This is a genomic window from Paenibacillus silvestris (assembly GCF_009882985.1).
Classification (GTDB): domain Bacteria; phylum Bacillota; class Bacilli; order Paenibacillales; family NBRC-103111; genus Paenibacillus_E; species Paenibacillus_E silvestris.
Window position 1 is genome coordinate 230,687 of the sequence record NZ_WTUZ01000022.1, and the last position, 57,671, is coordinate 288,357.

56 protein-coding genes, 2 riboswitches and 1 other annotated feature (2 of these 59 running past the window's edge) are annotated in these 57,671 nt (G+C 46.6%); of the genes, 44 read left to right on the top strand and 12 right to left on the bottom strand.

Annotated features, from left to right (window positions below):
* Window positions 1-1,653, top strand: partial view of a copper resistance CopC/CopD family protein gene (locus tag GQF01_RS21550; RefSeq protein ID WP_161408751.1) — the 3' portion only. 6 nt of this gene lie to the left of the window's left edge; only the last 1,653 of its 1,659 coding nucleotides appear in the window; the start codon falls outside the window, past its left edge; the stop codon is at window positions 1,651-1,653.
* A 26-nt stretch (window positions 1,654-1,679) separates the two neighbouring features.
* Window positions 1,680-1,865, top strand: coding sequence for a hypothetical protein (locus GQF01_RS21555; RefSeq protein WP_161408752.1), 186 nt, complete (start codon window positions 1,680-1,682; stop codon window positions 1,863-1,865).
* Window positions 1,866-2,006: 141 nt separating this feature from the next.
* Here GQF01_RS21555 and glsA read toward each other — a convergent pair whose 3' ends face one another.
* From glsA to GQF01_RS21575, 4 genes are all read right to left on the bottom strand, one after another.
* A complete protein-coding gene (glsA, locus tag GQF01_RS21560) occupies window positions 2,007-2,960 on the bottom strand; it encodes a glutaminase A (RefSeq protein WP_161408753.1) in 954 nt (317 codons plus the stop codon).
* Window positions 2,961-2,984: 24 nt separating this feature from the next.
* Window positions 2,985-3,905: an aldo/keto reductase gene (locus GQF01_RS21565; protein WP_161408754.1), complete on the bottom strand. Its 921-nt coding sequence runs from the start codon at window positions 3,903-3,905 to the stop codon at window positions 2,985-2,987.
* Window positions 3,906-4,037: 132 nt separating this feature from the next.
* Complete coding sequence (locus tag GQF01_RS21570; protein WP_328803537.1) at window positions 4,038-5,666, bottom strand: MDR family MFS transporter; 1,629 nt, start codon at window positions 5,664-5,666, stop codon at window positions 4,038-4,040.
* A gap of 53 nt (window positions 5,667-5,719) precedes the next feature.
* A complete protein-coding gene (locus tag GQF01_RS21575; protein ID WP_161408755.1) occupies window positions 5,720-6,148 on the bottom strand; it encodes a MarR family winged helix-turn-helix transcriptional regulator in 429 nt (142 codons plus the stop codon).
* A gap of 522 nt (window positions 6,149-6,670) precedes the next feature.
* Here GQF01_RS21575 and pheS point away from each other — a divergent pair.
* The 4 genes from pheS (at window position 6,671) to GQF01_RS21595 (ending at window position 12,983) form a co-directional block, all read left to right on the top strand.
* Entirely contained in the window at window positions 6,671-7,705 is a 1,035-nt protein-coding gene (gene pheS / locus GQF01_RS21580; protein WP_161408756.1) for a phenylalanine--tRNA ligase subunit alpha, read from the top strand.
* Between the two features lie 25 nt (window positions 7,706-7,730).
* On the top strand, window positions 7,731-10,184 hold the full coding sequence (gene pheT, locus GQF01_RS21585; protein ID WP_161408757.1) for a phenylalanine--tRNA ligase subunit beta: 2,454 nt from the start codon (window positions 7,731-7,733) through the stop codon (window positions 10,182-10,184).
* A 91-nt stretch (window positions 10,185-10,275) separates the two neighbouring features.
* Window positions 10,276-12,423, top strand: a complete 2,148-nt coding sequence (locus GQF01_RS21590; protein ID WP_161408758.1) for a cell division protein ZapA — start codon at window positions 10,276-10,278, stop codon at window positions 12,421-12,423.
* Window positions 12,424-12,434: 11 nt separating this feature from the next.
* Window positions 12,435-12,983 (top strand): CvpA family protein, encoded by a 549-nt coding sequence (locus tag GQF01_RS21595; protein ID WP_161408759.1) that lies wholly within the window; start codon window positions 12,435-12,437, stop codon window positions 12,981-12,983.
* Window positions 12,984-13,086: 103 nt separating this feature from the next.
* On the opposite strand, the gene GQF01_RS21600 is transcribed toward GQF01_RS21595, so the two are convergent.
* Together GQF01_RS21600 and GQF01_RS21605 are read right to left on the bottom strand one after the other, a co-directional pair.
* Complete coding sequence (locus GQF01_RS21600) at window positions 13,087-13,476, bottom strand: cupredoxin domain-containing protein (protein ID WP_161408760.1); 390 nt, start codon at window positions 13,474-13,476, stop codon at window positions 13,087-13,089.
* Window positions 13,477-13,669: 193 nt separating this feature from the next.
* Window positions 13,670-14,038 carry a phage holin family protein gene (locus GQF01_RS21605; RefSeq protein WP_161408761.1) on the bottom strand — a complete coding sequence of 123 codons (369 nt, stop codon included), beginning with the start codon at window positions 14,036-14,038 and terminating at the stop codon, window positions 13,670-13,672.
* Between the two features lie 249 nt (window positions 14,039-14,287).
* Between GQF01_RS21605 and GQF01_RS21610 the strand changes: the two genes are divergently transcribed.
* The 34 genes from GQF01_RS21610 (at window position 14,288) to GQF01_RS21775 (ending at window position 47,751) form a co-directional block, all read left to right on the top strand.
* On the top strand, window positions 14,288-16,648 hold the full coding sequence (locus tag GQF01_RS21610; RefSeq protein WP_328803505.1) for an endonuclease MutS2: 2,361 nt from the start codon (window positions 14,288-14,290) through the stop codon (window positions 16,646-16,648).
* 138 nt (window positions 16,649-16,786) lie between these two features.
* Window positions 16,787-17,467, top strand: coding sequence for a PspA/IM30 family protein (locus tag GQF01_RS21615; protein WP_161408763.1), 681 nt, complete (start codon window positions 16,787-16,789; stop codon window positions 17,465-17,467).
* Between the two features lie 115 nt (window positions 17,468-17,582).
* The gene (locus GQF01_RS21620; protein ID WP_057304794.1) at window positions 17,583-18,002 is read left to right on the top strand and encodes a DUF350 domain-containing protein; all 420 of its coding nucleotides are present in this window, start codon (window positions 17,583-17,585) and stop codon (window positions 18,000-18,002) included.
* 136 nt (window positions 18,003-18,138) lie between these two features.
* The gene (locus tag GQF01_RS21625; RefSeq protein ID WP_161408764.1) at window positions 18,139-18,639 is read left to right on the top strand and encodes a hypothetical protein; all 501 of its coding nucleotides are present in this window, start codon (window positions 18,139-18,141) and stop codon (window positions 18,637-18,639) included.
* 138 nt (window positions 18,640-18,777) lie between these two features.
* Entirely contained in the window at window positions 18,778-20,076 is a 1,299-nt protein-coding gene (locus GQF01_RS21630) for an MFS transporter (RefSeq protein ID WP_235960132.1), read from the top strand.
* A 24-nt stretch (window positions 20,077-20,100) separates the two neighbouring features.
* Window positions 20,101-21,066 (top strand): cysteine synthase A, encoded by a 966-nt coding sequence (cysK, locus tag GQF01_RS21635; RefSeq protein WP_161408766.1) that lies wholly within the window; start codon window positions 20,101-20,103, stop codon window positions 21,064-21,066.
* Between the two features lie 149 nt (window positions 21,067-21,215).
* On the top strand, window positions 21,216-21,485 hold the full coding sequence (locus tag GQF01_RS21640) for a hypothetical protein (RefSeq protein WP_161408767.1): 270 nt from the start codon (window positions 21,216-21,218) through the stop codon (window positions 21,483-21,485).
* Window positions 21,486-21,665: 180 nt separating this feature from the next.
* Window positions 21,666-22,157 (top strand): Lrp/AsnC family transcriptional regulator, encoded by a 492-nt coding sequence (locus tag GQF01_RS21645; protein WP_161408768.1) that lies wholly within the window; start codon window positions 21,666-21,668, stop codon window positions 22,155-22,157.
* A 15-nt stretch (window positions 22,158-22,172) separates the two neighbouring features.
* On the top strand, window positions 22,173-23,378 hold the full coding sequence (locus GQF01_RS21650) for an aminotransferase class I/II-fold pyridoxal phosphate-dependent enzyme (RefSeq protein WP_161408769.1): 1,206 nt from the start codon (window positions 22,173-22,175) through the stop codon (window positions 23,376-23,378).
* Between the two features lie 67 nt (window positions 23,379-23,445).
* The gene (locus tag GQF01_RS21655) at window positions 23,446-23,712 is read left to right on the top strand and encodes an aspartyl-phosphate phosphatase Spo0E family protein (RefSeq protein ID WP_127457311.1); all 267 of its coding nucleotides are present in this window, start codon (window positions 23,446-23,448) and stop codon (window positions 23,710-23,712) included.
* Between the two features lie 61 nt (window positions 23,713-23,773).
* Window positions 23,774-24,304 (top strand): hypothetical protein, encoded by a 531-nt coding sequence (locus GQF01_RS21660; protein ID WP_161408770.1) that lies wholly within the window; start codon window positions 23,774-23,776, stop codon window positions 24,302-24,304.
* A 32-nt stretch (window positions 24,305-24,336) separates the two neighbouring features.
* A riboswitch (cobalamin riboswitch) is annotated at window positions 24,337-24,499 on the top strand.
* A gap of 157 nt (window positions 24,500-24,656) precedes the next feature.
* Entirely contained in the window at window positions 24,657-25,670 is a 1,014-nt protein-coding gene (locus tag GQF01_RS21665; RefSeq protein ID WP_161409883.1) for an ABC transporter substrate-binding protein, read from the top strand.
* On the top strand, window positions 25,671-26,708 hold the full coding sequence (locus GQF01_RS21670; protein ID WP_161408771.1) for a FecCD family ABC transporter permease: 1,038 nt from the start codon (window positions 25,671-25,673) through the stop codon (window positions 26,706-26,708).
* Window positions 26,709-26,713: 5 nt separating this feature from the next.
* On the top strand, window positions 26,714-27,490 hold the full coding sequence (locus GQF01_RS21675) for a heme ABC transporter ATP-binding protein (protein ID WP_202556584.1): 777 nt from the start codon (window positions 26,714-26,716) through the stop codon (window positions 27,488-27,490).
* Between the two features lie 26 nt (window positions 27,491-27,516).
* The gene (cobT, locus tag GQF01_RS21680) at window positions 27,517-28,596 is read left to right on the top strand and encodes a nicotinate-nucleotide--dimethylbenzimidazole phosphoribosyltransferase (protein WP_161408773.1); all 1,080 of its coding nucleotides are present in this window, start codon (window positions 27,517-27,519) and stop codon (window positions 28,594-28,596) included.
* A gap of 27 nt (window positions 28,597-28,623) precedes the next feature.
* Window positions 28,624-29,199 carry a bifunctional adenosylcobinamide kinase/adenosylcobinamide-phosphate guanylyltransferase gene (gene cobU, locus GQF01_RS21685; protein ID WP_161408774.1) on the top strand — a complete coding sequence of 192 codons (576 nt, stop codon included), beginning with the start codon at window positions 28,624-28,626 and terminating at the stop codon, window positions 29,197-29,199.
* Window positions 29,200-29,230: 31 nt separating this feature from the next.
* Window positions 29,231-30,205 (top strand): adenosylcobinamide-phosphate synthase CbiB, encoded by a 975-nt coding sequence (gene cbiB / locus GQF01_RS21690; protein ID WP_161408775.1) that lies wholly within the window; start codon window positions 29,231-29,233, stop codon window positions 30,203-30,205.
* Window positions 30,181-31,011, top strand: a complete 831-nt coding sequence (gene cobS / locus GQF01_RS21695; RefSeq protein ID WP_161408776.1) for an adenosylcobinamide-GDP ribazoletransferase — start codon at window positions 30,181-30,183, stop codon at window positions 31,009-31,011. Before cbiB ends, cobS begins: the two co-directional genes overlap by 25 nt.
* Window positions 31,012-31,028: 17 nt before the next feature.
* A complete protein-coding gene (gene cobD, locus GQF01_RS21700; RefSeq protein WP_161408777.1) occupies window positions 31,029-32,135 on the top strand; it encodes a threonine-phosphate decarboxylase CobD in 1,107 nt (368 codons plus the stop codon).
* Window positions 32,128-33,726: a cobyric acid synthase gene (locus GQF01_RS21705; protein ID WP_161408778.1), complete on the top strand. Its 1,599-nt coding sequence runs from the start codon at window positions 32,128-32,130 to the stop codon at window positions 33,724-33,726. Before cobD ends, GQF01_RS21705 begins: the two co-directional genes overlap by 8 nt.
* A complete protein-coding gene (locus GQF01_RS21710; protein WP_161408779.1) occupies window positions 33,723-34,292 on the top strand; it encodes a cob(I)yrinic acid a,c-diamide adenosyltransferase in 570 nt (189 codons plus the stop codon). The genes GQF01_RS21705 and GQF01_RS21710 overlap by 4 nt, the downstream gene beginning before the upstream one ends.
* Entirely contained in the window at window positions 34,289-35,230 is a 942-nt protein-coding gene (locus tag GQF01_RS21715) for an RluA family pseudouridine synthase (protein WP_202556586.1), read from the top strand. Before GQF01_RS21710 ends, GQF01_RS21715 begins: the two co-directional genes overlap by 4 nt.
* A 128-nt stretch (window positions 35,231-35,358) precedes the next feature.
* Window positions 35,359-35,724 carry an arsenate reductase family protein gene (locus GQF01_RS21720; RefSeq protein WP_145667012.1) on the top strand — a complete coding sequence of 122 codons (366 nt, stop codon included), beginning with the start codon at window positions 35,359-35,361 and terminating at the stop codon, window positions 35,722-35,724.
* 7 nt (window positions 35,725-35,731) lie between these two features.
* Window positions 35,732-36,829, top strand: a complete 1,098-nt coding sequence (locus GQF01_RS21725; protein ID WP_161408780.1) for a site-2 protease family protein — start codon at window positions 35,732-35,734, stop codon at window positions 36,827-36,829.
* A gap of 32 nt (window positions 36,830-36,861) precedes the next feature.
* Window positions 36,862-38,037 carry an aminotransferase class I/II-fold pyridoxal phosphate-dependent enzyme gene (locus GQF01_RS21730; protein ID WP_161408781.1) on the top strand — a complete coding sequence of 392 codons (1,176 nt, stop codon included), beginning with the start codon at window positions 36,862-36,864 and terminating at the stop codon, window positions 38,035-38,037.
* 90 nt (window positions 38,038-38,127) lie between these two features.
* On the top strand, window positions 38,128-39,264 hold the full coding sequence (locus GQF01_RS21735; protein WP_161408782.1) for a DNA sulfur modification protein DndB: 1,137 nt from the start codon (window positions 38,128-38,130) through the stop codon (window positions 39,262-39,264).
* Window positions 39,264-40,442, top strand: a complete 1,179-nt coding sequence (locus GQF01_RS21740; RefSeq protein ID WP_161408783.1) for a DNA sulfur modification protein DndB — start codon at window positions 39,264-39,266, stop codon at window positions 40,440-40,442. Before GQF01_RS21735 ends, GQF01_RS21740 begins: the two co-directional genes overlap by 1 nt.
* A 219-nt stretch (window positions 40,443-40,661) precedes the next feature.
* Window positions 40,662-40,853 (top strand): hypothetical protein, encoded by a 192-nt coding sequence (locus GQF01_RS21745; protein ID WP_161408784.1) that lies wholly within the window; start codon window positions 40,662-40,664, stop codon window positions 40,851-40,853.
* A gap of 251 nt (window positions 40,854-41,104) precedes the next feature.
* A complete protein-coding gene (locus GQF01_RS21750) occupies window positions 41,105-41,737 on the top strand; it encodes a transcriptional regulator (protein WP_235960134.1) in 633 nt (210 codons plus the stop codon).
* A 273-nt stretch (window positions 41,738-42,010) separates the two neighbouring features.
* On the top strand, window positions 42,011-42,238 hold the full coding sequence (locus tag GQF01_RS21755; RefSeq protein ID WP_145659993.1) for a DUF7667 family protein: 228 nt from the start codon (window positions 42,011-42,013) through the stop codon (window positions 42,236-42,238).
* Window positions 42,239-42,322: 84 nt separating this feature from the next.
* The gene (locus GQF01_RS21760; RefSeq protein WP_161408785.1) at window positions 42,323-45,571 is read left to right on the top strand and encodes a glycosyltransferase family 39 protein; all 3,249 of its coding nucleotides are present in this window, start codon (window positions 42,323-42,325) and stop codon (window positions 45,569-45,571) included.
* A 162-nt stretch (window positions 45,572-45,733) separates the two neighbouring features.
* The gene (gene ssuE / locus GQF01_RS21765) at window positions 45,734-46,276 is read left to right on the top strand and encodes an NADPH-dependent FMN reductase (protein WP_161408786.1); all 543 of its coding nucleotides are present in this window, start codon (window positions 45,734-45,736) and stop codon (window positions 46,274-46,276) included.
* Window positions 46,277-46,377: 101 nt separating this feature from the next.
* Window positions 46,378-46,755: a PH domain-containing protein gene (locus GQF01_RS21770; protein WP_161408787.1), complete on the top strand. Its 378-nt coding sequence runs from the start codon at window positions 46,378-46,380 to the stop codon at window positions 46,753-46,755.
* Between the two features lie 117 nt (window positions 46,756-46,872).
* A complete protein-coding gene (locus GQF01_RS21775) occupies window positions 46,873-47,751 on the top strand; it encodes a 5'-3' exonuclease (protein ID WP_161408788.1) in 879 nt (292 codons plus the stop codon).
* Window positions 47,752-47,819: 68 nt separating this feature from the next.
* Here GQF01_RS21775 and GQF01_RS21780 read toward each other — a convergent pair whose 3' ends face one another.
* Window positions 47,820-48,794 (bottom strand): aldo/keto reductase family protein, encoded by a 975-nt coding sequence (locus GQF01_RS21780; protein WP_161408789.1) that lies wholly within the window; start codon window positions 48,792-48,794, stop codon window positions 47,820-47,822.
* A gap of 105 nt (window positions 48,795-48,899) precedes the next feature.
* A complete protein-coding gene (locus GQF01_RS21785) occupies window positions 48,900-49,745 on the bottom strand; it encodes an AraC family transcriptional regulator (protein WP_161408790.1) in 846 nt (281 codons plus the stop codon).
* A gap of 179 nt (window positions 49,746-49,924) precedes the next feature.
* On the opposite strand from GQF01_RS21785, the gene GQF01_RS21790 reads away from it, so the two are divergent.
* Window positions 49,925-51,409 (top strand): tagaturonate epimerase family protein, encoded by a 1,485-nt coding sequence (locus GQF01_RS21790; RefSeq protein ID WP_161408791.1) that lies wholly within the window; start codon window positions 49,925-49,927, stop codon window positions 51,407-51,409.
* 63 nt (window positions 51,410-51,472) lie between these two features.
* On the opposite strand, the gene GQF01_RS21795 is transcribed toward GQF01_RS21790, so the two are convergent.
* Both GQF01_RS21795 and GQF01_RS21800 read right to left on the bottom strand, forming a co-directional pair.
* Window positions 51,473-51,781: a hypothetical protein gene (locus tag GQF01_RS21795; RefSeq protein ID WP_202556588.1), complete on the bottom strand. Its 309-nt coding sequence runs from the start codon at window positions 51,779-51,781 to the stop codon at window positions 51,473-51,475.
* A gap of 58 nt (window positions 51,782-51,839) precedes the next feature.
* Entirely contained in the window at window positions 51,840-52,133 is a 294-nt protein-coding gene (locus tag GQF01_RS21800; protein ID WP_145659979.1) for a DUF3055 domain-containing protein, read from the bottom strand.
* 197 nt (window positions 52,134-52,330) lie between these two features.
* Here GQF01_RS21800 and GQF01_RS21805 point away from each other — a divergent pair, with 197 nt between their 5' ends.
* Together GQF01_RS21805 and tyrS are read left to right on the top strand one after the other, a co-directional pair.
* Entirely contained in the window at window positions 52,331-53,344 is a 1,014-nt protein-coding gene (locus tag GQF01_RS21805) for an HRDC domain-containing protein (RefSeq protein WP_161408792.1), read from the top strand.
* Between the two features lie 52 nt (window positions 53,345-53,396).
* Window positions 53,397-53,669, top strand: a binding site (T-box leader).
* Window positions 53,670-53,737: 68 nt separating this feature from the next.
* Window positions 53,738-54,994 carry a tyrosine--tRNA ligase gene (gene tyrS, locus GQF01_RS21810; protein WP_161408793.1) on the top strand — a complete coding sequence of 419 codons (1,257 nt, stop codon included), beginning with the start codon at window positions 53,738-53,740 and terminating at the stop codon, window positions 54,992-54,994.
* Between the two features lie 57 nt (window positions 54,995-55,051).
* On the opposite strand, the gene corA is transcribed toward tyrS, so the two are convergent.
* Together corA and GQF01_RS21820 are read right to left on the bottom strand one after the other, a co-directional pair.
* Window positions 55,052-55,987, bottom strand: coding sequence for a magnesium/cobalt transporter CorA (gene corA, locus GQF01_RS21815; protein ID WP_161408794.1), 936 nt, complete (start codon window positions 55,985-55,987; stop codon window positions 55,052-55,054).
* 301 nt (window positions 55,988-56,288) lie between these two features.
* Entirely contained in the window at window positions 56,289-56,516 is a 228-nt protein-coding gene (locus GQF01_RS21820) for a hypothetical protein (RefSeq protein WP_161408795.1), read from the bottom strand.
* Between the two features lie 221 nt (window positions 56,517-56,737).
* A riboswitch (SAM riboswitch) is annotated at window positions 56,738-56,867 on the top strand.
* Between the two features lie 104 nt (window positions 56,868-56,971).
* Here GQF01_RS21820 and metA point away from each other — a divergent pair.
* On the top strand, window positions 56,972-57,671 hold the 5' portion of the coding sequence (gene metA / locus GQF01_RS21825) for a homoserine O-acetyltransferase MetA (protein WP_161408796.1). The gene runs 245 nt beyond the window's last position; the window shows 700 of its 945 coding nt (coding positions 1-700); its start codon is at window positions 56,972-56,974; its stop codon lies beyond the right edge, outside the window.

A 57,671-nucleotide genomic window follows, 5' to 3' on the forward strand; every position in this document is an offset into this window, starting at 1 on the left:
AAACAGAAACAACATGTTCGTCAGCGGTTTTGGTTCTTGCCTGCTGTTTTTTTGTGTATATTATCTATGATGCTCTTAAGCTCATTCGTCGTCGCCCCGCAAGCTGCCTATGCGCATGCATCCCTAGTACAGGCAATTCCGGAATCAGGCGCTAAGCTGGAAAGCTCTCCGCCTCAGATTGCCATTACCTTCAATGAACCCTTAGATGCTGGGCTCTTTTATATCAAGGTGTTTAATCATGACGGCGACGAAATGACCAGTAATAAAGCTTATTTGAACAAAGAGCAAACAGGCGTGCTCCTTGATCTGCCTAAGCTGAACGAGGGCGTTTATTTAATTAGCTATCATGTCATTTCAGCTGACGGCCACCCTGTTGGCGGAAGCTATCCTCTGACGATCGGAAATCCGCCGCAAGAAGATACACTGGATCTTCCATCAGCCCATGCTAATCACGAGCACGGCTCAGGTCCGCTGACGACGAAGGTTCTCCTTCAGTATGCGTCTCGCGGTCTGTGGTATCTGATGGTGCTCGCGTTGACCGGATGGGTCATATGGTTAAGGATGCTAGGTGCAGATGGCGGCAAAGAAACAAGAAAAACCTTATCTTCATGGACGCTGAATTTGCAGCGTGCTCAACTCGTTGCACTCCTGCTGCTAATATTTACTCATATCGAGGATTTATTAGGCGGCGGCGGTGTGGAAGAAATTGCGAAGCTTTTTAGTGCAACGAATATCGGGATATCCTGGCTGATTCTGCTCGCTTTATCCTTCCTTGGGTTCGTTCTTATCGGCCGATGGGCATGGTTAGACTGGATATGGCCATTAGGCTTGCTGGCGGCCAAAAGCTTTAGCGGTCATGCAGCATCCTTTTCACCTGTTTGGGCGACGATCGGGCTCGATTGGATTCATTTGGTGGGCGCAGCCATGTGGGTGGGCGGCTTAGTGCTTCTCTACGCGAAGTGGCGTCAGAAGAATAGTGACATTGCCACGTACATGCGACAATTTTCGAATATGGCTCTGATTTCCATCGTCGTGCTCGCGATATCCGGGTCTTTATCTGTTTTGTTATTCCTACCGAATTTGCATTATTTGCTATACGCGGGATGGGGAATCTTGCTGCTAGTGAAAGTTGGCGCAGTGATTCTTGTCGTGCTTACGGCAATTGTTATTCGTCTCATGATGCGCAAGAAGAAAGCAGTTCAGTCCTTCCTCTGGGTAAGGGTCGATCTTACCTTAATGGTGATCATTGTGCTGCTGGTGGGCATCATTACCTATGTAGCGCCAATTCCAGCCAACGAGCCGCTGCAGTGGCATCAAATGGGAGATAAGGTCCATGTATCCGCGGATATTACACCCAAAATCCAAGGGACCAACTCCTTCACGGCCAAAGTATTCCTTCCTGAAAATTCAGGGAAACCGAAGCAGGTGCTGATGATTCTACATTATGTGGATGACAAAGAGATCGCTCCGATCACGGTGCCGATAACGGCATACGAGGATAAGGTGGATGAGGAGTCCTACGGCTTTGCCAAGTTCAGCTATCGAGCGGAGGGGGCTTTCCTTCCATTCAGAGGGAACTGGGAACTGGAAATGCGTGTGATGGATTCAGAAGATAATGAAACGGTTTATAAGAAAGAATTCATCGTCTACTAACACATTGACCGAAAGCAGGTGCCGTCATGGCTTGGATTAATATGCTCGAAAGAGAACAATTGTCTGTTAAATTGGATGACAAGGATGAGGTGGCCTTGCTGGAGATCAACGACGGGGGAATATCACCTAATTATGTGACGGTTCGCCTGAACGAAAATGAGATTGATGAACTGATTGAAGTGTTGCAGCGCGTCAAACGAGCTATTCAATAGACTGTTTAATATACGAAGTAACAAAAGAAAGAAGCTCTCCCTCGGTCATTTGATGACTTCTGGGATAGCTTCTTTTTCTGCGCGGTCAAATGATAGGCTTTCCAGTCCATCTAGCCACTCTTGAAACTCAATCTCTTCTTGTTAAAATAAGCTCCAGTCAAACTCCTGCGAAAGTTTCCCCAGGAGGTGAACACCGGCGGTGCTGTTGCCTTTGCGGTTTAGGGCAGGGCTGACAAGACCGATGCCGTATCGTCCAGGCACCATCGTTAGAATACTGCCGGACACGCCGCTCTTGGCGGGAAGCCCTACGTTCATGGCGAACTCGCCTGAGGCATTATACATCCCGCAGGTGAACATGAACGTCTTCGCGATCTGCACGAATCGCCGCGGAATCAGTCGCTGATTGCGAATTGGATCGACGCCGTTGTGGGCGAGAACCAGCGCCATTCTGGCCAGATCTGTGCAGTTCACTTGAATCGAACAATGGTTGAAATAGACCTGCAGGACGTCGTCAACTTCGCGGTCCAGAACGCCGTTATGTTTCAGGAAGTAGGCAAGCGAACGATTTCGGTGAGCGGTATCCGACTCCGATTTGAATACATCCTGATTAATATCCAGGGCAGGATTATCTGCAAGCTCGCGAAAAAATTGTAGAATTCGCTGCGTTTGTTCATCAGGTGTGTTACCTGCAATCAAGGACGAGATGGCGATCGCTCCCGCATTGATAAGCGGGTTAAAAGGGATACCTGGCTCTACCAGCTCAAGCTTCAGCATCGAGTTGAAATCGTCTCCCGTCGGCTCCATGCCTACCTTGGAGAACACCATTTCTTCGCCGTTATCCATTAGAGCTAGAATGAGCGTGAAAACCTTGGAGATGCTTTGCAGCGTAAAATGATAGTCGGTATCACCGGCGGCAACTGTATTCCCCTCAGCATCCATGATGCAGATACCCAATATATCAGCTGGAGCATTCGCAAGTTCAGGAATGTAGGAAGCAACGTGGCCATCTTCGGTATGGACTTTGCTAGCTCTAACCCACTCCGACAAATGGTCGTTAAGCTGCTTCCAAGTTGTTGTATGCTCGTCCAAGTTCATCTAGATGTGATTCCTTCCTATTGCTTAGGCTTTCCAAGCTTGTGGGTGGTTGTCGCTGATAAGATCCGTAGCACTTGCGTTAGCAATCACTTGCTCAGGGTTTTTGCAGCCTGGAATAACGCTTGTTACAGCATCATGTTTTAAGCACCATGCGAGCGCCCATTTAGCCATATCCATGCCTTCTGGGACTTCTTCTTTTTGAATGCGCTGCACGTCTTCCAGCTTTTGTCTTACGCTCTCAGCATCATGGCGATGACGGACATCGGTATCGCTAAATACCGCACCAGGCTTATACTTGCCGCTTAGATAGCCGCTTGCTAAAGGAACCCGTGCTAATACGCCTAGATCCTGACTCACGCAGGAAGGGAATACAAGCTCTTCTGGTGCACGATCCAAACGATTATAGACAACTTGAATCGCTTTGGAATTTACTTTCGTAGAGGCTTCGGTTTGATGGATGTTGGCGTTGCTTCCGATGGAAGTTCCCAGATGTCTGATCTTTCCTGCCTGTACTTGTTTATCTAAGGTTGTCCAGAGGTCATCGTTGTCGAATACGCTATCTGGTCCGGAGTGGAATTGGTACAAATCTATGTAATCCGTTTGCAAAGCTTTGAGCGAAGCATCCAACTGCTTGATGACGCTCTCTGAGTTAAATTCATCGGTTCGGGTAAATAAATCATGGAAATGGTGGCCGAATTTCGTTGCTACAACCCAATTCTCGCGATTGCGTCTAGATAAATAATTACCTATGAATGATTCAGAAAGATGGTCACCATAGCATTCCGCGGTATCTATTAGGTTAATGCCAAGATCAGCGGCTTGATCCAAAATAGCATCGGCTTCAGCTTGTGTGTACGTAAGTCCCCATTCTCCTCCGAATTGCCAGGTTCCAACACCAACGATAGAAACTTTTAAGTCTGTTTTCCCAAGTCTGCGATATTTCATGGTAATCACTCTCCTTTTATAGTATCCAACCTCATTAAACGCTATTGATGGATTGATGTCAAAAGAAATGCAGGAAACAGTTACATAAAAAGCTCCCAGCCTTCCGAAGAAGGAGGGAGCATGAATGTTCGATTAAGCGAGTCCGGCGGAAAGGTCTTTTTCAGTCTCCTTGCTTGACTTTTTCGATTTATTTACTTTAATGTTGCCGATAAACAGTGTAAGAACAGCCCCGAGTAATACGAATACCAACCCGATAACGAATACTTGATGTAAGGAAGATACAAGGGCATTTTTCAAAATAGGAAGCATGTGCTCTACAAATTCTTTCGGCATTTTCGCCATCGTTTCAGGACTTAGCAGAGATGAATACAAGCCTTGCGGATTCGAGTGAATCATATCTGTCATCTGGTTGGATAACTGGCTTGCTTCTGCCGGCAGCTGTTTAACAACAGGTGTTAAATCTTGCTCGAGCAGAACCGATGATTTATGGTTCATAATTGCGCCTAGGATCGTCATACCAAACGTACCACCGATTTGACGGAAGAATTGGCTGGAAGACGTAACGACACCAAGCTCAGATTTCGGGAAACTTTCTTGTAAGGCGAGGGTCAGAATCGGCATAACAAGACCCATACCAAGACCCAGAATCAGCATAAAAGCAGAGGCTGTCAGCTTTGTGGTGTCTACGCCCATCGTGCTAAGGAAATAGAAACCAACGGCCATGATAATCATACCGGTTAACATTTGTTTACGCACACCGATTTTATGAATAAACTGACCAGATACTATGCTTGCAGCAATCATCGTAAGCATAAGAGGCATCATTACAGTACCGGACGCGGAAGCGCTGATCCCAACGATGCCTTGCATGAAGAGAGGTACGAACATAATAGCACCGAACATACCAACAGCCATAAGGAACCCTACACCGTTAATAGTTGTAAAAGTTCTATTTTTGAACAAACGAACAGGAAGAATTGGTTCTTGCGCTTTGCTTTCAATAATGACGAAGGATACCAAAGATACAATGGCTACTGCAAATAGACCAATGATTTGCCAAGATAACCAAGCATAATCCTTACCGCCGAATGTCAATGCTAGAAGCAAGGAAACAACACCGAGAACCATGGTGGCAATGCCCGGGATGTCGAATTTCACTTTACCGACTGCTTTATGCTTCGGCAATGCAATTGCGATTAAGACAACAGCCAGGATACCAACGGGAAGGTTGATGTAGAAAACCCAGCGCCAATCTAAAGCGTCAACGATCCAACCACCGATTTGGGGGCCGACAACAGAAGATAGACCGAAAATCGCACCGAATACACCTTGCCATTTGGCACGTTGTTTACCTGTAAACAAATCCCCGATAATAATCATGGCCATCGGCATCATAATACCGCCGCCTAGACCTTGCAAGCCGCGGAACAAGATGAGCTCAGTGATGTTCTGGGCCATACCACAAAGCGCAGAGGCGCCGATGAAAATAATAAGACCCGTTACATAAATAACGCGGCGACCCATTAAGTCAGCAAGCTTACCGGCGATTGGAACAATGACGGTTGAAGTCAGCATGTAAGCTGTTGTCAGCCAAGCCATTAGTGCAAGACCGCCTAGTTCACCAACGATACGTGGCATGGCCGTCCCGACAATCGTACCGTCGAGAGCACCGAATAGCATGGCAATAATAAGTCCTGTCAGCAGGAGGCCGCGATTTTTGAGCGGTGGCGCTGCTGACTCGGAAAGGTTGTCGTCAGAAATCGTTTTTTGTATAGTTTCCACTACAGTTCACTCCTTTTAAATAATAATGAATTTTAATAATAGGATGTTAGTTTTTCAAAAGCACTTACGAAGACGTTGAGTTCCTCTGGCGGGAGCTTAGATAAGCCGCGAGCAATCACGTCTTTTTGAACATTTTGAGCGGCCGTAAGAACCTCTTGCCCGAGCTCTGTATTTTCTACCAAAACAATGCGCCGATCTGTTTCATGATGCTTGCGTATGACATGTCCGCTTTGGACAAGACGATCGATCATCACCGTAATCGCACTTGGTTTGACCCCCATTTTCTCAGCGAGAACGGTTTGTTTTGGGGTTCCCTCTTTGGCGATCATGAATAGCATAAATAACTGCGGTCCCGTTAACTCTGATTTCAACTCGGCGAGTACGGCACTGCTAATTTTTCGATGGGCTGTTTCAAACGTCGTCCGAAAACGTATGGTATAAGCCATCAAGTCATCTTCCATTGAAAGTCTCCTTCTGGTTAATTATATGATCTAAATGTTAAACACTAAAATGTTTATATGAATTAATGTTTAAACTGTTTAAGTAAAATATACGCTTATTCACTTGTTGAGTCAACTGGGAAAATGCGAGATACGAGGGGCACGTACTTGCATATGAGCACTATCTTGCATATAATAACTGGTACATATACGTAAAAATGCTTTGACGGAGAAGAGTACGCAGTGCTTCTTGACAGGGAGGGTAAGCCGTTGATTGAGAGCTGGCCCCGAGAATCAGGCTGCAGAAGTTCGCTCCCGAGCAGTCCTTTGAACCGAGATAGCTTTATTGGCTTTCTTCTAAGTAGAGGGAACCGGACACATCGTCCGTTATCTGGAATGAAGTGAGATCATTTTTTGGCCTATGGCCGAGAGATGCATCTAATTAGGGTGGTACCACGGCTTTTCGTCCCTTGTGAGGGAGCGGAAGGTCTTTTTTGTGTTTTCATTTTGGTTGATTCAGGGCCTAATTCAGGAGGGATTGCAATGAAAGAGCGGTTAGAAGCTTTGAAGCAGGAAGCGCTGCAGGAGCTAAGCGGCGTACAAAGCCAGCAAGAGCTGAACGATTTACGTATTAAGTATATGGGTAAAAAAGGTCCATTAACCGAGGTTCTCCGCGGCATGGGTGCGCTAAGCGCAGAAGAAAGACCGATTATTGGGCAAGTAGCGAACGATGTTCGCGCTGCCATTGAATCGGTGATCGAAGAGAAGCAAGCAGCGTATCAGCAGCAAGAAACGGAGAACAGACTTCGCGCTGAAATGATCGACGTTACGCTGCCGGGCCGTCCATCTGCGCAAGGTGCGGTACACCCATTAAGCAAAGTGATCCAAGAGATTGAAGATATCTTCATCGGAATGGGGTATACCGTTGCAGAAGGACCAGAGGTTGAGCAGGATTATTACAACTTTGAAGCGCTGAATCTGCCCAAAGACCACCCAGCCCGCGATATGCAGGATTCCTTTTATATTACCGAAGAGATCTTGATGCGTACGCAAACCTCCCCTGTTCAAGTGAGAACGATGGAGAAACGTAAAGGCGAAGTTCCGATCAAAATCATCTGTCCGGGGAAAGTATACCGCCGCGACGACGACGATGCGACACATTCCCATATGTTCACGCAAATCGAAGGTCTGGTTATCGACCGTAACGTTCGAATGAGCGATTTGAAGGGCACCTTGCTGCAATTCGTGCAAGAAATGTACGGCAAAGAAACAAGAATCCGTTTGCGTCCGAGCTTCTTCCCTTTCACGGAGCCAAGTGTTGAAGTTGATGTGAGCTGTGCGATGTGTGGAGGCGTTGGCTGCCGTACCTGCAAACAAACAGGTTGGCTGGAGATTCTCGGAGCGGGTATGGTTCATCCGCGCGTTCTTGAGATGGGTGGCTACGATCCGAAGGAATACACAGGCTTTGCATTCGGTATGGGCGTTGAGCGTATTGCCATGCTGAAATACGGAATCGAAGACATCCGTCATTTCTACACGAATGATCTACGTTTCTTAAAACAATTCTTACATCTGTAAGCATCAGGAAAAGGAGGGGTTAAGCATGAATGTTTCATACCAATGGTTATCGGAATATGTAGATGTATCAGGCTTTACAGCAGAAGAATTAGCAGAGAAATTAACCCGAAGCGGCATCGAAGTGGATATCGTGGAGGATCGTAATAAAGGTGTAACGAACGTCGTTGTCGGGTATGTGAAATCCCGTGAGAAACATCCGGACGCAGACAAATTAAGCGTGTGTATCATTGATGCTGGTCAAGGCGAAGATTTGCAAATCGTCTGCGGAGCCAAAAATATTGATGCCGGCCAAAAAGTACCTGTCGCTATGATCGGTGCTGTTCTGCCAGGCGGACTGCAAATTAAACGTGCCAAACTGCGCGGCGTTGAGTCGCAAGGGATGATTTGCTCAGCCAAAGAGCTTGGTTTGAACGATAAGCTGCTTCCAAAAGAAATTCAGGAAGGTATTCTAGTACTTCCGCAAGAAACGGAAATCGGAAGTTCCGTTCTTGATGTTCTAGCCATTAATGACAAAGTGTTGGAACTCGATCTGACACCGAACCGTTCCGACTGCTTAAGCATGCTCGGAGCAGCTTATGAGATCGCAGCGATCCTTGGTCGCAGTGTCAAACTGCCGGATGCAGAAGCAGCGCTTGGGCAGGCTGGATCAGCCGGTGTGAAAGCCGCTGACCGCATCAGCGTGAAGGTCACAGCGTCGGAGCAGTGCTCGCACTACGCAGCTCGCCTGATCGAAGGTGTGCGCGTTGGCACTTCTCCGCTCTGGATGCAAAACCGTTTGATGGCCGCAGGGATCCGTCCCATCAATAACATCGTAGACATCACGAATTTCGTGATGCTGGAGTATGGTCAGCCGCTGCATGCTTTTGATGCTGAACAGCTGAACAATGGCCACATCGATGTACGCCTTGCTAAGGCAGGCGAGAAGCTTGTTACGCTTGACGATGTAGAGCGTACCCTAGAGCCGCACATGCTGCTTGTTACGGACGGCACGAAGCCTGTAGCGATCGCTGGTGTTATGGGCGGCGCGAATTCCGAAGTGACGAATGATACGACACGGATTTTACTTGAATCCGCTAAGTTCGCAGGCTCCTCTGTGCGCCGCACATCGCGCCAGCTTGGCCTTCGCTCTGAAGCGAGTCTTCGCTTCGAGAAAGAAGTGAACCCGGAAGCGGTGCTTCCGGCATTGAACCGCGCTGCTGCATTGATTGCTGAGTATGCAGGCGGTAAAGTCGCAGACGGCATCGCCCAAGCTGTTGCCGGCTCGCATAAACCAGTCAGCATCGAGCTGGCTGCTGACCGTGTGAACAACTATCTCGGTACGAAGCTTACGCTTGACGAGATGGGACAAATTATAGAGCGCCTGCACTTCACGTTCGAGCAGGCGGGAGAAGGCAAGCTGCTTGTGCACGTGCCGAGCCGCCGAGGAGACATCACGCGGGATGTTGATTTGATCGAAGAAGTGGCACGCCTCTTCGGCTATGATAACATCCCGACGACCTTGATGACTGGCGTGACGACGCCAGGCTCCTTGTCCAAAGAGCAGTCGATTCGCCGCATTGCGCGGAATCTCCTGACACAAAGCGGGCTGCATGAAGTCATTACCTATGCCTTCACGCACCCGGACCAAACGGCTTCGCTGCCTGGTCTATATCCAGCGGCTAAACCGATCTCCCTCGCAATGCCAATGAGCGAGGATCGCAGCCAATTGCGTACCAGCTTGCTTCCGCATTTACTGGAAGTAGTGAGTTACAACCGTAACCGTACGATGGACGACGTAGCTATTTTCGAAGTCGGCAAATCGTTCATCACAGATGAATCAACACTCACTACGCTGCCGCAAGAAAAGCTTCTGCTTTCTATTGTTATGACAGGCAAACGCCGCGGTGCTCATTGGGCTCAGAAGTCTGAAGCCGTTGATTTCTATGACATCAAAGGAATTTTTGACCGACTGATCAGCTACTTGGGTGTCAAAGGACTTACGTACACATCGGCTTCTCCTGAGGGCTTCCATCCTGGGCGTACAGCAGAGCTGCTGCTTACTTCCTCCGAAGGTTCGAAGGTTATTGGCCGTGTAGGTCAATTGCACCCAACCGTTCAACAGCAGCGTGATCTAGATGACACGTATGTGCTTGAAGTTGAGTTAACTCCAATCCTAGAAGCTGCCGGAGATGCGATTGTGTATAAGCTGCTGCCGCGTTACCCGTCCATTGGGCGTGATATTGCGGTCGTTGTCCATGCAAACGTACCGGTTGGTCTTATGGAGCAGTCGATTGCAGAAGTTGCCGGGGATTTGCTTGAATCTATCCAGGTTTTTGATATCTACACAGGAGAGCGTCTTGGTGCAAATCGTAAGAGCGTAGCTATCGCTCTCGTGTACCGTCATGCGGAAAGAACTCTGTTAGATGAAGAGGTCACCGAGCTCCATGCCAAAGTGGTTCAAACCCTTGAACAGCAATATGAGGCAGAGTTAAGAAAATAGTGCAAGTTTCTTCTAAGTTGCAGGAAAACAGGCTGGTCTTATCGAAATTAACGTCGATAAGGCCAGCCTTTTCATCTAAGGGGGAAATAATATGACTGCAGAAGACAAAACGAAAATAACCGTTGACATATATGGAAATCAATACAAGTTAAAAGCAGATACCAATACCAATTACATGAAACGTGTTGCGGAATACGTGAATGACCAAATGTTTCGCATAGCGAAGGGATACCCGCGATTAGATTCGCAAAGGATTGCTGTACTTGCTGCCGTGAACATGGCCGATGAATGCTTCCGAATGAATGAAATCATGGAAGAGCTAAGCGCAGCGCAGAAAGAACAAGAAGCAACCAAAGTTGCTTTTGAAAAAATGAACGTTACCTACAATCAATTAAAGCATGATTATGATAAACAGCAAGCGTTCGTGACTGAGCAAAAGGTTAAATTAGACCAAGCGCAGACACAGAAGGAGCAGCTCCAGCAAGACGTGCAGAAGGGCAAGGAAGAGCAGGAGATAGCCAAGCAGCAACTGCTGCAAGCTAAGCAGCAGCAAGATCAAGTCAAACAGCAGCAAGACCAAGCTAAACAGCAATATGATCAAACGAAACAACAGCTCGAACAAGAAAGAAAGCAAGTTGCCCAAACGCGGCAGCTGCTTGATCAAGAAAAACAGCAGCACCTACAAACGAAAAAGCAAATTGATCAGGGCAAGCAACAGCAAGAGCTGCTGAGACAGCAATTGCAGCAAGTTAAGAAGGAACAAGACCAAGCTAAGCTGGTTCATGAACAAATCAAACAAAAGCTTGAACAGGAGCAAAAGCAATTAACGCAAGCTCAGCAGTTGCTTGAACAGGAGAAACAGCAGCACTTGCAGGCCGTGCAGCTGCTTGAAGAAGGCAAGAAGGAACAAGAGCAACTGATACAGCAGTTGCAGCAAGCTAAGCAGGAGCAAGTTCAAGCTAACCAGCTAAATGAGGAAATCCAGGAACAACTTGAACAAGAGAAAAAACAAGCTATAGATACACAGCTATTGCTTGATCAGGAAAAGCAGCAGCAATTAGAACTTGAGCAACAGCTCGAACAAAATAAGCAACTACAAGCACAAATGGAGCAGCAGTTACAAGAAGCGGGTCAACAAAACGAAGAAGGCACACTTATTCAAGAGCAAATTAAACAACAGCTTAAAGCAGAGAAAGCGCAGTTCTTGCTAGCCAAACAGCAAATCGAACAAGGCAAACAACAACAAGAGCAGTTGAGACAGCAATTGCAGCAAGCCAAACAGCAGCAAGATCAAGCTAAGCAGTTCAGTGAACAGATCAAACAACAACTTGAACAAGAGAAGAAGCAAGTTTATAAGACGCAGCAAGAGCTTGAACAAGAGAAGAAGCAGCAAGTAGACCTGCAAGATCAGCTTGAACAAGAGAAGAAGCAGCAATTAGATTTGCAAGATCAGCTCGAACAGGAGAAAAAGCAACAATTTGTCTTGCAACAACAGCTGGAACAAAATAAGCAACTGCAAGAACAAATGGAGCATCAGTTACAAGAAGCTGGCCAACAGAATGAGAAATTCATTTCACTCCAAGCGCAAATGAAACAACAGCTTGAAGAAGAGAAACAGCAGTACTTGCTAGCCAAACAGCAAATCGAGCAAGAGAAAAAGCTGGTTCATAAGACACTACAACAGCTTGAACTGGAGAAACAGCAGCACTTAGCGTTGCAGGATAAACTTGAGCAAGAAAAAGAAGAAAAAGAAGCGCTAGTTCAAAGTTATTTGGAGGAAAAAGAATCGGCAGATTTGCAGTATCTAGAGGAAATTGAACGTATAGAGAGCAAACATAAAGAAGAACTACACGCAAATATTACCCGAGTTGAGCTAGAAAAGGTTGATATTGTAGGAAAATTCCAAGAGCAACAATCTAGTATCGTACAACAATATGAAGACCAAAAATCAACGATTATCCAACACTATCACACTCAAATAGAATCTTTAATTCAGCAGCAGCAACAGGAGAAACAATTGTTAAATCAATATTTTGAAGAGGAAAAAGAACGTCTTCATGAACGATATGATAGTGAGAAAGAAAAATTATTAAATCAGAACTTGAACGACGATGCCTTGCAAAAGGAACTTCAACAGGTTAAAGAAGAGTACAGAGAACTTCGTGAGGAATATGCTAAGCTGCAGAACGAGTATAATGAATGGATTGAATTAGTCGAAACAGACAGCCCGGTCCGGTAATCCGAGTGATCATGAACAAATTAGATTATATGTTATTGGCTATCGTCGTTTTGGGATTGCTGATTGGTTATTTTAGAGGCTTTATCGCTCAGATTGTCTCTGTCGCTGGGTTTGTGCTTGCCTACTTGGTAGCTTTTTATTTTTACAAGGATTTTGCGCCGCTGCTTCGGAATGCTATCTCATTACCCACTTATCAAAGTTATCAGAAATACGAATTTATCGTAAAAGGTCTCAATCTAGATACGTATATCTTGAATGCCATAGCCTTTGCCATCTTATTCTTTGGCGTCAAATTCGCCCTCGTATTCATCGGAAGAGCATTAAATATTTTAGCTAAAACGCCAGGCTTGAATGTCATTAATCGTTGGAGTGGGGCGTTACTTGGCTTGGCAGAAGCGCTCTTGATTGTCATTATTGCCGTGAACGTCATCACGATTATTCCATCGGATGGACTTCAAAAGCTGCTCTCGAGCTCAGCAGTAGCTCCTTATCTCATTAATGAATTACCCAACGTTGCAGGTAAATTGCAAGAGCTCTGGAAGCAAGGGATTCCCATATGAAAGCTGCCGATTTCTATTTCTATAGAAAAAGGCGGCTTTTATTTTTTTGGAGCATAAAAAAATGCCTTACCGCGGTAACTGCGATAAAGCATTTGTGAATTTGTTATTCAACAATCAATGTTGTTTTCATATTGGCATGGCCGCTTCCGCACATGATGGAGCAAGTGATAGGAAATGAACCGGCTTTGTCCGGGGTAAACGTAAATGTTTTGTTGCTGTTGTCAAGTTTAACGCTGAATTCCTTAATAGATGCACCGTGAACACCTTGTGAGTTGTCAAGCGTAATCGTGACAGGCTGACCTTTTTTTACGCGATATTCTGCTTGATCAAATTGGAAGTTAGTTGCTTTCAAAACCACGTTTTGACCACCAGCGGCAGCTTGCGTGGTTGCAGCTGGAGAAGTTGTTTCTGCTGGTTTGGACGCTTTACTTCCACAAGCAGTGATTGCAATAACTATAGCAACTCCCATTAAAAGCACGAGTAGTTTTTTCATAATACCCTCCGACTATAAAATGTATTTGTTTTCCTCTCAATTGTACATCACTCATTTGGAAAAAACAGTGACAAACTAGTGAAAGAGTTCGGAAGGGCTCAGAAAAGGAAAAGATCGGCCCGGCGGTTGAATACGCAGCAGACCGATCTTTTTTGGGCTTTATCATGGCTATCAGGACAACAAACTGATACAGTTATCGACGATCTTCTCTTCCTGTGATCCCTTGTTCGAAAGGGGTTTTCACAGGGATGAACAAGTCGATGATCCCAATGACTAAAGCGGCTAAAATCGCACCTATAATGCTCGTTGTAACATTGCTTACGACAAACTGGGCCGCCCAGATGACCAGTGCGCTCACCAGAAAGCCTACGATTCCTCTGCCAAAGGGAGTGATTTGCTTGCCGAAAATTCCTTCAATGATCCATGCCGCAATGGCAATGACCAAAGCAAGGAAAAACGCGCTCCAGAATCCGCCGACTTGAAATCCTGGCACTAACCAACTTACAAACATTAAGACCAAAGCAGATACAATAAACCTGACCAGATGTCCTAGAAGATGCATTCAAGAACCTCCTTTTTTCTACGATGAGACGAACCCGCCTTCATGATAGAAAAGATGTTTTTTGTTGAATTTTGCTTGGTGTGTTTGACATTTATTTCGATTCCTTGGCAGAAGGAATAGGTGCACAAATTAGTGTATCCAATTATGGAACAGATTATGGTAGGCAGCATCTTCCATATAACAATTGTCTCCGTAGCTAATCATACGCAAAATGGTTTATAATATAGGATAGAAATGAGGTTGGGACAGTTGAACAAGAAAATTATTAAAACATTAGAATATGCGAAAATTTTACATAAACTAGCTCATCATGCGGCTACGTCTCTAGGGAAAGAAGCTGTCCAAAATCTTGAACCGATTGGGGATTTTGAACTCGTTAAGCTGCGGCTGCAAGCGACCGATGAAGCGGTAAATGTAGAACGATTGAAAGGCAACGCCCCATTTGGCGGGATTCGCGACATTCGATCTTCCTTGCACCGTGCCAGAATTGGCGGGATGTTGAATCCAGCGGAATTGCTGGACATTTCGACGACGATGTTTGGTACCCGCAGGCTAAAAAGATTTATTCTGGCTGTTCACGAGGAATATCCGATTCCGATGCTCAAGGGGCAAGTGGAATTGCTCACGGAGAATAAGTCATTAGAAGATAAAATTAATAGCTGCATTGATGAGAATGCTGTTGTTGTTGATAGCGCAAGCATTGAACTAGGACGTGTGCGCAGTGAACTGCGGACAGGCGAGAGCAGAGTGCGTGAGCGTCTGGAGCAAATGCTGCGCAACTCATCGATACAGAAAATGCTGCAGGATGTGCTGATCACTATCCGCAACGATCGATACGTTATTCCGGTAAAATCGGAATATCGTTCTAACTTCGGTGGGATGATTCATGATCAATCGGCATCTGGAGCGACTTTATACATTGAACCCGATGCCATTGTTCAGTTGAACAATAAGATTCGTGAGCTCAAGTTCAAGGAAGAAGCGGAAATTGAGAAAATTTTGCGAGCCTTAACTGCGCTAGTGGCTGAACAGGTAGATGTTCTTGTTTATGATGTAGATCAGTTGGCAGAGCTGGACTTTACTTTCGCCAAAGCTGGTCTGGCTAGAGAGCTCAAGTCTACGATGCCAAGGTTGAATGACCGAGGTTTTATCAAGATCAAGCGCGGCCGTCATCCGCTTATCGCGGCAGAGCTCGTTGTTCCGCTTGATTTGGAATTAGGGAATGATTTTTCGCAAATTATCGTGACGGGGCCGAATACGGGGGGGAAAACAGTCTCACTCAAAACCGTGGGTTTATTAAGTTTGATGGCGATGTCAGGCTTGTTTGTACCCGCGGAAGAAGGCACGCAATTATGTGTATTTGATGCTATTTATGCCGATATTGGGGATGAACAGAGCATCGAGCAGAATCTAAGTACTTTTTCAAGTCATATGACTAACATTATCAGCATATTACGGGATATGACGCCTAAGAGCTTAGTGCTGCTTGACGAGCTTGGTGCGGGAACAGATCCTGCTGAGGGATCTGCGCTGGCGATTTCCATTCTTGATTATATCCACCAAATAGGCTGTCGAATCATTGCGACGACCCATTATTCGGAGCTTAAAGCTTACGCCTATCAGACAAAAGGCACAATAAACGCGAGTATGGAATTTGATATCCAAACCTTGAGTCCAACTTATCGTTTACTTGTAGGTGTTCCTGGGCGAAGCAACGCGTTTGCAATAGCCGAACGTCTTGGTTTGTCACGCCGAATTATTGAGCATGCTCGCACCCAGGTCGGCGAAGAGGACAAACGCGTAGAGTCTATGATCGCTTCTCTCGAAGAGAATCGACTAGTCGCCGAAGCGGAACGCGAGACCGCCGAGAGGCTGCGTCACGAGGCAGAAGAGATGCGCCGCACGCTAGAAGCGCAGCAGCTGAAGTTCGACGAGCAGCGCGATAAGCTGCTCGAGAAAGCCGAACGCGACGCGCGTGAGGCAGTCGCCAAGGCGCGCCGCGAGGCGGACGAAGTGATCGCCGACCTGCGGCGCATGGCGCAAGAAGAAGCCGGCGGGGTCAAGGACCACCGGCTGGTTGAAGCGAAGCGCCGCCTCGATCAGGCGGCGCCAGAACTGCGCGAGAAGCAAGTTCGCGCGGCGAAGAAGCGGCCTGAGAGAATCGAGGCCGGAGATGAAGTGCGTGTCGTGAGCCTGGGTCAGAAGGGTCACGTGGTTGAAATCGTCAGCCCTACGGAAGCCACTGTGCAGCTAGGGATTATGAAGATGAAGGTTGAGCTAACCAACCTCGAGAAAATAGGCAGTCCTGTTCAGAAGAAACCGGCTCATCAAACGGCTGTTACGGTCAAACGAACAAGGGATGACAGCATCCGAATGGAATTGGATATGCGCGGGTTGAACATGGAGGAAGCATTGATTGAGGCAGATCGTTTCCTTGATGAGTCTTTCCTTGGCAATCTGGGGCAAGTATACCTGATTCATGGCAAAGGAACAGGTGTGCTGCGCACAGGCATGCAGGAGTATCTGCGCCGCCACAAACATGTGAAAAGTTACCGCATGGGGAACTACAACGAAGGCGGAGCGGGAGTAACAGTTGTGGAATTGAAATAACTTTTAAAAATATTTTCAACTTTTTGAAACTCATTCTTTGGGATTGCGTATTTAATGTGTGTAAGCACCGGTGATTAGAAAACAAAACGCAACACCAATTATAAAATAAATAAGGTTTAACCTTAGGAGGAATTCAGAATGGGTATTTTTAAAAGATTACGTGATATGACGATGGCTTCGGTGAATGACTTGCTGGACAAAGCTGAAGACCCGGTTAAGATGTTAAATCAGTTTTTGCGTGACATGGAAGAAGACATCTTGGAAGCAGAATCTGCGGTCGCTAAGCAAATTGCTATCGAGAAGAAATTCAAGCTTCAATATGAAGAATCAGAAGAAATGGTTACCAAACGCACAGAGCAAGCTATGAAAGCTCTTGAAGCTGGCAATGAAGATTTGGCTCGTCGCGCTCTGGAAGACAAGAAAGAGCAGCAAACTCGTTTCGATGAGTTGAAACGCCAATATGATCTTGCCAAAACCAATGCGGATCAGCTTCGCAACCAGTTGACTGAGATGAAAGATGAGTTCAACAAAATGAAAAACAAGAAAGATTTGTTGATTGCTCGTGCTGAAACAGCAAAAGCGCAAAAACAAATCAATCAAGCGATGTCCGGGTTCGGTACAGACAACGCAGCCAAAGGCTTTGACCGCATGAGCGAGAAAGTACTTCAAATGGAAGCTGAAGCACAAGCAAGCGGTGAGATTCGTTCCAAAAGCCGCAGCTTGGACGATGAGCTAGAAGGACTTGGCGCAAGCAAAAGCGGCATCGATGATGAATTGGCAGCCATGAAAGCAAAGCTTGCTGAAAAAAAACAATCTTAATGATATACTAATAGTACCTGCGAGAGACTGAGCCAAACTCAGTCTCTTCTACCGTATATAGGGATTTTTAAATCAAGGTTTAAACTCTCTACGTGGAAGGAAGGCAGGAGACGATATGAATGAAGAGGTGGATGTGTTGCTGAGTAATCCGTATTTATCGACGCTTGCATTTTTTGCAGTTGCTGTCATCGCGCTTGTGGTATTTTTAACGATTTTCGAAATGGTCACGAAGTATGATGACTGGGCAGAGATCAAAAAGGGTAACTTGTCTGTAGCCATGGCGACAGGCGGGAAAATTTTTGGGATATGTAACTTGTTCCGGTTTGCCATTTTGAATAATGACACGATGATTCACTCTCTTATTTGGGCAGGCTACGGATTCTTGCTATTACTGGCAGCCTACTTCATTTTTGAGTTCTTAACTCCTTATTTTAAAATTGATGAAGAAATCAAAAAAGATAATCGTGCTGTAGGTTTCTTGTCTTTGACGCTATCTGTCTCCCTATCTTACGTAGTGGGCGCGTGCGTAACTTAGAATCATACATAGTCTTGGAGGCTTGAACATGAAATACCTGTGGGGCACCTTGTTTGCTATTGCATTTGTATTTATGGCGGCAGGGATTTATTATTTAATGAAATTTGCTTGAGTGCAATAGATGGAGGATTACGTCATGAGTGCGAATGAAGAAGTTGTTTGTCCTTGGTGCCAAACGGAGATTGTTTGGGATCCGGAGATTGGTCCAGAGGATGAATGTCCGCATTGTTTTAATGAGTTGAATGATTATCGCAGTATTGATTTGAAAGTGAAATTAACGGGTCAACCGCTCCGTTTTCAAGAGCAGGAGTTCCCTGATGCTGATGAAGATTTGTCTTTGGCATGGGATGACTCGGATGAGCCGCTTGATAAATATGGGGAAAAAGTACAGCATATCACGGATGAGCAGGAAGAAGCTCCTGAATGCTCGAACTGTCACGAGCTGCTTCTGCTTGCCGGGAATGAAATCGTAAACGAAACTTCGTTCACACCAACGATTCCCAAAACGCTGGGCAGCGCATTCCTGACGGCGCCATTCACGATGAATGTGTATGTGTGTCCATCCTGTTTTAAAGTGGAAAAAGTATTGTCCGATACAGACCGATTACTCATGGTTGAACGCATTAAATCGGAGTAAAAAAGTGAACCGAGTCCTCAGGGATTCGGTTTTTTTATTAGGGAAATACCTCATACTTTCATCCGAATAGGGAAGCTTAACTAGAACTATTTCTTATCCGAGGGGAAAGGTGAGGGAAGTATGCACAATGATGAGAGTATGCAGCGAACGCAGCTAGGTAAAGGGAAAGAACGACAGAACGGCAATTATTTTGAGGATCGCGATAAACAACCTGTTGAGGATAATAAGCCGGAAGCAAAAAAAGGGAGATTAGACTCACAGGCGATTCTTCTGCTTATTGTCCATACGCTGTTTGGCAGCGCAAATGCTTTGTCGGGAACTTTCGTTGGCGTATATTTGTGGAAGGCCAAAAATGACTACGCTTTAATTGGCTGGTTCACATTAGCGACTCATTTGACAATGGCCGTGACCTTCTGGTTAGCAGGGAAATGGGTGAAGGAGCATAACAAAATGAACTGCTTGCGCATTGGCGTAGCCATTTCAGCAGTCTTTTATATGCTAGTTCTATGGTTGGGAGCGAATAGCTTTCAATATTTTGTGTGGCTGGGCATCGTGCAAGGGATTTCAGCTGGGCTGTTCTGGGTCGCTTTTAACGTTGTTTATTTTGAGGTGACGGACCCTGACAATCGAGATCGATTTAACGGTTCTGTAGGGCTGCTAGGAGCTGGGGCGGGCATTGTTGCTCCATGGATTTCAGGGTTATTGATTGTGAGTTTGGGAGATATCAAGGGCTACCGGTTAATCTTTTCGATTTCACTCGGCATCTTTTTGTTAGGTGTAGTGATTAGCTTTTTCTTGAAAAAGAGAAAAGTGCAAGGTACTTACGAATGGATGTTTCCTATTCGAAGTCTCCGGCAAGCGGAAACGCCTTGGAAGCGAGTTAGCTTGGCCTTGGTTTTTCAGGGCGTTAGGGAAGGTGTCTTCGGCTTCATGATCGCTCTGCTCGTTTACATTTCCACATCAAGTGAAGCGAGTTTAGGGAACTTTGTGTTGATTACATCAGCGGTTTCTTTAGTTAGCTTCTGGGCGGCAGGTCGGTTTATTAAGCCTCATTTCCGTAAAGTTAGTATGTTTATCGGCGCGGCTATGGTGGTAGCGATCATTCTTCCTTTTTTCTGGAAAATGGGATACAGCACTTTGCTGATTTTCGGATTGGGGTCAGCGCTATTCTTTCCTATGTACTCCGTACCGATGGTATCAGCCGTATTTGATCTGATTGGTTCCACAGAAGCAAGTGCTAAGCAGAGAGAAGAGTATATCGTGCTTCGTGAGCTTGCTTTAAATGTTGGCAGGGTCTGCGGGGTTCTGCTGTTCATCGGTGTGATTTCGTGGAGCAAAACGCCGCTCGTTATTAATGTGCTGTTACTAATCATTGGCAGCTCTCCACTTTTTAGCTGGTATTTTATGAAAAAGCAGTTATCTGTAATTAAAACTTGACATCTCTTAGACTTCCCGATAAAAATGTGGATAGTGTTGGTTATTGGGAAGAGGAGGGGGAAACCCTTGGCACATAAAAAAATGGTGAACAGCATCACAGAACTAATTGGTGATACGCCGGCAGTCCGAATTCATCGCTTGGTAGCACCTGGTGATGCCGAGTTGTATGTAAAACTTGAATATTTTAACCCAAGCGGCAGCGTGAAAGATCGGGCGGCTTTTAACTTAATCGAGCAAGCGGAAATCAGCGGGCTGCTCCGCCCAGGCGCAACGATCATCGAGCCGACCAGCGGCAACACGGGCATTGGTCTGGCGATGAACGCCGCAGCCAAAGGCTATAAAGCGATTCTTATCATGCCGGATAATATGTCGAAAGAACGGATCAACCTGCTCAAGGCCTATGGCGCAGAGGTTGTCCTAACGCCTGCCGCGCAGAGGATGCCAGGAGCTATTGCCAAAGCACAAGAGTTAAGAGATCAAATCCCGAACAGCTACATCCCTCAGCAGTTCGAGAATCCGGCTAATCCGAGCATTCACCGGGTTACGACAGCGCCTGAGATTTTGGAGCAAATGGAAGGACGTCTGGATGCTTTCGTTGCTACTTCAGGCACCGGTGGAACCATTACTGGAACGGGTGAGGTGCTCCGCGAGAAGCTGCCGAACATACAGATTTATGTCGTTGAGCCTAAGGGGTCTCCGGTATTATCTGGAGGCAGCCCAGGACCGCATAAGCTTGTTGGCACGAGCCCGGGCTTTGTACCCTCTATTTTGAATACGAGCATTTATGATGAGATTGTACAAGTGTCAGATGAGGATGCGATCGGCACGATGAAAGACTTGGCTAGTAAAGAAGGTATCCTCGTAGGGCCGTCTGCTGGTGCATCGGTTTGGACAGGATTGCAAATTGCCCGTAAGCTTGGAGCAGGGAAAAGGGTGCTTTGTATTGCACCGGATACGGGTGAAAGATATTTAAGTATGGACCTATTTTGAATATAGGATAGGTAAGGAGTACGGCTTACTGGATGGAATCGTCCAGAAGTCGTATTTTTTTTATATTTGATAAAAAAATATTGAATAAAAATTCATTGTTGAGTATAATTATAGAAGTAACAAAGCGATTGCAGAGAGGTGGATTTACCTTGAAATTAGCCTACATTAATGGGCAACCCAAAGATGATCAACTCCTTGAGTTTATACAGACATATACAAATGAATGCATAACAACCGGATCTCAAAGTCAAGTGAACTGGGATCAACTGGAATCACAAAATGTGATTTCGGTGTATGATGAGAATACGCTTGTCGGAATTGGCTGCATGGCTGGTCAACCGAGTATCCATGTGCGACCTACGTATGAACACCGTGAAATTGAACATATGGTTGCTAAATTGTTGAAAGCTGGCATCTAAGTTGATTGTAAAAGTTATAAGCTGCCTTGTTCGAGGTAGCTTTTTTTGTTCTTGGGCAAGAAACATGAATTATACACAAATTATCTGAAAATTTGATGAGCGTAGTAATTGAATTAGGACAGCAATTCATTGTAAGATGAAAGGATGAAATGAATACGATCTCAGAAAGGTTGGTTAACCATGGATGCTTTGAAGCTTAAAATTCTCGAATTACTGAAAGAAGACGCCCGCCGGAGCGCGGAACTCATCGCCACAATGTTAGGAACGGCGGAGGACGAGGTGGCGCGAGCGATAAGCGAGATGGAAGCGGATAAGGTCATCGTCAAGTACGCCACAGTTGTTAACTGGAGCAAAGTAGATGACGAAAAGGTTACCGCCCTAATTGAAGTGCAAATTACGCCTGAACGCGGACGCGGGTTCGACGCTATTGCGGAACGGATCTATTTATATCCAGAGGTCAAATCTGTGTATCTCATGTCTGGCGCTTACGATTTACTTGTAGAGATCGAAGGGAATTCACTTAAACAAGTCGCTTCTTTTGTATCTAACAAGCTATCACCTATTGATCGCGTGCTTTCAACCAAAACGAATTTTATCTTGAAAAAATACAAACAAGACGGCATCATTTTCGAGGATCAGGCAGATGATCATCGGATGCTTGTCTCTCCGTAAGGAAGAGGTAGCGCCATGATCAAAAATGAGACAATTGTAGAGCCGAACAAAGTGAAATCCATGCAAGGTTACCTTGCACCTGCCGTACGTGAAATGAAGCCTTCAGGCATTCGGAAGTTTTTTGATCTAGTTAGCAACAGCAAGGATGATATTATTTCCCTTGGTGTAGGGGAGCCGGATTTCTCCACCCCTTGGCACGTACGTGAGGCAGCTGTTTACTCCTTAGAGCGCGGCAGAACGAAATATACACCAAACTCAGGGATTCCTGAGCTTCGTGAAGCGATTGCGGATTATTTGTACACGTCATTTAAAGTGAAATACGAGCCGTCCAATGAAGTTCTGGTGACTGTCGGAGGCAGTGAGGCCATTGACTTGGCCTTGCGTGCTTTGATTACGCCAGGGGACGAGATTCTGATTCCAGAACCTTGCTACATCTCTTACTCGCCAATTACGAGTATTAGCGGCGGTGTTCCTGTCGGAATCGAAACATTCGCGAAGGACCAGTTCAAGTTAACGGAGAAGGCCCTCCGTGATGTCATCACGCCACGCTCCAAAATTTTAATTCTATGCTATCCAAGCAACCCTACTGGCGGCATAATGACTTATGAGGACTGGCTGCCGATTGCCAAAGTTGTCGAAGAGAACGATCTTATTGTCATTTCGGATGAAATTTATGCGGAATTGACTTACGGTCAGAAGCATGTAAGTTTTGCAGCTGTTCCCGGTATGAAAGATCGGACGATTCTAGTCAGCGGCTTCTCCAAAGCATTTGCGATGACGGGCTGGAGAATGGGATACGCATGCGGTCACCAAGAGCTGATCTCGGCTATGACCAAAATTCACCAATATACGGTAATGTGCGCACCTGTTATGGGTCAAGTTGCTGCACACGAGGCTTTGACGAATGGTTTGGAAGAGAAAGATCGCATGATAGAATCCTACAATCAACGCAGGCGTCTGGTTGTCAAAGGGTTCCGCGATATTGGACTTGAGTGCCATGAACCGCAAGGTGCTTTCTATGCTTTCCCAAGTATTATAGCCACAGGACTAACGTCAGATGAATTTGCCCAGCGGCTTTTATTCGAAGCTAAGGTTGCTGCCGTACCAGGAGATGTGTTTGGATTAGGTGGGGAAGGATTCCTGCGTTGCTCCTATGCGTATAGTGTTTCTCAACTGAATGAAGCATTGGAGAGAATCGGAAAATTTCTAAGAAATTTGTAATTCTATACGAAAAATCTATGTTCATTATTCACGAAAACTGGTATTCTTGTAATAAGGAGGGATGAGCATGGCTTTCATGGAATACCAACTATCAACCTATCGAAAACATTTACAAATCAATGAACAAGATTTCGAACAACGTTGGTTGACTAAGCGTGCTAAGAAACGTAACTCCCTAAACTTATTAGAAGAAGAGATTCATTCTCTACGGCGCAGGTTAGAACAGATGGTTCTAGACGGGGAAGAAATGACATCCGAATCCGTCGTGGAACTTAGTACGATACTTGATCTCAAAATAAATGAATATATGAATAATTGGAAGAAAAGTCGGTGAAAACCGACTTTTCTCACGACTATCGATAGATTAAGATCGTATACGGAGGTACTTTTACAACATGAAATTGAAATTGATAATGGTAGTGCTGGTGTCGGCGCTTATGGTGATGCTTGCGGGTTGCGGTGGACCGAAACCGGATGTTTCCATATTTGTAATGGGTCAAAATGGCTTCCCAAGTGATGCAGGTGAGAAACTCGAGGCATCCTTGAAATCGAAGGTTGGTGAGGTTCCTACCATCAAGTTGAATACATCTCCTATTTTCTCCATGGAGAAAATGATCGTTGAACTGGCAGCAGGAGGAAATGGTATCTTCATTCTTGCGGATGAGCAATTTAAAACATTAAGCCAACAAGCTGGGTTTCTATCTTTGGACGAGACGATTAACCCTTCTGATTACCCAGATGGGGTTGTGGAAATCGCGGAAGAGGGCAAGCCTGCCGAAAAGCATCTGTATGGGATTCCGCTCTCAGGGAACAAGTGGATGAAGGAACAAGGATTTGAAGGAAAAGGACTTATTGCTTTTATTCCTGTCAATGCGCCGAAGCAAGAGGAAGCCAAGAAAGTACTTAAGGTTATTGCACAAAAGTAGCAAGAAGTCTATAATCGACAATTAGATTGATCGTCAAATATGCAGCCATTGGTGTCGGCAACGAATTCAGAGATGAAGGTCATTGCCGCTTAAAAGGGAAGCCGGTTAAAGTCCGGCGCGGTCCCGCCACTGTAATCCGGAAGGTACGTAGGTATAGCCGGAGAGCCAGGATACCTGCCATGGTGCCGTTACGACATCCTTCGAGGAAAAGGATCGCGTTAAATCAGGAGGCAACTTCTTCGTTGCTGAGTACCGCGATTTATCGTCCCCTTTGTTCCTTAGGAACAGAGGGGCTATTTATATTGGGGCAATCATAATCATAGGTTTCAGAGAGAGGGGTTCCATCATGCAAATGAATAAAAACGGGATAAAGAGGGCGCTAATCCTAACGGTTGCTTTAGCTACGGCAGTTAGCTTAGCAGGATGCGGTAAGAAAGAAGCGGAAATTACCAATCCATCCAAACTTGGAGGAGAGGCAACAACAGCGCCTACGCCTTCAGCATCAACGGCTGCGACATCCAAAAAGACGGTATATCCGCTGAAAATTAAAGACGCAACGGGGCAAGAATTCACTTTTGACAAGGCGCCAGAGCGGATTGCCTCTGTTTCGCCTGCAGAAACGGAAGCTCTTTTTGCACTTGGATTGGATGCTAACATTGTCGGTGTATCCGATTTCGATGATTATCCGGAAGCAGCGAAGTCCAAGCCCAAATTAGGCAGTATCACAAAGCCCAACCAGGAAGCTTTGATCGCTACCAACTCGAATATTGTGTTTACAGGTGTCTCGATGAAAGCAGATACGGTTAAACAGCTGCGTGAATCGAATATCAATGTGTTTAAAGTGGAGCCCAAAACGCTGGATGATGCGATTGCGAACATTCAAACATATGGTTTAATAACAGATCATCAAGAACAAGCCGAGAAAATAGTTTCCAAGATGAAGGCAGACCGTCAGAAAGTTGTCAACGCCGTGAAAGACGTAAAGCAAGAAAATAAGAAAAAAGTATACATAGAATTCAGCCCAGGCTGGACAGTCGGCAGTGGCGAATTCATGGATGAGCTAATCAAACTTTCGGGTGGTATTAATGTAGCTGGTGACGGCAAAGGTTGGTACCAAATCAGCGAAGAGAAAATCATCGCCCAGAACCCGGCTGTTATCTTATTTGCGAATGGTGTTATAGATAGCAAAAGCAAGAAATCGCTGGATGAAATTATTCGTACGCGAAGCGGCTGGGATGCCATTGAAGCTGTTAAGAACAAACAGGTAATCGGTCTTGACCAGAACCTGCTGAGCCGCCCGGGACCGAGATTGACTGATGGACTGCTGGAAATGGCGAAAGGCATATATCCTGAACTGGTGAAATAAATGAAAAAAAAACTTATGCTGTGGGGAGGAGTAGGAGTTATACTCCTTCTCCTTTCTATTTTGGCAAGTTTATCGCTGGGAACGGCCAATCTTCCAGTTCTCCAGATTGCGGGCATCCTGGGGAAGCATATTCCTTGGGTTGGCCACTACATTGACGTTACCTGGCAGCAGTCATCGGAGCAAATCATCAATAAGGTGCGTTTACCTCGCGTATTGCTTGGAATTCTCGTCGGGGCGTCTCTCTCCGTTGCTGGAGCTGCTTTCCAAGGGGTTCTGCGCAATCCGCTTGCAGACCCTTATGCGTTGGGAGTTTCTTCAGGCGCTTCGGTCGGGGCGGCGTTTTTAATTTATTTTGGGCTGCAAATGGCTTTGTTTGGGCAGTGGTCGATTCCGATTGTTGCCTTTGTGACGGGACTTATCTCCCTATTCCTCGTTCTTAAGCTGGCTCAGATCGATGGCAAGCTGAAGATGGAGACTCTTATTTTGTCCGGCGTTGTCATGCAGGCTTTTCTTGGCGCGATTGTTTCCTTTATGGTTTCAATCTCTAAGCAAGTCATCAATGAAATTGTATTTTGGTTAATGGGCAGCTTGGCGATGCGGGGCTGGCCGTACATAACGGTTATTTCACCTTATTTAGTCATAGGTTTAGTCGTACTGCTTAGCTACGCAAGATCATTGAACTTGCTTGCGCTAGGAGAGCGGCAGGCCTCCCATTTGGGAGTAAATGTAGAACGTACGAAGCTGATTGTGCTAATTGTAGCTACTTTTATTACGGCAGCAGCGGTGTCTGTAGCAGGTGTTATCGGTTTCGTAGGACTTATCATTCCGCACTTAGTTCGTCTAATCGTGGGTCCGGATTATCGTCTCATTATTCCTTTATCCGCCATCGGAGGCGGCATTTATGTCTTGTGGGCGGACACGCTCGCTCGCACTTTGCTAAGTCCGACAGAGATTCCGCTTGGTGTTATCACGGCGTTTTTGGGCGCGCCATTTTTTGCCTATTTGCTACATAAGGATAAGAAAACGTTAAGAGGTTGAAAAAGATGATTAAAGTGGAGCAGCTTTCCCAAAACTTTCATGAACGGTCGGTCCTTGAAAATATTAGCTTTGAGGTCAAACACGGCGAGTTTTTTGGTATTATTGGGCCAAATGGCAGCGGGAAATCGACGTTACTTCGCCTTCTTTCCGGGATTGATCCGGTTAAAAAAGGTTCAGTAGAGCTGGAGGGTCGTCCAACATCCGCCTATTCACGAAAGGAACTAGCCAGATGGCTGGCGGTTTTGCAGCAAGATGCACTGCCACCCGTTGGTTTTACGATTCGTGAAGTCGTGGAAATGGGCCGTTATCCCTTTCAGAACTGGCTTGGGGAGGATATAGCGGAAGCGGAGCAATTAATTGAAGCTATTATTCGGAAGCTGCATCTGGAACCGCTTGTTGAACGAACGATTGAGCGTCTCAGCGGCGGAGAGAGGCAGCGGGTAGCTCTTGCCAAAGTCATGGCCCAGCAACCGCGCTTACTCATGCTAGATGAGCCTACAACTTTTTTGGATATTGGATATCAAGTGCAGATGATGGATTACATTCGGGAATGGCAGCGTGAGTCGCAGTTAACCGTTGTAGCCGTTCTGCATGACTTGAATTTGGCCGCGCAATACTGCACACGGCTGATGGTGATACATAACGGAGAGTTGGCAGCGATAGGAACGCCTGATGAGATCATCACAAGCAAGTTAATTACAGAGGTCTATGGAACAGAACCCATTGTTCTGCAGCACCCTGCGAACCAAGCACCACAGATTTTATTGCAACCAGGAAAATAATCAACTTGGTAACGGAGGAATGGAAGATGAGTAATTTGCAGGAGATTATCGGGGCCATCGCACCTATTCATGCAGATGTGGTAGAACAAGCGAATGATCACTTGAATCAATTGACTAAACCGCAGGGAAGCCTAGGCAAATTAGAAGATATTGCGCGGCAAGTCGCTGGGATCACCGGCGAAGTGAAGCCACTTTTTGATAAAAAAGCGGTTATCGTCATGGCTGGCGATCATGGTGTTTGTGAGGAAGGTATCAGCGCTTTCCCGGCGGAAGTTACGCCGCAGATGGTGCTGAACTTCCTTCATGGCGGAGCAGCGGTTAATGTGCTTGCCAGACATGCCGGTGCAGACGTTGTTTGCGTTGACATGGGGGTTAACGCGGATCTGGAGCATCCGAACTTGGTTTCACGCAAGGTGAGAAAAGGTTCACGCAACATGGCGCGTGAAGCCGCACTAACGTTGGAAGAAACCATACAAGCGATTGAGGCAGGTGTCGAGCTAGTGGATGACCTAGCGCTGAAGGGCTATCAGCTTTTCGCAACCGGCGAAATGGGGATCGGCAACACTACGGCTAGTGCAGCGATTCTATGCGCTCTGGCTGACGTAGATGCTGAGATATCCGTTGGCCGCGGCACGGGCATTGATGATGCGAAATGGCTGCATAAGCGGACTGTAGTCAACAAGGCGCTCCACGTGAACGGGCTTCGCCCGGCTAAGGACGACGCCATTCGCACAAGCGGAGACTTCGCGCTTGAGGTGCTCAGCAAAGTTGGCGGATTGGAGATCGCCGGATTGGTTGGCGTGATTCTGGGCGCAGCGAAGAATCGCTGCCCGGTTGTCGTCGACGGCTACATCTCGTCGGCGGCAGCGCTCGTGGCGAGCCGATTAGCTCCGCTAAGCGCGTCTTACATGCTCGCCTCGCACTTATCTCAAGAGCAGGGACATGCGAAGATGCTCGAGGCGGTCGGCCTCTCTGCGATGCTGCAGATGGATATGCGCCTAGGCGAAGGAACAGGCGCGGTGCTTGTCTTTAACTTGATCGAAGCTGCAGGCAAGATCATGAGAGAGATGGCGACATTCGAAAGCGCAGGCGTGTCGCGGGAGTAGACAGCATAAGAAGGAGGCGAAGGCGCCATGGCGGTTCTAGTAACAGGCGGCGCGCGCAGCGGCAAGAGCTCTTTCGCTGAGAAGCTCGCGATGCATGGCAGCGAGCACGGGATCTATATCGCGACCTCCCACATCTACGATGAGGAAATGAGGGAGCGGGTTCGTCTGCACCAGCAGACGAGGCTCAGCTCGGGGTATCCATGGGATACCCGTGAGGAGCCGTATCGGCTGTGCGAGCTCTTGAAGCAGCTAAGCGAGAGCGGCGAGGAGGCGGTCGTATTGGTCGATTGCTTGACACTTTGGCTAAGCAACTGGCTGCTTCAGTTTGAGGGTGAGCAGGATGCTTCCACTTTGGTGATGAAGCAAGTTGACCAGCTGGTGAATACGGTGTCGGATTACCGTGGACAGCTCATTTTGGTTACGAATGAAGTCGGCGACGGCATTGTGCCGGAATACCCGCTGGGCCGCAGCTTCCGCGATTTGGCTGGAAGAATGAATCAGCGGTTGGCAGAGGTGTGTGAGCAGGTATTCCTGGTTACGGTCGGGATACCTGTTGAGCTGAAGAGTATGGCCTACCGGCTGGATGGAAGCAAGCAGCCTTAAGAGCATGGAATGAACGGTGCGGTGATAGGTTATGTGGATTTATTCCTGGCAGGAGATCGTCATTATGACGGCTGCTGCCATTGTACTAGATTGGCTCATTGGCGATCCCAGATGGCCGACACATCCCGTTATCCTTATTGGGCGTTGGATACGCTGGATGGAAGGCTTGCTGCGCAAAAAAAGCTACATGCCTATGCGTGAAAAGTTAAACGGAGTTCTGCTTACAACTACTACTATAATAATCAGCAGCGGGAGCGTGTTCATTCTTATTCTAGCGGCACGCTCGATTAATGAATGGCTTGGCTATGCCGTCTGCACATGGTTGATATCGACGACGATTGCAGTGAAAGGGCTAAAAGATGCCGCGTATCTTGTGTACAATCCGCTGCGCAAAGGCGAACTTGCCGACGCTCGCAAGTATACGGGCTACATCGTCGGCCGCGATACGGAATCGCTCGACGAAGAAGAGCTAACGCGCGCGGTTGTAGAGACCGTGGCGGAGAATATTGTCGACGCGGTGATCTCTCCGCTCTTTTATGCGCTGCTCGGCGGAGCGCCGCTGGCTATGCTGTACCGGGCATCGAATACGCTGGATTCGATGGTCGGCTACCGAAATGACCGTTACCGTCATTTCGGCTGGGCGTCGGCCCGCTGGGACGACGCCATGAACTGGATCCCGGCCCGGCTGACCGGCCTCCTGCTGATCCTCGTCGCCCTGCTGCAGCCGGGCCTCTCGGCGAAGCGCGCAGCGGCGGCGATACGCCGCTTCGCACATCTGCACCCCAGCCCGAATAGCGGAATTCCGGAGTCGGCGGTCGCCGGGGCACTCGGAATTGAGCTTGGCGGGCTGAACATCTACGGCGGCGTCCGGAGCGAGCGCGCCCGCCTGGGCTGGCCGCTGCGTCCGCGGACGCAGCAAGATATCGTGTACGCCGTGAGAATGCTCTACGGCGTCAGCTTTGTAGTGATGGGAGGATTGCTGTGCATACTGCTCGTATTGTTCTAGACTGGCTGCGTGCTTGCATCGCAGCCTTTCAATTTCTAACGCGTTTGCCGATTCCTGTGCAAATTACCTATACAGACCTTGTCTTCCGGCGCAGCGTGATTTTCTATCCGTTAGCCGGCGGTGTGATAGGTCTCTTGTTGCTCCTGGCGAGTGAAGGGCTGGGTCTGATCCTGCCCCCACTCCCAGCAGCTGTGCTGCTTCTGGGACTTTGGGTCGTCTTAACAGGCGGACTGCATCTGGATGGGTTAATGGATACCGCGGATGGTATCCTCAGTCATAGACCGCGCGAGCAAATGCTTGAAATCATGAAGGACAGCCGTGTTGGAGCTATGGGTGTCATTGTTGCCGTCCTTCATCTGCTCCTCAAGTTCGCGCTTCTCTATACGCTGCTGGAGTCCAATCAGTGGGATGGAGCCACCGGAAGTATGGGGTATTTGTTGCTGGCAATTGTTCCTATTTGGAGCCGGTGGTTTATGGCAGCGGCTATTCAGGGGTGGCCTTATGCACGAAAAGAGTCGGGTTTGGGCAGTTTTTTTCAAGGGATAACAAAGTGGCATGTTGGTATTTCTTTATTAGTAGCTCTGTTTACAACTACTATATTTGTTAAGTGTATCGATTCAACTTTTGACACAGCGATTTGGCCTATTCCTATCTACTTTGCCTGCGCCACATGTATGGCAGGATGGTTAATTGCGAGCTATATAGGCCGTAAATTAGGAGGACTAACAGGAGATACCTATGGTGCTTTGAACGAGCTGCTTGAAGCGGTTCTCCTGCTTGGCGTCGTTATTTGTGCAACACCATAAAGGAAGGAGTGACATTCATGTTAGAACGCTACGGACACGGAGGGGATCTCTGGACGGCTGAAGAAACGTTTGGCCGGCCTAGAGATCAATTTCTCGATTTTAGCTCAAATATGAATCCGCTCGGTCCACCTCCCGTTGTAAACCAATTATTGAGGGACGCATGGCAGGATATCGTGAAGTATCCAGATCCTGCTGTCCGTGAATTGCGTTACAAGCTGGCTCAGAAGTACGAAGTTGGGGTGGAGAGTATTCTGGTCGGTAATGGGGCGGCAGAGCTGATTGATTTGACAGCGAGAGTGTTGAGGCCTTCAGTAACGGGGCTTGCGAGGCCGTCCTTTAGTGAGTATGAGGAAGCGATCCACAAAACAGGGGGCAGGATTTATAATATCCCGTTGAGGCCTTCTCATCAGTTTGAGCTGCAGCAGCAGGATGTGGAAGCCGCAATTTCGGCTGTGGATCTCTTTTTCCTAGGCCATCCCAATAATCCGACAGGTCGGTTGTTGCCACGCAACATCGTAGATAGTCTCCTAGAGAGTGGTCGCAGCTGTGTGCTTGATGAGGCCTTCATGGACTTTGTTCCAAATGAGCAGGAACACTCGCTGCTTAAGCTGGCTTCTACGAGCCGGAAGCTCATCGTTATTCGTTCGATGACGAAATTTTATTCGATACCGGGGATTCGGCTAGGGTTCATGGTGGCACATCCGGATTTGATTCGGGAAATTAGGAATCAGCAAGTACAGTGGAGCGTTAATTATTTGGCTCAGCGCATCGGTGCGGCTGTCTTGGAGGATGAAGAATTTGAGAGGGCGAGCCGTCAGTGGCTGCAGGATGAGAAGGTGTGGCTGACTGATCAGCTGCAGCAATTGGGCTTAGATGTAGTGCCTACGGAAGTGAACTTTGTTTTGTTCTCTTTTCCTGCAGTACTAGGCTTAACTGTGAAACAGGCTCAAAAGCATATGGGGCAAATGGGCATATTGATTAGAGATGCCTCGCTTTTTGAAGGCTTGAACGAACAATATGGCCGAGTCGCTATTCGGCTTCGCGAGGATAATGAGCGCTTAATTGAAGGGCTCCGTCAGACCATAGAAGTTTTGGCACAGAATCGAGGTCTATCTCATGACTAAAGCAGTAACGTTAATGGTTCAAGGCACAGCTTCGGATGTTGGCAAAAGCATTCTAACGGCGGCGCTATGCCGTATTCTTGTTCAGGATGGTTGGCAGACAGCCCCTTTCAAATCGCAAAATATGTCGCTCAATTCTTACGTTACCTTTGACGGAAAAGAAATTGGAAGAGCGCAGGGCGTTCAGGCGGATGCCTGCCGTATTTTAGCAACTACGGATATGAACCCTATTCTGCTTAAGCCGAAGCAGGACATGGTCGCTCAGGTGATTGTGCACGGTAAGCCTTACTCTGATTTAGATGCTAGGACCTATCGGGAATCGTACTTGCCGAAGGCGGAAGCGATTGTCAAAGACGCCTTAGGGCGGCTGCGCGACGAATATGAGATTGTGGTGCTGGAGGGAGCAGGGAGTCCTGCTGAAGTGAATCTGAAGGATCGCGACATCGTCAACATGCGTTTAGCCGGATGGGCCGATGCGCCCGTGCTTCTCGTCGCTGATATTGATCGGGGGGGTGTCTTTGCATCCATTGTAGGGACACTGGAGATTTTGACGCCGGAAGAACGAGATCGTGTGAAGGGCTTTATTATTAATAAGTTTCGTGGTGATGTCACTTTGCTGAAACCAGGATTGGATTGGCTGGAGGAGAAGACAGGGAAGCCTGTGTTAGGGGTTATCCCGTATTTGCCGCAGTTAGGTATTGAGGATGAAGATTCGGCTTCACTGGATTCCAAACGGATGCTGAAGAGAGCCCAAAGCGCGCCTGAGAAGTCAAAGGAGCAACTGGATGTTGCGGTAATTCGCTTGCCTCGTCTTTCTAATTTCACGGATTTCGATCCGCTTCAGGAAGAAAAGGATGTTCATTTCAGATACATCACCCATCTCTCCGATTGGGGAGAGCCCGATGTCGTCTTGCTCCCAGGAAGCAAGAATACGATGGATGATCTGAGGCACTTAATCGAGTCCGGCCTGGCGGCGCGAATCCAAGCATTTGCACAATCTGAGAATGGATGGGTCGTGGGCATTTGTGCGGGGTATCAGATGCTTGGGGTTAGACTGCTTGATCCACACGGTTATGAATCCGATCACCCTGAACTGGATGGCATTGGGCTTTTACCGACAGAAACCGTGTTTACACCTGACAAACGTACGGTTCAAGTGCAGGGAAGCTCTTCACTTTTTGCCGATGAGGCGGGCGGGATATTTGCAATTGATGGGTATGAAATACATATGGGTAGGACACGGTTTTTGGAGGATGCTGTCATGCCTTTTCAAATTAAAGCGTATACCAATGATGAGGCATTCGCCTTGCATGATGAGCTGCACGGAGACGGGGCAGCCGTGAATCAGGGACGTGTTTGGGGTACTTATGTGCATGGGATTTTGCATAATGATGATTTCCGGAGAGCTTGGTTAAACCGCATTCGAAAAATGAAAGGGTTCACGCCTGTTGATGGGGGCTTACGCTTCAAAGAACGCAGAGAAGCTGCGTTTGATAGGCTGGCTGACCATGTTAGAAGTCACTTGGATATGCAGCGCGTTTATGAGATGATGAAGGTATCACAGCCTTGTCAAAAGGAGGACGTCAAAGAATGAAAATTTATACTCGCACCGGGGATGCCGGACAGACAGGCGTAATTGGGGGTCGTGTGGATAAAGACGACGCTCGTGTTGAAGCATATGGAACGACTGACGAATTGAATTGTTATGTGGGTCAGGCGATGAGCTTCATGGACCCGGCCAAATATCCGGATTTACTGCCGGATTTGCTTCAAGTGCAGCATGAACTGTTCGACTGCGGGTCGGATCTTGCGCTTTTGAAGCAGGAGCTGCGCCCATACAAAGTAACGGCAGATATGGTGGATGCGCTTGAGGCGTGGATCGATAGATACGATGCGGAAACGCCGGATATTACGCGGTTCATCTTGCCTGGCGGCGGAAGCGTGTCTTCTACGCTGCATGTATGCCGCACGGTTTGCCGCAGAGCGGAACGCAGGGTCGTCACGCTTGCACGCACGCAAGAAATTAACCCGGAAGTACGCAGGTACTTGAACCGGTTGTCCGATCTATTCTTTACGATTGCCCGCACAGCGAATCACCGCGAAGGGATTGCTGATGTGGAGTATGTACGCAGCGCCGAGGTGTTTAGACGTAAATCATGAGCTATTATGAACCGCTAGTATATATGGTGCCGCCGGAGGAAGAGGGATTTATTCTGAAGACGGTGCTGCAAAAAAGATTGATGGTCTCACGCAAGCTGCTGTCCCGGATTAAATTGACGGAGCAAGGAATTACCGTGAATGGGGTCAGGCAGTATATTAACATTAAAGTGAAAGCCGGAGACCGTGTAGAGATTCGTATGGAGGAGGAAGCGTCCGAGGATATTTTGCCGCAAGACCTTCCTCTGCATATTCTTCATGAAGATGAGCATCTGTTGATCCTGGCCAAAGAAGCTGGGATTATTGTGCATCCCACGCATGGACACTACGTGAATACCATTGCTAACGGAGTCGTGTATCACTGGCAGCAGGCAGGCATTACATGCCGTTTCCGCCCTGTTCATCGGCTTGATCAAGAAACATCCGGTGTATTGGCTATCGCTAAGACGCCTTATGTACACCAGCAAATATCCGAGCAGATGATTGCGCATCAGGTGAAAAAGGAATATTTGGCCTTTGCTTGGGGGCGCTTCGAGGTGACGAAGGGAACGATTAATGAGCCTATCGACCGCGATCCCGAACAACCGCATGTGCGTATCGTGACTCCAGAAGGTTATTCGGCAGTCACCCACTACGAGGTCGTGGAACAATATTCGCAGGCAGCATTGGTTCGTATTTGGCTTGAGACCGGGAGAACGCACCAAATTCGCGTACATATGCGGCACTTAGGTCACCCGCTTATCGGGGACAAAATGTATACATTACCTGAATTTGAGACGAGCCCGGCTGCAGAAGAGGCTGGTGAGCGGCTGAATCGGCAGGCACTGCATGCTTTTCGGCTTGGTTTTGTTCATCCAGGGACAAGGGAATGGTCAGAGTTCAATGCTCCACTTCCTGCGGATTTAGCTGGTTTGCAAGCTTGGCTACAAAAAAATGACTAGTTTTACAGAAACCATCCAAATTTTAGGGTGGTTTTTGTTTGGAATAACTTGACTTTCGAATTAAATTAGCCCAAAATTTTAATTAATTATGAATTAGCTTTCCACTTACATAAAGGAGTCCTTACATCATGGGAGTAAAAGTCTATTGTTATGATAAATGCGGCACATGCCGAGCAGCCTTGAAATGGTTCAAAGCGCATGACGTCGAAGTCACAGAAAATGTTCCGTTATTCGAGACCCCGCCTTCTGCGGGCGAATTGTCCAAGCTGTTAAGTGATAGTGGCCTTCCAATCAAAAAGTTTTTTAACACCTCTGGTGAAGTGTACAAAGAGATGAATTTGAAGGACAAGCTCCCAGGCATGACGCAAGAACAAATGCTAGAACTATTAGCTTCAAACGGCAGATTGATTAAACGTCCAATTGTGACGGATGGTGCGAAGGTTACGGTTGGCTTTAAGGAAGCTGAATATGAGGAAACATGGGCAAAGGGGTGAGGTGAGGTTGGAACAGAAGCAGAAACCACCACGCAAAAAATCACCATTAGCCATAGGCGGTTTCCTCGCGGTTTTGTTGTCGCAAGGAAAGCTGCTTTTGGCAGCCTTGAAATTAGGTAAGGTCGGCGGGGCCATCATATCTATGTTTATTACGATTTGGGCTTACGCTTATCTCGCGCCACTTCCTTTTGCCATCGGCATAGTGGTCATGATTCTCATTCATGAACTCGGTCATGTTTTTGCGGCAAAATTGAAAGGGCTTCCTGTATCAGCGCCTGTCTTTATTCCCTTCCTTGGCGCATTGATAACAATGAAAAAAAATCCGACCGATGCCGCAACAGAAGCTTTTATCGGTATCGGAGGCCCTATTTTAGGGACAGTAGGGGGCGTTGCTGCGTTTGCACTCGGCATGTATGTGGACTCCCCGGTCATTGTTTCAGTAGCTTATGCTGCGTTTTACCTGAATTTAATTAATTTATTGCCGATTCATCCGCTGGATGGCGGTCGAATTGCAACTGCGGTAACCCGTTGGTTATGGATTGTTGGTTTAATTGGCGGTTTAGTTTTTATTTTCTACCTCGATCATTATGTCAATCAACTTATTTTCTTCGTCATCTGGGCGATGTTTGCCTGGGACTTGTATAAGAAATACGTGAAATATAGACATAGGGAGCAGTTAGTTTCTGTGTCCACACGTTTTGAATTTGCTGCCGACCATTTGCTTCAGCAAGGGTATATCATCCCTGGTGAGAATCACATGCGTGATTTGGACTTTACGACGTATTCGGATTTACAGGGTGCAGGTGACGGCAGGCAAACGATTGTCATGTACTGGCAGGGAATTGGCTTTGAAGGTCAAGCTTATTTGCCCCAGCAAGCTTTGATTCGAAGAGTGCAGCTGGTCAAAGTAGACCGTTTGCAGAAAGAAAGTGGATTTTATCTAGGACTTCAGGTACAGGTCGATTTTTCACCTTTAGGTACTCAGGAGCGGTACTATGAGGTTCCGACCAAAACCCGCTGGAAATTCGGTGCAGCTTATTTTGGGCTCGTTTTATTCTTACTTTATATGATAAGACTAGTTCATCAAGCAGGAATTATGGATTGACTGTTTAATACAACATAACGAGGAAAACTATCATGGAATTTACTGGATCAAAGCGGCTTAGTCAGTTAGGATCGGCTATTTTTTCGGAAGTGGCAGATTGGAAGAGAGAGGTTATGAACCAAGGGGTAGACGTCATAGATTTAGGTATAGGAAGTCCTGATCTACCGCCGTCTGAACGCATAATTGATGCCATCACAGAGGCAGTGCGTAACCCCGCACACTATGGGTATCCGACATCGGAAGGCAGCCTAGCTTTTCGCGAAGCGGTAGCAAGGTGGTACCAGTTCCGATTCGGAGTAGAGCTTAATCCCGACAATGAAATTTTAACGTTAATGGGTTCTCAAGATGGTCTTGCTCACTTGGCGCTTTCACTCTGTGATCCTGGGGATATCGCAATTGTTCCCGATCCAGGTTACCCCATATATTCGGCAAGTCTCGTGCTAGCGGGAGTTGAGCCTTACTTGCTGCCCCTGCGCGCTGTAAACAATTTTTTGCCTCAATTAGATGACATCCCAGTAGACGTGGCTGCCAAAGCGAAATTCATCTTGTTAAACTATCCGAGCAATCCGCTGTCTGCTGTTGCAGATCGTGCTTTTTTTGAGCATTTAATAGCCTATGCCAAAAAGCATGAATTGCTTGTCGTACACGATCTAGCCTACTCTGAAATGGCATTTGACGGCTTTAAACCCATCAGCATTTTAGAGATCGAGGGCGCTAAGGAGGTTGCTGTCGAGTTTCATTCTCTGTCCAAAAGCTTTAATATGGCAGGTTGTCGGATCGCGTTCCTAACTGGAAATGCGGCTGCAGTAAGGGCGCTGCGAACGCTCAAATCGAATATCGATTATGGCGTATTCGGAGCCATTCAAGCGGCTGGCATTGCAGCATTAGAGGAAGATATGGAACACGATCATTCCGTTGCCGGCGTTTATGAAAGAAGACGAAATGTGTTTATTTCGGCTTTAGCAGATGCAGGTTGGATCATACCGCCACCCAAGGCAACCATGTTTATCTGGGCACCCATTCCAAAAGGATGGACATCTCGACAAATTTCCCGGGAAATGCTGTTTCGTGCTGGTGTCGTTGTTATACCTGGAGACGCTTTCGGAGCAGAAGGAGAAGGCTTTGTACGAATTGCTTTGGTGCAGGATGAAGCCAGATTACTTGAGGCGGCAAGACGCATAGGCGATTGGCTTCGAACCGTAGAATGAAAATTAGAGATTTTGGTAAAAATAGGAGAATGAGAGATATATTAAATTTTCACGCAAGATTAAACCTTAATAGTTGAAAGGGGTAAGCATATGGACGCCATTTCCTCATTATCAGAGCTCTTAGCCGAGCAAAAGCCTTCATCGTTTGTAGAAATTCCTGGAGTGCTGGGACAGACGTTTGGGCAAGCGACAATTGCAGCTACATTACCTATGAGCAAATTATTTTCACTCTATGAAGTTGATTTAGAAGTTCAGCGTGCGATTATTCCGCGCAATCTTTCTAAATTAATTGATTATGTTAATCTGTATTTGGAAAATCGCCAACCGATCTACTTCCCGGGTATTATTTTCTCGGCAAGAGGCGCGGGTCAATACGACGATGAGCAGCAAGCCCTTCGTTTACAGCCCATTGAGAAGCTGTATGTGGTGGATGGTCAGCACAGACTAGCAGCTTTCCAACGTATTATGGAAACATTGCAAAGTCAGATGGCACGTGCCAAAGATCGTCGGGAATACGAGAAAATGGAAGAGATCACAGAGAAGCTTCGCCGCTTATATGCCTTCCCGATTTCCACGATGACGTACCTGGACATTAACGCTCGTCAAGAGCGCCAATTGTTTTCGGACATTAACAAGCTTCCGCGCAAGCTTGGCGGCAACTTGGCTGTGCTTCGGGATCAACGCAGATTTTACCATGTTGCAGCAACGGAGCTTGCATCCAAAGCCCCTGCTATGCAGAAGCTGACAGTCGATATGTTCTCTGAACGCGGCAAGTCGCCTGAGTATTTGTTCTCTTATCACTTGCTGATTGAAATTTTGGTCGCTTTGTTCGAAGGCAGAATGAAATCAGCGGCACGGAATAACGGTTACCAGTATGAGGACAAAGATTTGCAGGATCTAGTAGCTTTAGCGGGCACGTACTTTAATGGTTTGCTGAATTATTTGGATGAGCCAGCCAAAGGTGATATTGTTTGGTCGGAGAATATCCAAATTGCCCTTGCCTTGTTTATTCATGAAGAAGCTACGAAAACAGGCAAATTCAATCGTTATGCGCTTGAGCATGCTTTGAAAATACTTCCTCATGTGAATTGGAATGGCATTTATGCGGGCGACGAGAAGGATCGTTTGCCAAGACGTACCCGTATCATGAAAGCTTATAATTTCATCAAAAATTTCTATACGGAACAGAATGCTTTCCTAATCAGCGATAAGGAGGATGTGAGCTAATGGAAGGATTACGCCTCAAAATGACGATTCATCCGTTTTGCGAGAGATTCGGGCTTTCAACCGTAGCTTTGCGCGTTCAGGATTTGCTCAATTATACGATGATCGACCCTATGGTACAGCGGAAGCTCAGCAATATGCAAAGACGCAAAATTTCCACGTATCTGCAAGAACGCGAGCTGGATCATGTCTTTTTTGGCCCGGTTACGCTTTCACTGCGTGAAGTGAATCAGCTGTCCAAAGGCGAAAAGGAATTTTTGCTGAAGCATGGCTCGAAGCTTTCCATTTTGGACGGACAACATCGCATCCTGGCGCTTGGTTACGTGAATGATCAAATGCAGAAGGAAGTTCGACGCTATGAGAAGAAGCTGGTGCTTCTGAAGATTAAACAGCGTAAGATGCCTCAAGATACGGATATTAAGCAAGAAGTTGAAGAAACAGAAGGCACGATCAATCAACTTGAGAGTAGACGTCTTGATTTAATGGAGACACAGCTTGCCGTGCAAATCTACATTGGCCTAACGGAAGAAGAAGAGCAGCAACTGTTTGGCGACATCAACTCCAAAGTGCAGCTGGTGAGCAAAGAACTCGGTCACTCTTTCGATTCCATTGATCCGCTCAATCTGGTTATTCAGCAAGTTGTTGATCACAACGTGTATCTCAAGGCTGTTGGTGTAGAGCGACGCAGCAATTTGACGTCCTTCAACCGCAATTTCACTTGCTTCAGCTGGTTATATGCGACAGCGACGATGTTATTTTCAGGCAGAATGCAGCCTTCTTATGAGCTTCAACGCAAGATACGTCACGATCCTTCGACGTATGTGGAGATTCTGCACCAGTTCTTCAATACGTTATTGCCGATGATGCCTGAGCAGCCAGGTCTCGCGCAGTACACATCAGCAAATCGGGTTATCCAAGAAAGCATCGCGCTGTATTCGAACCGATTCTTATTCCCGAACGGGCAATATAATGAGGAATGGACAGATTGCTTGCAAATTCTTGAAGGATTTGACTGGTCCCATGAGAATGAGGAATTGATTTATGTCTTCGGCGCATTGGATAACGGTAAAATCAACCTGATTCACGAAAAATCATTGAAAAAACACGTGAAGCTTGTGCAATTTTTCCTCGAAGGCACAGACTCAGACAGTGCTTCGGATGAGGAAGAATCAACAGCGTAATAGAATAGACGAAAAGCCTTTCTCTCTCAACAGATGTTGGGAGAGGAAGGCTTTTTTGCTGTTAAGTGGATGTTCGCTTCGTCTGAACCAATATTGAAAGAATAGAATCCCACTAATCTACAAAAATACGAAATATACGAATATCTTCCGTCATTCGTCTATACCAAAAAAGGCCACTAGAATACTATATACTATAAAGCTTGAAAGGAGGAGAAAACGATGAGTTGCTCCGTATATGCTACTTTGTCTCGAATCAGCCTTGGCACAGTCATCACGATCCATGCAGGTACTACTCCGAACCACACAGGTAGATTTCTAGGGATCGAACATGGTAATGTTGTTCTTGCTAGTAATAATGGTACTGTATTCTTTTTCCCAGTTGATAGAATCTCCGTTATCCACATTCCTTAATTAAAAGAGTTTGAAGAGGCTGTCTTGAAAGGTCAGAAATGATCTGATGGACAGCCTCTTTTTTTGAGAGATTGTACAGCCTAAGTCTATTGCGGAAATTCTGCTATTGGGTTACACTTCCTATAATTCGGTCGTGAAGAACACGCCGCTTCGATACTTTGTATCGGGGTGGCTTTTTGTGTTTACCATGTCAAAAATAGGAGTGTGGCAGCATGCAAAGTTTTGAACAGAATTACGAGGAATAGTTGCAAATGAATTTAGAACAGGAAGCTAATCCGAGAAGGCGGGGATTGCTTGAGAAGGGGCTTGGTCATGGGACGGTGGAATTTCTGCAAACCATTTGGTATCCAACGGTGAAAAATTTTGACCACCTATATCCTGAATGGGAAGTGCGTGATTTTAACGGTGGCTATCGCTATGTAGATCTGGCTTACAGGCCTGGGGGTATGAAGGGGGCTATTGAAATTCAAGGCTATGGCTCTCATGCAAGGGATCTGGATGTAGTTCGATTTAAGGATTTATGTTGGCGGCATAGTCTGATGGCGATTGATCGTTGGATATTCTTACCTGTCGCCTACCTTTCTATTAAAGATGAACCTTGGCGGTGTCGGCAGCTCGTTCTTTCCTTCATCGGAACCTTCCTCTCGACAGAGGTGTCATCTGAGCTCACATTCCTTGAAGCTGAAACGGTTCGCTTTTCCCGTCGCCTTTTGCGTCCGTTTACACCTGTAGAATTGGCTGGTCATTTGCGAATCACGGATCGACATGCGCGGCGGCTCCTACATAATTTGGTAGAACGTGGCTTTTTGATTGTGCATAGTGGGGAAAAGAGGTATCGCACGTATTGCTTACAGACCGAGCAGACTTTATTCGGTGGAAAATAGTCCATTTGAAATTCTAACGGACACCCATGCAGTTATTCACGTGATTAGGGTGGAAAATAGCCGATTTTTGTCCAATAACGGTTCTGGAGTCCGTTAGATAAGGTACAGGGTCAAATTATGCCAAATAACGGCAATGAGGTCCGTTAGAAAATGGCAAGCGTGGTAAACGCGCTGCACGGAGTATTTTTATAATCATCCGCTTGTTTCAGCGCTCGCAACTTTGTCCATACTGCATAATGTTAGCACCTTATCGAGCAGGGGGTTCTTGAAACCATGTTGGCCGTTCATCAACGCATGGCGGAGTTATGGACATTACGCAGAGCGCGGGAGTTAACGCGAGCAGAGCAGGATGAGTTACTGCTGTGCATGGAAGCTAACGCGACATATGTATGGAACCGATTAAAACTAGAAAATTTATCGCTTTGCGCCTCGCTTACAGGGGATTATGATTGGCTCCATGATATCTGCGAACGCATTGAAAAGATTGAACCTAAGCACTGACCAAAAGGGTCGGTGCTTTTTTCCTTTTCTGCTAGAGAGTGGACGGGTATAATGGTAGTAGTCTATTTTTTAAGGAGATGCCTCATGGTAAGCTGGTTCAAGCAAGTGGGCGAAGCGCCCTATAAATTCTTACTTCTGGGTTTACTGCTACTGACAGCGTTAGTCATAAGACTATATCTTGCACCGATATGGATGGGCTATGATACGGATGTGCGAACCTTCCTGGCTTGGTCAGACCGTGCCTATACGGTTGGTTTGTCTGGCATGTATAACAACGCCAAGGACTACTTTCTCGATTACCCGCCAGGCTATATGTATGTCCTTTATATGGTAGGGATGCTGCACCACAAGCTATCTATTCCATGGGAGAGCAGCGGGTCGTTATTACTGCTGAAATTCCCTGCCATTCTGGCTGATATCGTAACCGTTTATTTGTTGTTTCACCTTGCTTCAAGCTGGAACAACGGGGCGCGAACATGGCTGCAAGCCATAGGGATAGCTGCACTCTTTGCCTTTGATCCTGCGATTTGGGCGAACTCTGCCATCTGGGGACAGGTTGATTCGTTTTTTATGCTGTTTATTGTGGCGACATTTCTGTTGCAGCAGCGGGGGAAGCTGCCTCAGGCTTCCGTGTTTATCGCTTTAGCTTTATTACTCAAGCCGCAGGCGCTTCTATTCGGCATTTTTCTGCTCATTGATGTGATACGTAAGCGCAATCTGATGGTATTCCTGCTGAGTGTGCTCAGTGGGCTGACGACGATTGCGATAGTTGCGCTTCCTTTTGCCATTGGAAGAGGTTATGGCTGGTTGATCGGGCTCTACTCGGGCACTCTAGCCTCCTACCCGTATGCTTCCTTGAATGCGTTTAATCTCATGGCGCTCTTAGGCGGCAACTTTATCGATATGAAAACGAGCTTCCTGCATCTCTCCTACGAAAAATTGGGTTTAGTGCTCATGGTCCTTTCGATCTTGTACACTTGCTATTTATATATCCGCAGCAAAGGTCAAAAAGGCGCCGTTTTATATGTAGCCTTCTTATTTATAACGGCTGTGTTTATGTGTATGACCAAAATGCATGAGCGCTACTTGCACTATGGCCTGCTGTTAGCACTTACGAGTTTTATTTATATCAAGGATCGCCGTATTCTTGGTCTGTTTATTGGATTTAGCTTGACTAATTTCATCAATATCGGGGATGTGCTGCTGCGAAGTTTTCATCAAGATTATCATATTCCGCGCTATGATCCGTTGATGCTGGCTGTATCTGCTATCAATGTTATATTATTTGTTTATGCGTGTATTTTGGGATGGAGGCTTTTCGTGCAATCACAACAAGAACAGAGAAATCAGGATGACCCTGTCCCGATTCCAAAAGTGCCGACCGCGGACAAGTGGACCGAGCGTTGGAACGCCATTTTCAAAGAGAGACCGGATGGTATCGAACGAAGCTCGAAGGGACGTTTTTTCACTAAAAAGGATGCATTGTACTTAGGAATACTGGTAGTCGTTTACACCATCATCGCCTTATTCCATCTGGGTGGACACCAAGCGCCGACTACTTTCTGGAAGCCGACATCGACAGGAGAAGCCGTTATTGCTGATCTCGGCAGCTCGCACAAAATTACGAGAATTAACACCTTTGCGGGTGTTGGAGAAGGCTCCTATTCCTTCTGGTTCTCACAAGATGGCCAGCAGTGGCAGGACCAGATCACTGTCAAATCCGATCATACCAAAGTCTTCACCTGGAACGCAGTAGAACCGATGAAAGATGCGCGTTACGTTAAAACGGTGATTGACGGGCAGGAAAGCGCACCGCTGCATCTGCATGAAATCGGTATTTTCGGGGATGGGAATTCGACCATTCTACCGATTGCTGAGATGAAGGAACAAGATATTAACCCGGCGGACGAAGGAACAACAGCGAATTTATTCGATGAGTCCAGCGTAGTACCGTACACGCCTACTTATATGAACGGGACTTATTTTGATGAGATATATCACGCAAGGACGGCCTATGAACATCTTCACAAAATTGAGCCATATGAAAGCACGCATCCGCCGCTAGGGAAAGTGCTTATGGCGATCGGCATTTACATATTCGGACTTAACCCATTCGGGTGGCGAATTATTGGCACGTTGTTTGGGGTTGGGATGATTCCCGTTATTTACATGTTTGCGAAACGGATGTTTGGCCGATCTGAATATGCTTTTATCGCGGCATTCCTCCTAACGTTTGATTTTATGCATTTTGCGCAGACACGCATTGCAACCATCGATGTTTACGGCGTATTCTTTATCATGCTGATGTTCTATTTCATGTACCGTTATACGACGCTAAGCTTTTATCGTGAAAAGCTGTGGGCCACATTGATTCCGCTAGGGCTGTCAGGCCTCTTTTTCGGAATCGGCGCTGCCTCCAAATGGATCGTGATCTACGGCGGTGCAGGCCTTGCGCTGCTGCTGCTCTTATCTTTATTGGAGCGTTATAGCGAATATCGCTTCGCTCGACGCTTGCTGCAGGAGGATGCTCACAAAGCGCCGCCTCAGATTCAGCCGGAGACGAATGACTCAGAGCAGCACATCTCATCTTTGGATGAGGCGGAAGAAGTTGCGAAGCCGACTCTGTCAGATTCGGAGCGCAGCCGATTAATGCTCGTGCAGAAGCTATTTGCAAAAAATACCATCCTAACTCTTCTGTGGTGCGTGCTGATGTTTGTTATCATCCCGTTAGGCATATATACGTTATCGTATATTCCTTTCATGATGGTGCCGGGACCTGGGCATCAGTTGAAGGATGTTGTTACTTATCAGGTGCACATGTACAAGTATCATAAGGATTTGGTAGCGACTCATCCCTTCTCTTCCCCTTGGTGGGAGTGGCCGATGATGCTGCGCCCGATCTGGTATTACCAAGCTAAGTTTATGCCCCAAGGTATGCTGTCGAGCATCGTCTCGTTCGGAAATCCGCTTGTTTGGTGGCCTGGTTTTGTAGCTGTGGTCTGCTCGTTCTATGTGGCAGTAAAGAGGAAGGATAAGCTGCTGCGCATGCTGCTAATTGCTTATTGTTCGCAATACTTGCCATGGATGCTAGTGCCGAGACTGACTTTTATTTATCATTATTTTGCCATGGTGCCGTTCCTGGTGCTCATTCTGACTTACTATATCAAAGATTATTTGGAAGAAGGTCCGCTTCACAAAAGAAGATGGGTTTACGGCTATTTATTAGGCGTGTTTGTCCTGTTCGTTCTGTTCTATCCGATTCTTTCAGGGATGATGATTCCGTCGAAATATTCCTTCTTCCTCCGGTGGCTGCCGGGCTGGAATTTCTTTTAAGGAAAGTGGTTGACGTGCCTGACATGCGATGGTAAGATAATTCCAAGTAAAATACTATGAATTAAAAGTCGACCAAATGAATGGAGACTCCGACCTTGTATCGAACAATGGAAGCGGGGTCTCTTTTTCATCAACCAAAAATCATAATGGAGTGTGAATGAAATGGCGAAGGTAGTCATTATCTCAGGAAGTCCAACCCCTACATCCCGATTACACGGGGTAATTGAAGTAGCGAAGAGCGAATTGGTGCAAGCAGGTCTTACAGTGGACTGGATCAAAGTACGCGATATACCTGCAGAAGACTTACTGTATGCCAAGTTTGACAGCGAAGCCATTGTGAGCGCGAACGCGCTTGTTGCTGCAGCAGATGCTGTTTTCGTTGCTACGCCAGTCTACAAAGCCTCCTATACCGGTGTGCTAAAAGCCTTCCTTGATCTGCTCCCGCAAAAAGGGCTGGAACGTAAAATTGTCCTCCCTCTAGCTGTAGGCGGCACGCTTTCTCACTTGCTCGCTATCGATTACGCGCTTAAACCGGTGCTGTCCGCATTGGGTGCACAGAACATCTTGCAAGGGGTGTATGTGCTTGATAAACAAGTGACTTGGGGCGATCAAGGACAAGCTATTCTAGATGATGAAATCTCAACTCGGTTGCACGAGTCCGTATCGGAGTTTATCCAAGAAATTAACTGGCATACCAGTCGCTAAATTGGCATAGAGATGACATAACCCGCCATTAGGATTCCTTTGCTGATGGCGGGTTTTGTGTGTCTGCATTTAGATAGATAGCTATTCAAGGAGGAGAAGCAATGGGATTATTTGATGGTTTAATGGGGAATGCCTCGGAGCTTAATCTGGCGGATGTGAATAAGGAATTTTCTCATGTGTTGGCAAGTTCAGAAACGATCGAAAAAGCGTATAAACTGATCCGTGATCTTTTTATTTTTACCAACAAAAGGCTAATATTAGTAGATAAACAGGGATTGTCGGGCAAGAAAATGGAGCTTCACTCGATTCCTTATAAAAGCATTACCCATTTCAGTATTGAGACAGCAGGTACATTTGATTTGGATGCTGAAATGAAGATATGGATCAGCAGCACCCATACGCCAATTGAAAAAAAGTTTAACAAAAGCTTAAACATTTACGAACTGCAGAGCGTACTAGCTGAGTATGTTTTGAAATAAAAGAAGTAACATTGTGCTTGAGCCGCCATTGGTAACTTTTACTGATGGTGGTTTTTTGTGCCGGGGAGAACGCTGCCGTGCTATACTGTACATATATTTATTTGGATAGGAGCGATTATGTTGTCAGAGAATTCATCTGGTTCCGTGCTGCTTGTTGACGGTATGGCCTTATTATTTCGCGGTTTTTACGCGACTTCATCGAGCGGTTACATTATGAGAACAGAAAACGGCGTGCCGATTAATGGCGTATACGGCTTTCTGAAATATTTACTTGATGCGATTCAAACCTTTAAGCCTTCCCATGTGGTGTGCTGCTGGGATATGGGGAGTAAAACGTTCCGCACAGAGAAATTTGAAGCGTACAAAGCGAATCGCGGACCTGCCCCGGAGGAGTTAATTCCACAGTTCGATTTGGTCAAAGAAGTGACTGCCAGCTTTAACATCCCGAATATTGGTGTTGTCGGTTATGAAGCAGATGACTGCATCGGAACACTGGCCCGTACATACAGCCCGCTGACGAAAGTTCAAATTTTAACCGGAGATCATGATATGCTCCAGCTTGTGAATGAGAGCACGGAAGTCATTATTATGAAAAAAGGGCATTCCAACTACATGGTTTACACGCTGGAAACGTTGATGGAAGAGAAAAGTCTGACGCCTGCGCAGATTATTGATCTGAAAGGTCTGACTGGCGACACGGCGGATAACTATCCAGGCGTCAAAGGCATCGGCGAGAAAACTGCAACCAAACTGCTGAACGAGTATCAGGATATCGGAGGCATTTTGGAAAATCTGGCGGCGCTGCCCAAAGGTGTTCGAGCCAAAATCGAAGCGGAGCTCGAAATGCTGCATTTGTCGCGGGACTTGGCAACGATTCGTCTGGATGCGCCTGTTGCTTGTGCGCTTGAGGATTGCGGATGGGCGATGGAGCGGGAGAAAGTGATCGCGAAGTTCGAGGAAATTGCGTACAAAGGATTAATTAAACTGATCGGTTAAGACATAGAGAAAGGAGGGTGCCACTTAAGTGGCCCCTCCTTTTTTGCGCTTCAACGTGCCGATGATCCTTATCGTTTTGGCGAGAAATGGGCAACTTGCTTCAGGATCTCATCAATTTGATCCAGCGTCTCAGGTGTTAGCTGAATGTCAACGGCTTTCACATTCTCTACGATCTGCTCAGGCTTCGTCGCCCCGATGAGAGCTGTGCTGACGCCAGGTTGACGGAGTACCCACGCCAGAGCTAGCTGAGCCAGGGAGATATCTTGTTTGCGGGCTACTTGCTCTAACTCTTGCACAACCAAGAGGACTTGTTCGTTCAAGTAGCTCGTAATGATGCTGTTGACGGAATTGTTTGCAGCTCGGCTATCCGCTGGAAGCGGCGCGCCTGGCTTATATTTGCCGGTTAGAATGCCTTGAGCAAGAGGAGAGAACACGACTTGTCCTAATCCTTTTTTGGCCGAGACAGGCAGGACTTCCCGTTCAATATAGCGCTCAAACATATTGTAGATCGGCTGATTCGAGATCAGAGGGCGCAAGTTCAACCGTTCAGCAATGCCTGCTGCTTCGGTAATTTGAGTACCCGTCCACTCGCTGACAGCGGAGTATAGAATCTTACCTTGCGCCGTCAGGTCATCCAAGGCGCGTAGTGTTTCTTCCAGCGGAGTTTGAGCGTCATATCGATGGCAGAAATACAAGTCGATATAGTCGACTCCTAAACGTTGTAAACTAGCTTCGCATTGCTCAAAAATATGTTTGCGTGAAAGCCCACGATCATTAGGACCTTCGCCCATCGGGAAGAAAACTTTCGTCGAAAGGACATAGGATGAGCGCTGATATGGCTTAAGAGCTGCTCCCATCGCTTTCTCACCTTCTCCTCGGTTGTAGGCATTGGCTGTATCGAAAAAATTGATACCGCTCTCAAATGCTTGTTCAATACAAGCATCGGCCGCTTTTTGTTCAGCGGCTGTACCGTAGGTAAGCCAACTTCCGAGAGCAATTTCACTTACTTTTAAACCGCTATTGCCAACGTTTCTATATTTCATCGTTATTCATCCTCTCGTTCTCTCAGTCTACTGCTTTACTGTCATTATAAGAGGGGGGATGAGGGCTGACAATGACGCACAATTTATTCACTTAGTTACATGGAGTTAAGTACCAGCCAATTGCCGGTATCGAAGGGGCGTTGTTTTGGTAATCTGCCGAAAGACACGGCCGAACTGAACTAAGGAGCCGAATCCGACCTGCTCAGCAACGACAATGACTTTCATTTTGGTCTCCATCAAGAGCCTCTGCGCTTCCTGGACACGAACGAGATTAATATATTCGATAAGTGAAAATCCAGTGATCTCCTTGAACATACGGCTTAAATAAGCGGGGCTGATTTCAAATCTTTCTGCAAGCTCTTCCAATCGCAAAGGTTCGGCGAAATGAATGTTAATGTAACGCACAATCGTCGATATTTTTCTATGCAGGGGAGAGACATGCTCAGGTGAAGTGACAGGATGCAGGCGTACGAAACGTGCAGTGAACAGCAGCAACTCGATCAGAAAATGACGCAGAGCGAAGGTTTGGCCGAGCTGAGGTTCTTTTGCTTCATGGATCATTTTGCCAAGGATGTCTTCGACAAATCGCCGGGTTGGGAGATCAAGCCTGAGCACAGGCGCAGCATGCGTGAAGGCATCAAGCAAGAAAGGAGCATCGGACTTCATGCTCTCTAGGAAGTTGTCGCTGAAATTCATCACAACACGCGCATGCCCAAGCTTATCGGAGTCGGAAGTGGCGTGAAGTTCACGCCGATTAATGAGCACTAAGTCTCCCGGAAGGATGAGATACGAGCGGTCCCGAATGAAATACATGCGTTCACCTTCATACAAATAATAGAGCTCATACATATCATGCATGTGCTGAGTTCTCTCGAACGATCCATTGCGATGAATATGCTGAATATAAAATGGGCCTTCATCTTCATTGCCGAAGGTGACGGTGCTGGGCATGAGAGCACTCCTTTAGTACGTATTGTTGTAAGGGAAGTATATCACAGTCCTAGTGAAAAATATGAATAGTTTTGCTTGAAAATAGGAATAGATGAAGAGAAAACGCTCCTAACTTGCGATATGATAAAGCTATATAGGAAAATAGCAAACGTTTGCAAAATAAGGGAGGAACACACAAAATGAAAGAGCTTATCGACGCAATCAAAACGGGAAATACATCGACGCTAGCAGCACCGGGCGTTAAAGTATATGCGGCATCTTTTACACAAATTGGGAATACTTCACTTGTTATGGTACGTACAGAGGCTGGAAAGCAGTTGCTTGCAGTTGGTGAGAGTGATTTGTACGATCAATTAAACGGAGAAGTTGTTGATGGCGCTAAAGTTGCTCCCTTAACACATGAGAATCGTTTGACACTAAATCAATTTTTGCCGTATACAGCCCCGCAAGCGTTTGGCACACAGGTTGCTACGATGGGTCTGGGTGATCGACTTGGTATTGCAAGCCCTGGACACATTCAAACGATTCGCGGCAGAGATATTCGTCCCGTGTTGGCACAGCAAAGTATTCGTGAGCTTGCGCTTACAGGCAGAACGTATGAAGATGTTTTGGATGCAGCTGCTTATGCCGTATTCCAAGAAGGCTACAAAGATGGTTATGGCGCAGATGGCGACCATTTGAAGAAGGAAGAAGATATCGAGTATGCTTTGCGTCTTGGCTTTACTATGTTGACGCTGGATTGCTCCGAAAATATTGATAATACGATCGAAACGTTGTCCGCACAGGAAGTAGCGGCGAAGTATGAGAAGTTGCCTGCGAGCTTGCGTGAGCACTATGAGAAACGTTACTTGGAAACACCTGCTGATGTTCCAGGTGCAGCACTTAACTACACGCGCGAAGCGCTCCAAAAAGATGTTCTGATCTACGACGCAGCGATTAATTTCATGGAAGCCATTTACCGCAAATATATCGCGACTCTGGATCGTGCTGTTGATTTTGAAATTTCTATTGATGAAACGGCTACACCTACATCACCAGAAGCCCATTATTTGGTAGCAAACGAGCTTCGTGATCGCGGGGTTTCCATTTTCAGCATGGCGCCACGCTTCTGCGGGGAATTCCAGAAAGGTATTGACTACATCGGTGATATCGCGCAATTTGAGCGTGAGCTAGCGAGCCATGCGGCGATTGCTGTGCATTTTGAATATAAGCTGAGCATTCATTCTGGTAGTGACAAATTCAGTGTATTCCCACTGATTGGACAATACACCAACGGTTTGTTCCACATCAAAACAGCGGGTACAAATTGGCTTGAAGCGGTACGTGTGGTGGCAAAAGTGAACCCTTCCCTGTATCGCCGCATGCACCAATTCGCTTTGGATCATTTCACAGAAGCGACAGCTTATTATCACGTGACGACGGACATCAATGCCATCGTTCCGCTTTCTGAAGTTGCGGATGCAGATCTGCCCAACTACATGGAAGAGAACAATGCACGCCAATTGCTGCACATCACATACGGCCTGTTGCTGCAGGCAAAAAATGCAGATGGCAGCAAGACGTTTGCTGACGAGTTCTTCCACACGATGGCAGAGCAGGAAGATGTATTCGCTGAAGGCTTACGTCATCATATCGGCAGACATTTGGAGCTGCTGGGTAAATAAAATCACAAAAGAGGCAATTCTCAAGCCGTTAATCTGCTTGAAGATTGCCTCTTTTTTTAAATCCTATTCTTGATTCGAAGGTTCATTCCGATTATCATCTGCGCCTGGGTAGTCCCGTTTGATGCCTTCATGCAGCTCATGATTTTCATAGGAAAACCGGTTTGGCGGGCGCTGATCTTTTCGCCATGGGGAGCTTTTTCCCAGCGATTCCGTGTTTAGGCTTGTGCCATAAGGACCTTCGGGAAATTCCTCAGGAATCAGGTCATTTCGCTGAGATTCGACTGTCTCCAAATCGGTGTATACATCTCGCTGTTCAGGTATGAAACCTTTTGTTTCGGTATATTTGTCTTTTGCGGTTTCTTCGACACTCATGGAAAATGCCTCCTCATCTGGGTTGCGCATGCTTTTTCCAGTGTCCCCCGCTGATCCATTAAATATCCGTGAAATGAATAGAGCCGATAATTTGCTGTAAAAATTCATTGAGTTCGAGTGCTTGTTCCTCATTGAGCTTGAACGCGTACTCCAGGTATCCCTCTTCCGCCAAATCATCGGGACCAATTACAGCACTGCGTCCTGATTGTAAATCAATGACTAGCTTTTTGCCGTAATAACGGGTGGTAGTCATTATCGCAAGGTCAAAACGGTGCAGCGCATTGCCGACGAAGCATACAAAACGCGTTGTCGTTTCTTCTTGATGATCGTATAAAAAGTCATAATCAGACATAAGGGCCCTCTTTTCATTCTGGTATGTGTTCCATTATAACCGAAATAGGCCTGTCAACAAAACATAGGTTGCGCCTATCTTACAAACATGGTATGATTTGGATATTAGAAAAAGGGAAGCACCTTTTCAGCCTAGCTGAAGAGGTGCTTTTTCGTTTTTCTTACCCTATTTTTCGTAACCATTTGGAGGAGGTAAGTATGAACATTGTTTTTTTGAACACATTGGAGAAAGAAACGGGGGATCATCAAATTTTATCGGCGCAGGTGTCGATTGCTGAGGAGCAGGGCGTGTGGAATGTGTTCTGGAACGAACCAGACAGCGCAGGCAAGCAGCAGCAAGCTCAGTGGTATCAGGGGATGAGCTGGGATGAGATGCTTAGCATCTTCCGTCATGGATTGCGAGAGAAGTTTCGCAACGGCTTCCGCCCTATTGTGAGTTCGGATCTGGAATCGGCGCAAGTGCTATCAGGCAAAGCGAGGATGACACAGATGCTGACCTATTACTGCGAAGAACATCCAAGCGATGAAGTGTATGAGCCTCTTCGTGCGTGGAGACGTGAACAAGCCGCGCGCGAGGGCAAAGCTCCTTATATTCTCGCTACGAATCGGGTGCTGCGCATGATTTCTGTCTTCCTGCCTCAGAGCAAGGAGGAGCTCCAGCAAATCCCTGGTTTCGGTGAGCAAAAAACCAATATGTATGCAGGGGATATCCTTAAGCTAACCGCAGAGCATACGCGAACGAATGGCTTTCCACTAGATTGGGTTGCCAGGAGTGTTGATATCGTCAAGTTCGAGGCATGGCTCCTCGCGCAGAAGGAGCAGAAGCTGCGTATGGAGCTTGATCGTGAGGTCAGCAAACGCAAGCTGCTGGAGATAGCTGCCCGCGGAGGCAGCTTGGCGGATCTTCAAGCTGACTTAACGATGCCGCGCAGAGAGCTCTTGCTGTGGGTAGAGGAATTGGATCGGGATGGCTACGATATGGATCTACTGGTGGAAGCAGAGTTGACTTCAGTCCCGGAGGAGGAACAGATCAAAGCTTGGAACGCATTCGAATCAGAAGGCGACCGCTATTTGAAGCCGGTTCTTCAACGTATGGGCGGCACAGAGGAGCTGAAAGGCAAAGAGCTCGACCACGCTTATGAGTGGCTTCGATTGCTTCGATTGCGTTTCCGCAAGGAGAAGGAGAGCATAAACACGGGGGTTGCAAGTTAACATTGACAGGGCTTAGGCAGATGTGATTAAATGGTCAATAATCTTAATAGCAATCAAAGCGATGACGAACTGGGGCGATGCCCTTAGTAGGAGTAATGCCGCTGCTGCAGAGAGTCGGTGGAAGGTGCAAACCGATGCAAGTATGGCTCCGAATTACCGTTCTGAGTTGGTTGAGGGAACATGCTCTTGTGTGAGCATCAGTAGCTTATACCCGGCAATCCTATGCCGTTACAATTACTAAGTGAAAGAGAAGGCTGCGAATGAGAGTCGCAGATCCTTCGCTTTAATTAGGGTGGTACCGCGAGACAACCGTCTCGTCCCTTTGTGGACGATTTGGTTGTCTTTTTGTTTTTTCTTGAACTATTTTTATAGCGATTAAGGAGGGATTGTAGGATGACGGGAAAAGAGTTAACCGATGCACAGAAGCAGGAAGTTCAGCGCCAACTGCAGATTATTAAACGAGGCGCGGCAGAAATCATACCGGAAGATGCCCTGAAACAGAAAATTACCCAGAGCATTGTGACAGGAAAACCATTGAAAGTGAAGCTGGGCCTGGATCCGTCAGCACCTGATATTCATATCGGGCATACCGTTGTTTTGCAAAAGCTTCGTCAATTTCAAGAGTTAGGCCATGAAGTTCAGCTAATCATCGGAGATTTCACAGGTCGGATCGGTGATCCAACAGGGAAGTCGGAAACGCGCAAACAGCTGACAGAAGAGGATGTTCAGCATAATGCTCAGACGTATCAGACACAGCTGTCCAAAATTTTGGATTTCAGCAAAACGACCTTTTACTACAATTCTAGTTGGCTTGGTGAACTGAAATTTGATGATGTGCTGAAGCTTGCGGGTAAGGTGACGGTTGCGAGGATGCTGGAGCGGGACGATTTCGCCAAAAGATACGCAGCGAACCAGTCGATTCATGTGCATGAATTTTTCTACCCGTTAATGCAGGGCTACGATTCCGTGTCGCTTGAGACCGATATTGAGCTAGGGGGTACAGATCAGACGTTTAATATTTTGATGGGACGTACACTGCAAAGCGCCTATGAGATGAAAGACGGGCAAGTGGCTATTCTGATGCCGCTGCTCGAAGGGCTGGACGGCACGCAGAAGATGAGCAAAAGCTTGAAAAATTACATCGGTATCGATGAAGTGCCGAATGAAATTTTCGGGAAAACGATGTCGATTCCAGATTCGCTTATGCTGAAATATTATGCGTTAACGACTGCGATCTCAGGTGAGAGCCTTCAGGAGTTGAGAGAGGGACTGGAGGCTGGCTCCATCCATCCGAGGGATGCCAAGATGAAGCTGGCCAAGGAATATGTTCGTATGTATCATGGTGCGGAAGCAGCCCAAGAGGCTGAGCAGCACTTTATTACGGTCTTTCAGAAGCGGGCGCTGCCAGATGATATCGAAGACATACAGATAAGCGGGGAACTGCTGGAAGCGGGCCCGATTTCCATCATTAAGCTGCTTGTTTCTATGGGGCTGCAAGCTTCCAATGGAGAGGCGAGACGCAGTATTGAACAAGGCGCAGTGAAAATCAATGAAACGAAGATCATGAATATCCATGAGTCTTTCCACCCGCAGGACGGCGATATTATTCAAATAGGGAAACGTAAATTCGTGAAGATCAAACGGGTTTAGCCAAAAAAGGGCTTCCTGATCAGCCGTTTCAGCTGCTTCAAGAAGCCCTTTCTTACATTAAAGCCATTCTTTTTTGCGGAATAAGATATACATCGCAATGCCTAGCACACCCATGAATGCTAAGACGAGCTCATCTCCGTGAGCGACATGGAGCCCTAGAATGTTATCAAAGTTCATCCCGAACACACCTGTAATGAACGTCAGCGGCATGAAAATGGTCGTCAGCGCGGTAAAAACACGCATGATATCATTCGCGCGGTTAGCCAGGCTGGACTGATAAGCTTCTCGTAAGTTCCCCATGAGATCGCGGAGCGTATCGAACGTATCCACAATTTTCACGGCATTCTCATAAATGTCGCCAAAATATTTCTGGAGCTGGTGATCGATCAGCCTAAGATCCTTTTTGCCGAGGGTACCGATGACATCGCGCTGCGGAACGAGCACTTTTTTGAGCCAGAGAATTTCCGAACGAAGTCCGATGATCTCATTCAAATGCGTCTTCTTGGTAGCTACCAGAATATCTTCTTCCAGCTTTTCAATCTTGGCCTCGATACGGTCACCAACCGCAACGTAATTATCGACGACAAGATCGACTAGATGGTATAGGAAACGATCGGCGCTGTTGACTTCCTCTTCCCATAGAAAGGGCTTCAAAGCGCGAAGTTCATTAATTTTTTGTCTAGTAACGGTAATAATGACATGCTTGCTAAGAAATAAATTAAGTCCACGAAGGAAAATTTCTTCATCATCAAAACGAATGCTATTAATTACGATAAAATAATGCGAATCATAAAATTCAATTTTAGGACGCTGTTCCTCTTCGCTCAAGCAGTCCTCCACGGCCAAATCATGTAGATGGAATAAAGGCTGAAGAAGTTCTAAATCCTCGATCCCTGCATCAATCCAATAAAAGCCTTTTTCTGGAGGTGTTAGTGCGACAGACACGTCATCGACCATTGTGAAAATGCCATTCTGAACCCACCGTGTTTTCATCTGATCCACCCCTTTGCATGGAATCAGCCGGTTACGTTCATCATGTGTGCGAGACTACGAATGATGGAATAACCGACTGCATTCCTACACTATAAAATTTACTAATCTTGCAGGTGCTACTCCTCGGTTCCCCGTCCAAACGTATGCCCCCCTTTTGCGTCCGTGTCGAATAATACTTGTCTAGTATAACCCTTCATATATCCCGTTTCAAGCCAAAAAGTTTGGCGAAACAAGTAGGAATGCGCTTTAGATACTTTATGGATTCAGGGCTTGTTCGGTGTCAAAAAAAAAGCGCCATGAGTTACATGGCGGCTTTCAAGATTTTGGCTTTCATTTCTGTATAAATGTCAATCAATTCAGAATTACCTTGGAGCAGTAGTTCTTCCTCATTCGCTGCACCGTAGATTCGACATAATAAGGCTGCGGCATCCTCTGCCTGTTGCATAGTTGGCTTCGATGTTTCAATTAGAGCGAAATATCGATTTAATGAAGCGAAAGCAGAAAAGTTATCCGAAGTTGGTGCGGACATAATAGACCCCCTTTGTTTGGTTAGATAATGTAATCAGTTTGATAGTTATTTAACCCTGTTTTGAGTTATTTAAACACCAAATAACGATACATTTCGTATCAATATTATCATAGTGGGACAGCCTTATGCAATTTCTTTATTTTTGGAGGTTGCAGAATCAGTTAACGTCTTGACTTTACCTCATTTTATAGTATGATGATTTTAATCGCATACGTTTCATTTTCTTATCAAGAGTAGGTGGAGGGACTAGCCCTATGACACCCGGCAACCGACAAACCTTTGCAAGCAAAGGGATGCACGGTGCTAATTCTTGCGGAAACGCTTTTCGAAAGCGAATCTGGGAGATAAGAGAAGGACATTGACAGTGACATTCCATGGCCTTTCTCTGATTCCAGAGAAGGTCATTTTTGCATTTCCATACACCCATAATAAACCATTGAAGAGGAGTGAACAGGATGCCGATCAAGATTCCTGACAACCTGCCTGCCAAAGAAATTTTAAACCAAGAGAACATCTTCACCATGGACGAATCTGTCGCGTATCACCAGGATATACGTCCACTTCGCATTGCTTTGCTGAATTTGATGCCAACCAAAGAAACGACCGAGACGCAATTACTGCGCTTGATCGGGAATACCCCGCTGCAGGTGGAATTCGTTCTTCTGCATCCGAAAACTCATACTTCTAAGAACACTTCCGTTGAACATCTGGAGTTGTTCTATAAAACTTTTGACGATATTAAGGAAGAAAAGCTGGATGGCATGATTATTACAGGCGCCCCAGTCGAACAGATGGAGTTTGAAGATGTGAATTACTGGGAGGAGTTGACGCAAATCCTGAATTGGAGCAAAGAAAACGTCACTTCGACCTTGCATATTTGCTGGGCAGCCCAAGCGGGCTTGTATCATCATTTCGGGGTTCGTAAATTTGCACTGGACAACAAAATATTCGGTGTATTCCCGCACACGGTAGAGGTGCCGAATACGAAGCTTCTTCGCGGCTTTGATGAAGTATTCCATGTGCCGCAATCGCGCCATACCGATGTTCGTCGTGATGACATTGAGCGATGTCCGGATCTGGAGATTTTATCCGAATCGGAGGAATCAGGTGTTTATATCGCGGCTACACGTGATGGAAAGCATATTTTCGTAACGG

Coding starts and splice junctions, on each gene's coding strand:
- GQF01_RS21575 (WP_161408755.1), bottom strand. CDS start 6,148: ATGGAAGATGACTTGATGGCTTATACCATACGTTTTCGGACGACGTTT.
- GQF01_RS21655 (WP_127457311.1), top strand. CDS start 23,446: ATGGCTTTCATGGAATACCAACTATCAACCTATCGAAAACATTTACAA.
- GQF01_RS21705 (WP_161408778.1), top strand. CDS start 32,128: ATGACTAAAGCAGTAACGTTAATGGTTCAAGGCACAGCTTCGGATGTT.
- GQF01_RS21665 (WP_161409883.1), top strand. CDS start 24,657: ATGAATAAAAACGGGATAAAGAGGGCGCTAATCCTAACGGTTGCTTTA.
- GQF01_RS21790 (WP_161408791.1), top strand. CDS start 49,925: ATGAAAGAGCTTATCGACGCAATCAAAACGGGAAATACATCGACGCTA.
- GQF01_RS21795 (WP_202556588.1), bottom strand. CDS start 51,781: ATGAGTGTCGAAGAAACCGCAAAAGACAAATATACCGAAACAAAAGGT.
- GQF01_RS21775 (WP_161408788.1), top strand. CDS start 46,873: ATGTTGTCAGAGAATTCATCTGGTTCCGTGCTGCTTGTTGACGGTATG.
- GQF01_RS21750 (WP_235960134.1), top strand. CDS start 41,105: ATGAATTTAGAACAGGAAGCTAATCCGAGAAGGCGGGGATTGCTTGAG.
- GQF01_RS21800 (WP_145659979.1), bottom strand. CDS start 52,133: ATGTCTGATTATGACTTTTTATACGATCATCAAGAAGAAACGACAACG.
- GQF01_RS21590 (WP_161408758.1), top strand. CDS start 10,276: ATGACTGCAGAAGACAAAACGAAAATAACCGTTGACATATATGGAAAT.
- GQF01_RS21565 (WP_161408754.1), bottom strand. CDS start 3,905: ATGAAATATCGCAGACTTGGGAAAACAGACTTAAAAGTTTCTATCGTT.
- GQF01_RS21710 (WP_161408779.1), top strand. CDS start 33,723: ATGAAAATTTATACTCGCACCGGGGATGCCGGACAGACAGGCGTAATT.
- GQF01_RS21735 (WP_161408782.1), top strand. CDS start 38,128: ATGGACGCCATTTCCTCATTATCAGAGCTCTTAGCCGAGCAAAAGCCT.
- GQF01_RS21675 (WP_202556584.1), top strand. CDS start 26,714: ATGATTAAAGTGGAGCAGCTTTCCCAAAACTTTCATGAACGGTCGGTC.
- GQF01_RS21595 (WP_161408759.1), top strand. CDS start 12,435: ATGAACAAATTAGATTATATGTTATTGGCTATCGTCGTTTTGGGATTG.
- ssuE (WP_161408786.1), top strand. CDS start 45,734: ATGGCGAAGGTAGTCATTATCTCAGGAAGTCCAACCCCTACATCCCGA.
- GQF01_RS21630 (WP_235960132.1), top strand. CDS start 18,778: ATGCAGCGAACGCAGCTAGGTAAAGGGAAAGAACGACAGAACGGCAAT.
- tyrS (WP_161408793.1), top strand. CDS start 53,738: ATGACGGGAAAAGAGTTAACCGATGCACAGAAGCAGGAAGTTCAGCGC.
- GQF01_RS21615 (WP_161408763.1), top strand. CDS start 16,787: ATGGGTATTTTTAAAAGATTACGTGATATGACGATGGCTTCGGTGAAT.
- GQF01_RS21645 (WP_161408768.1), top strand. CDS start 21,666: ATGGATGCTTTGAAGCTTAAAATTCTCGAATTACTGAAAGAAGACGCC.
- GQF01_RS21805 (WP_161408792.1), top strand. CDS start 52,331: ATGAACATTGTTTTTTTGAACACATTGGAGAAAGAAACGGGGGATCAT.
- GQF01_RS21740 (WP_161408783.1), top strand. CDS start 39,264: ATGGAAGGATTACGCCTCAAAATGACGATTCATCCGTTTTGCGAGAGA.
- GQF01_RS21780 (WP_161408789.1), bottom strand. CDS start 48,794: ATGAAATATAGAAACGTTGGCAATAGCGGTTTAAAAGTAAGTGAAATT.
- GQF01_RS21820 (WP_161408795.1), bottom strand. CDS start 56,516: ATGTCCGCACCAACTTCGGATAACTTTTCTGCTTTCGCTTCATTAAAT.
- GQF01_RS21600 (WP_161408760.1), bottom strand. CDS start 13,476: ATGAAAAAACTACTCGTGCTTTTAATGGGAGTTGCTATAGTTATTGCA.
- GQF01_RS21625 (WP_161408764.1), top strand. CDS start 18,139: ATGAGTGCGAATGAAGAAGTTGTTTGTCCTTGGTGCCAAACGGAGATT.
- cobT (WP_161408773.1), top strand. CDS start 27,517: ATGAGTAATTTGCAGGAGATTATCGGGGCCATCGCACCTATTCATGCA.
- GQF01_RS21715 (WP_202556586.1), top strand. CDS start 34,289: ATGAGCTATTATGAACCGCTAGTATATATGGTGCCGCCGGAGGAAGAG.
- GQF01_RS21785 (WP_161408790.1), bottom strand. CDS start 49,745: ATGCCCAGCACCGTCACCTTCGGCAATGAAGATGAAGGCCCATTTTAT.
- GQF01_RS21670 (WP_161408771.1), top strand. CDS start 25,671: ATGAAAAAAAAACTTATGCTGTGGGGAGGAGTAGGAGTTATACTCCTT.
- cysK (WP_161408766.1), top strand. CDS start 20,101: ATGTGGATAGTGTTGGTTATTGGGAAGAGGAGGGGGAAACCCTTGGCA.
- GQF01_RS21720 (WP_145667012.1), top strand. CDS start 35,359: ATGGGAGTAAAAGTCTATTGTTATGATAAATGCGGCACATGCCGAGCA.
- GQF01_RS21745 (WP_161408784.1), top strand. CDS start 40,662: ATGAGTTGCTCCGTATATGCTACTTTGTCTCGAATCAGCCTTGGCACA.
- cobU (WP_161408774.1), top strand. CDS start 28,624: ATGGCGGTTCTAGTAACAGGCGGCGCGCGCAGCGGCAAGAGCTCTTTC.
- GQF01_RS21650 (WP_161408769.1), top strand. CDS start 22,173: ATGATCAAAAATGAGACAATTGTAGAGCCGAACAAAGTGAAATCCATG.
- GQF01_RS21730 (WP_161408781.1), top strand. CDS start 36,862: ATGGAATTTACTGGATCAAAGCGGCTTAGTCAGTTAGGATCGGCTATT.
- corA (WP_161408794.1), bottom strand. CDS start 55,987: ATGAAAACACGGTGGGTTCAGAATGGCATTTTCACAATGGTCGATGAC.
- GQF01_RS21605 (WP_161408761.1), bottom strand. CDS start 14,038: ATGCATCTTCTAGGACATCTGGTCAGGTTTATTGTATCTGCTTTGGTC.
- GQF01_RS21755 (WP_145659993.1), top strand. CDS start 42,011: ATGTTGGCCGTTCATCAACGCATGGCGGAGTTATGGACATTACGCAGA.
- GQF01_RS21770 (WP_161408787.1), top strand. CDS start 46,378: ATGGGATTATTTGATGGTTTAATGGGGAATGCCTCGGAGCTTAATCTG.
- pheT (WP_161408757.1), top strand. CDS start 7,731: ATGAATGTTTCATACCAATGGTTATCGGAATATGTAGATGTATCAGGC.
- GQF01_RS21660 (WP_161408770.1), top strand. CDS start 23,774: ATGAAATTGAAATTGATAATGGTAGTGCTGGTGTCGGCGCTTATGGTG.
- pheS (WP_161408756.1), top strand. CDS start 6,671: ATGAAAGAGCGGTTAGAAGCTTTGAAGCAGGAAGCGCTGCAGGAGCTA.
- cobD (WP_161408777.1), top strand. CDS start 31,029: ATGTTAGAACGCTACGGACACGGAGGGGATCTCTGGACGGCTGAAGAA.
- cbiB (WP_161408775.1), top strand. CDS start 29,231: ATGTGGATTTATTCCTGGCAGGAGATCGTCATTATGACGGCTGCTGCC.
- GQF01_RS21555 (WP_161408752.1), top strand. CDS start 1,680: ATGGCTTGGATTAATATGCTCGAAAGAGAACAATTGTCTGTTAAATTG.
- GQF01_RS21760 (WP_161408785.1), top strand. CDS start 42,323: ATGGTAAGCTGGTTCAAGCAAGTGGGCGAAGCGCCCTATAAATTCTTA.
- glsA (WP_161408753.1), bottom strand. CDS start 2,960: ATGAACTTGGACGAGCATACAACAACTTGGAAGCAGCTTAACGACCAT.
- GQF01_RS21620 (WP_057304794.1), top strand. CDS start 17,583: ATGAATGAAGAGGTGGATGTGTTGCTGAGTAATCCGTATTTATCGACG.